This is a genomic window from Pseudomonas sp. R11F, assembly GCF_050312575.1.
GTDB lineage: Bacteria > Pseudomonadota > Gammaproteobacteria > Pseudomonadales > Pseudomonadaceae > Aquipseudomonas > Aquipseudomonas palleroniana.
In genome coordinates this window covers 115,344-167,366 of sequence record NZ_JBNPJU010000068.1, presented here as the reverse complement: position 1 = coordinate 167,366, position 52,023 = coordinate 115,344, and the positions used below count along the sequence as shown (strand labels likewise).

70 protein-coding genes and 2 pseudogenes (2 of these 72 running past the window's edge) are annotated in these 52,023 nt (G+C 56.5%); 55 read left to right on the top strand and 17 right to left on the bottom strand.

Features of this window, described 5'->3' with window-relative positions; all coding sequences use genetic code 11:
- The 15 genes from ACQRBV_RS22735 to ACQRBV_RS22665 form a co-directional block, all read left to right on the top strand.
- Positions 1–729: the 3' portion of an ATP-binding protein gene (locus ACQRBV_RS22735; RefSeq protein ID WP_411983976.1), read on the top strand. Its footprint begins 78 nt before the window's first position; the window shows 729 of its 807 coding nt (coding positions 79–807); the start codon falls outside the window, past its left edge; the stop codon is at positions 727–729.
- A gap of 1 nt (position 730) precedes the next feature.
- Entirely contained in the window at positions 731–1,153 is a 423-nt protein-coding gene (locus tag ACQRBV_RS22730) for a hypothetical protein (RefSeq protein WP_411983977.1), read from the top strand.
- Positions 1,150–1,566 (top strand): recombination protein NinB, encoded by a 417-nt coding sequence (locus tag ACQRBV_RS22725; RefSeq protein ID WP_411983978.1) that lies wholly within the window; start codon positions 1,150–1,152, stop codon positions 1,564–1,566. Before ACQRBV_RS22730 ends, ACQRBV_RS22725 begins: the two co-directional genes overlap by 4 nt.
- 50 nt (positions 1,567–1,616) lie before the next feature.
- Positions 1,617–1,757 (top strand): hypothetical protein, encoded by a 141-nt coding sequence (locus tag ACQRBV_RS22720; protein WP_411983979.1) that lies wholly within the window; start codon positions 1,617–1,619, stop codon positions 1,755–1,757.
- On the top strand, positions 1,748–2,356 hold the full coding sequence (locus ACQRBV_RS22715; RefSeq protein WP_411983980.1) for a recombination protein NinG: 609 nt from the start codon (positions 1,748–1,750) through the stop codon (positions 2,354–2,356). Before ACQRBV_RS22720 ends, ACQRBV_RS22715 begins: the two co-directional genes overlap by 10 nt.
- Positions 2,353–2,934, top strand: a complete 582-nt coding sequence (locus tag ACQRBV_RS22710) for a hypothetical protein (protein ID WP_411983981.1) — start codon at positions 2,353–2,355, stop codon at positions 2,932–2,934. Before ACQRBV_RS22715 ends, ACQRBV_RS22710 begins: the two co-directional genes overlap by 4 nt.
- Before the next feature lie 265 nt (positions 2,935–3,199).
- Positions 3,200–3,712, top strand: coding sequence for an acyloxyacyl hydrolase (locus ACQRBV_RS22705; RefSeq protein ID WP_411983982.1), 513 nt, complete (start codon positions 3,200–3,202; stop codon positions 3,710–3,712).
- Positions 3,713–3,791: 79 nt separating this feature from the next.
- On the top strand, positions 3,792–3,977 hold the full coding sequence (locus ACQRBV_RS22700) for a zinc finger domain-containing protein (protein ID WP_411983983.1): 186 nt from the start codon (positions 3,792–3,794) through the stop codon (positions 3,975–3,977).
- An 8-nt stretch (positions 3,978–3,985) separates the two neighbouring features.
- On the top strand, positions 3,986–4,309 hold the full coding sequence (locus ACQRBV_RS22695; protein WP_058423764.1) for a hypothetical protein: 324 nt from the start codon (positions 3,986–3,988) through the stop codon (positions 4,307–4,309).
- 113 nt (positions 4,310–4,422) lie between these two features.
- Positions 4,423–4,935: a hypothetical protein gene (locus ACQRBV_RS22690; RefSeq protein WP_411983984.1), complete on the top strand. Its 513-nt coding sequence runs from the start codon at positions 4,423–4,425 to the stop codon at positions 4,933–4,935.
- A gap of 137 nt (positions 4,936–5,072) precedes the next feature.
- Positions 5,073–5,444 (top strand): chemotaxis protein, encoded by a 372-nt coding sequence (locus tag ACQRBV_RS22685; RefSeq protein WP_411983985.1) that lies wholly within the window; start codon positions 5,073–5,075, stop codon positions 5,442–5,444.
- Complete coding sequence (locus ACQRBV_RS22680; protein ID WP_198762923.1) at positions 5,444–5,761, top strand: hypothetical protein; 318 nt, start codon at positions 5,444–5,446, stop codon at positions 5,759–5,761. Before ACQRBV_RS22685 ends, ACQRBV_RS22680 begins: the two co-directional genes overlap by 1 nt.
- Positions 5,762–5,818: 57 nt before the next feature.
- Positions 5,819–6,049, top strand: coding sequence for a DUF7681 family protein (locus ACQRBV_RS22675; RefSeq protein ID WP_411983986.1), 231 nt, complete (start codon positions 5,819–5,821; stop codon positions 6,047–6,049).
- Complete coding sequence (locus tag ACQRBV_RS22670; RefSeq protein ID WP_411983987.1) at positions 6,049–6,240, top strand: hypothetical protein; 192 nt, start codon at positions 6,049–6,051, stop codon at positions 6,238–6,240. Before ACQRBV_RS22675 ends, ACQRBV_RS22670 begins: the two co-directional genes overlap by 1 nt.
- Positions 6,237–6,491, top strand: coding sequence for a hypothetical protein (locus tag ACQRBV_RS22665; RefSeq protein ID WP_411983988.1), 255 nt, complete (start codon positions 6,237–6,239; stop codon positions 6,489–6,491). Before ACQRBV_RS22670 ends, ACQRBV_RS22665 begins: the two co-directional genes overlap by 4 nt.
- A 31-nt stretch (positions 6,492–6,522) precedes the next feature.
- On the opposite strand, the gene ACQRBV_RS22660 is transcribed toward ACQRBV_RS22665, so the two are convergent.
- Positions 6,523–6,720 (bottom strand): hypothetical protein, encoded by a 198-nt coding sequence (locus ACQRBV_RS22660; protein WP_411983989.1) that lies wholly within the window; start codon positions 6,718–6,720, stop codon positions 6,523–6,525.
- 75 nt (positions 6,721–6,795) lie between these two features.
- Between ACQRBV_RS22660 and ACQRBV_RS22655 the strand changes: the two genes are divergently transcribed.
- The 8 genes from ACQRBV_RS22655 to ACQRBV_RS22620 all read left to right on the top strand — a co-directional run bounded on the left by ACQRBV_RS22655 (position 6,796) and on the right by ACQRBV_RS22620 (position 14,133).
- Entirely contained in the window at positions 6,796–7,419 is a 624-nt protein-coding gene (locus ACQRBV_RS22655; RefSeq protein WP_411983990.1) for a putative metallopeptidase, read from the top strand.
- 31 nt (positions 7,420–7,450) lie between these two features.
- The gene (locus ACQRBV_RS22650) at positions 7,451–7,912 is read left to right on the top strand and encodes a DUF2280 domain-containing protein (protein ID WP_411983991.1); all 462 of its coding nucleotides are present in this window, start codon (positions 7,451–7,453) and stop codon (positions 7,910–7,912) included.
- Complete coding sequence (locus ACQRBV_RS22645; RefSeq protein ID WP_411983992.1) at positions 7,899–9,200, top strand: terminase large subunit domain-containing protein; 1,302 nt, start codon at positions 7,899–7,901, stop codon at positions 9,198–9,200. The genes ACQRBV_RS22650 and ACQRBV_RS22645 overlap by 14 nt, the downstream gene beginning before the upstream one ends.
- The gene (locus ACQRBV_RS22640; protein WP_411983993.1) at positions 9,197–10,615 is read left to right on the top strand and encodes a DUF4055 domain-containing protein; all 1,419 of its coding nucleotides are present in this window, start codon (positions 9,197–9,199) and stop codon (positions 10,613–10,615) included. Before ACQRBV_RS22645 ends, ACQRBV_RS22640 begins: the two co-directional genes overlap by 4 nt.
- The gene (locus ACQRBV_RS22635; protein WP_411983994.1) at positions 10,590–11,678 is read left to right on the top strand and encodes a minor capsid protein; all 1,089 of its coding nucleotides are present in this window, start codon (positions 10,590–10,592) and stop codon (positions 11,676–11,678) included. The genes ACQRBV_RS22640 and ACQRBV_RS22635 overlap by 26 nt, the downstream gene beginning before the upstream one ends.
- Positions 11,679–11,794: 116 nt before the next feature.
- On the top strand, positions 11,795–12,523 hold the full coding sequence (locus tag ACQRBV_RS22630) for a hypothetical protein (RefSeq protein WP_017479625.1): 729 nt from the start codon (positions 11,795–11,797) through the stop codon (positions 12,521–12,523).
- 12 nt (positions 12,524–12,535) lie between these two features.
- A complete protein-coding gene (locus ACQRBV_RS22625; RefSeq protein WP_042572010.1) occupies positions 12,536–13,501 on the top strand; it encodes a major capsid protein in 966 nt (321 codons plus the stop codon).
- Between the two features lie 47 nt (positions 13,502–13,548).
- On the top strand, positions 13,549–14,133 hold the full coding sequence (locus ACQRBV_RS22620) for a hypothetical protein (RefSeq protein ID WP_411983995.1): 585 nt from the start codon (positions 13,549–13,551) through the stop codon (positions 14,131–14,133).
- Between the two features lie 85 nt (positions 14,134–14,218).
- Here ACQRBV_RS22620 and ACQRBV_RS22615 read toward each other — a convergent pair whose 3' ends face one another.
- Positions 14,219–14,569, bottom strand: coding sequence for a CPCC family cysteine-rich protein (locus tag ACQRBV_RS22615; RefSeq protein WP_411983996.1), 351 nt, complete (start codon positions 14,567–14,569; stop codon positions 14,219–14,221).
- Positions 14,570–14,771: 202 nt separating this feature from the next.
- Between ACQRBV_RS22615 and ACQRBV_RS22610 the strand changes: the two genes are divergently transcribed.
- The 8 genes from ACQRBV_RS22610 to ACQRBV_RS22575 all read left to right on the top strand — a co-directional run bounded on the left by ACQRBV_RS22610 (position 14,772) and on the right by ACQRBV_RS22575 (position 18,457).
- Entirely contained in the window at positions 14,772–15,275 is a 504-nt protein-coding gene (locus ACQRBV_RS22610; protein WP_411983997.1) for a DnaT-like ssDNA-binding protein, read from the top strand.
- A gap of 17 nt (positions 15,276–15,292) precedes the next feature.
- Entirely contained in the window at positions 15,293–15,664 is a 372-nt protein-coding gene (locus ACQRBV_RS22605) for a hypothetical protein (RefSeq protein ID WP_411983998.1), read from the top strand.
- 17 nt (positions 15,665–15,681) lie between these two features.
- Positions 15,682–16,317 (top strand): hypothetical protein, encoded by a 636-nt coding sequence (locus tag ACQRBV_RS22600; protein WP_411984405.1) that lies wholly within the window; start codon positions 15,682–15,684, stop codon positions 16,315–16,317.
- Positions 16,314–16,733 (top strand): phage tail terminator-like protein, encoded by a 420-nt coding sequence (locus ACQRBV_RS22595; RefSeq protein WP_411983999.1) that lies wholly within the window; start codon positions 16,314–16,316, stop codon positions 16,731–16,733. Before ACQRBV_RS22600 ends, ACQRBV_RS22595 begins: the two co-directional genes overlap by 4 nt.
- 72 nt (positions 16,734–16,805) lie before the next feature.
- Positions 16,806–17,453, top strand: a complete 648-nt coding sequence (locus ACQRBV_RS22590) for a phage tail protein (RefSeq protein WP_411984000.1) — start codon at positions 16,806–16,808, stop codon at positions 17,451–17,453.
- Between the two features lie 3 nt (positions 17,454–17,456).
- The gene (locus ACQRBV_RS22585) at positions 17,457–17,837 is read left to right on the top strand and encodes a phage tail assembly chaperone (RefSeq protein WP_411984001.1); all 381 of its coding nucleotides are present in this window, start codon (positions 17,457–17,459) and stop codon (positions 17,835–17,837) included.
- A 47-nt stretch (positions 17,838–17,884) separates the two neighbouring features.
- Positions 17,885–18,163, top strand: a complete 279-nt coding sequence (locus tag ACQRBV_RS22580; protein WP_411984002.1) for a DUF1799 domain-containing protein — start codon at positions 17,885–17,887, stop codon at positions 18,161–18,163.
- 60 nt (positions 18,164–18,223) lie between these two features.
- Positions 18,224–18,457 (top strand): hypothetical protein, encoded by a 234-nt coding sequence (locus ACQRBV_RS22575; protein ID WP_411984003.1) that lies wholly within the window; start codon positions 18,224–18,226, stop codon positions 18,455–18,457.
- Here the strand turns inward: ACQRBV_RS22575 and ACQRBV_RS22570 are convergent.
- Positions 18,441–18,638: a hypothetical protein gene (locus ACQRBV_RS22570; RefSeq protein WP_411984004.1), complete on the bottom strand. Its 198-nt coding sequence runs from the start codon at positions 18,636–18,638 to the stop codon at positions 18,441–18,443. The genes ACQRBV_RS22575 and ACQRBV_RS22570 overlap by 17 nt on opposite strands.
- Positions 18,639–18,866: 228 nt before the next feature.
- On the opposite strand from ACQRBV_RS22570, the gene ACQRBV_RS22565 reads away from it, so the two are divergent.
- The 3 genes from ACQRBV_RS22565 to ACQRBV_RS22555 all read left to right on the top strand — a co-directional run bounded on the left by ACQRBV_RS22565 (position 18,867) and on the right by ACQRBV_RS22555 (position 21,945).
- Positions 18,867–19,859: a PAS domain-containing protein gene (locus ACQRBV_RS22565; protein ID WP_411984005.1), complete on the top strand. Its 993-nt coding sequence runs from the start codon at positions 18,867–18,869 to the stop codon at positions 19,857–19,859.
- Between the two features lie 260 nt (positions 19,860–20,119).
- Complete coding sequence (locus ACQRBV_RS22560) at positions 20,120–21,559, top strand: ATPase domain-containing protein (RefSeq protein ID WP_411984006.1); 1,440 nt, start codon at positions 20,120–20,122, stop codon at positions 21,557–21,559.
- A gap of 23 nt (positions 21,560–21,582) precedes the next feature.
- The gene (locus ACQRBV_RS22555) at positions 21,583–21,945 is read left to right on the top strand and encodes a response regulator (RefSeq protein WP_411984007.1); all 363 of its coding nucleotides are present in this window, start codon (positions 21,583–21,585) and stop codon (positions 21,943–21,945) included.
- Between the two features lie 393 nt (positions 21,946–22,338).
- On the opposite strand, the gene ACQRBV_RS22550 is transcribed toward ACQRBV_RS22555, so the two are convergent.
- The 5 genes from ACQRBV_RS22550 to ACQRBV_RS22530 form a co-directional block, all read right to left on the bottom strand.
- Positions 22,339–22,833, bottom strand: coding sequence for a hypothetical protein (locus tag ACQRBV_RS22550; RefSeq protein ID WP_411984008.1), 495 nt, complete (start codon positions 22,831–22,833; stop codon positions 22,339–22,341).
- 247 nt (positions 22,834–23,080) lie between these two features.
- Complete coding sequence (locus ACQRBV_RS22545) at positions 23,081–23,806, bottom strand: DUF2971 domain-containing protein (protein WP_411984009.1); 726 nt, start codon at positions 23,804–23,806, stop codon at positions 23,081–23,083.
- A 91-nt stretch (positions 23,807–23,897) separates the two neighbouring features.
- A complete protein-coding gene (locus ACQRBV_RS22540) occupies positions 23,898–24,197 on the bottom strand; it encodes a hypothetical protein (protein ID WP_411984010.1) in 300 nt (99 codons plus the stop codon).
- Positions 24,198–24,250: 53 nt separating this feature from the next.
- Positions 24,251–24,859, bottom strand: a complete 609-nt coding sequence (locus ACQRBV_RS22535) for a DNA translocase FtsK (RefSeq protein ID WP_411984011.1) — start codon at positions 24,857–24,859, stop codon at positions 24,251–24,253.
- 83 nt (positions 24,860–24,942) lie between these two features.
- Positions 24,943–25,365 (bottom strand): Arc family DNA-binding protein, encoded by a 423-nt coding sequence (locus ACQRBV_RS22530; protein WP_411984012.1) that lies wholly within the window; start codon positions 25,363–25,365, stop codon positions 24,943–24,945.
- A 259-nt stretch (positions 25,366–25,624) separates the two neighbouring features.
- On the opposite strand from ACQRBV_RS22530, the gene ACQRBV_RS22525 reads away from it, so the two are divergent.
- From ACQRBV_RS22525 to ACQRBV_RS22455, 15 genes and pseudogenes are all read left to right on the top strand, one after another.
- Entirely contained in the window at positions 25,625–26,596 is a 972-nt protein-coding gene (locus ACQRBV_RS22525; RefSeq protein ID WP_411984013.1) for a BRO family protein, read from the top strand.
- Positions 26,593–27,408 (top strand): KilA-N domain-containing protein, encoded by an 816-nt coding sequence (locus tag ACQRBV_RS22520; RefSeq protein ID WP_411984014.1) that lies wholly within the window; start codon positions 26,593–26,595, stop codon positions 27,406–27,408. The genes ACQRBV_RS22525 and ACQRBV_RS22520 overlap by 4 nt, the downstream gene beginning before the upstream one ends.
- Positions 27,409–27,530: 122 nt before the next feature.
- Entirely contained in the window at positions 27,531–27,953 is a 423-nt protein-coding gene (locus ACQRBV_RS22515) for a hypothetical protein (RefSeq protein WP_411984015.1), read from the top strand.
- Positions 27,954–27,973: 20 nt separating this feature from the next.
- Positions 27,974–28,384, top strand: a complete 411-nt coding sequence (locus tag ACQRBV_RS22510; RefSeq protein ID WP_411984016.1) for a zinc ribbon domain-containing protein — start codon at positions 27,974–27,976, stop codon at positions 28,382–28,384.
- A 55-nt stretch (positions 28,385–28,439) separates the two neighbouring features.
- A complete protein-coding gene (locus tag ACQRBV_RS22505; RefSeq protein ID WP_411984017.1) occupies positions 28,440–31,718 on the top strand; it encodes a phage tail tape measure protein in 3,279 nt (1,092 codons plus the stop codon).
- Positions 31,719–31,736: 18 nt separating this feature from the next.
- Positions 31,737–32,321, top strand: coding sequence for a hypothetical protein (locus ACQRBV_RS22500; protein ID WP_411984018.1), 585 nt, complete (start codon positions 31,737–31,739; stop codon positions 32,319–32,321).
- Entirely contained in the window at positions 32,321–32,923 is a 603-nt protein-coding gene (locus tag ACQRBV_RS22495; protein WP_411984019.1) for a hypothetical protein, read from the top strand. The genes ACQRBV_RS22500 and ACQRBV_RS22495 overlap by 1 nt, the downstream gene beginning before the upstream one ends.
- A gap of 2 nt (positions 32,924–32,925) precedes the next feature.
- Entirely contained in the window at positions 32,926–33,324 is a 399-nt protein-coding gene (locus ACQRBV_RS22490) for a DUF6950 family protein (RefSeq protein WP_411984020.1), read from the top strand.
- Positions 33,324–36,524 carry a phage tail tip fiber protein gene (locus tag ACQRBV_RS22485; protein ID WP_411984021.1) on the top strand — a complete coding sequence of 1,067 codons (3,201 nt, stop codon included), beginning with the start codon at positions 33,324–33,326 and terminating at the stop codon, positions 36,522–36,524. Before ACQRBV_RS22490 ends, ACQRBV_RS22485 begins: the two co-directional genes overlap by 1 nt.
- A gap of 331 nt (positions 36,525–36,855) precedes the next feature.
- Positions 36,856–37,503 (top strand): hypothetical protein, encoded by a 648-nt coding sequence (locus ACQRBV_RS22480; protein ID WP_411984022.1) that lies wholly within the window; start codon positions 36,856–36,858, stop codon positions 37,501–37,503.
- A 10-nt stretch (positions 37,504–37,513) separates the two neighbouring features.
- The gene (locus ACQRBV_RS22475) at positions 37,514–38,020 is read left to right on the top strand and encodes a hypothetical protein (RefSeq protein ID WP_411984023.1); all 507 of its coding nucleotides are present in this window, start codon (positions 37,514–37,516) and stop codon (positions 38,018–38,020) included.
- Between the two features lie 2 nt (positions 38,021–38,022).
- A complete protein-coding gene (locus ACQRBV_RS22470) occupies positions 38,023–38,391 on the top strand; it encodes a phage tail protein (RefSeq protein WP_411984024.1) in 369 nt (122 codons plus the stop codon).
- Positions 38,392–38,449: 58 nt separating this feature from the next.
- Entirely contained in the window at positions 38,450–38,875 is a 426-nt protein-coding gene (locus ACQRBV_RS22465) for a structural protein (RefSeq protein WP_411984025.1), read from the top strand.
- Positions 38,872–39,387, top strand: coding sequence for a lysis system i-spanin subunit Rz (locus ACQRBV_RS22460; RefSeq protein ID WP_411984026.1), 516 nt, complete (start codon positions 38,872–38,874; stop codon positions 39,385–39,387). Before ACQRBV_RS22465 ends, ACQRBV_RS22460 begins: the two co-directional genes overlap by 4 nt.
- 435 nt (positions 39,388–39,822) lie before the next feature.
- Positions 39,823–40,089 (top strand): annotated as a pseudogene (locus ACQRBV_RS22455) (lysis protein); the annotation flags it as partial.
- Between the two features lie 110 nt (positions 40,090–40,199).
- On the opposite strand, the gene ACQRBV_RS22450 reads toward ACQRBV_RS22455, so the two are convergent.
- Together ACQRBV_RS22450 and ACQRBV_RS22445 are read right to left on the bottom strand one after the other, a co-directional pair.
- Positions 40,200–40,526 (bottom strand): hypothetical protein, encoded by a 327-nt coding sequence (locus ACQRBV_RS22450; RefSeq protein WP_411984027.1) that lies wholly within the window; start codon positions 40,524–40,526, stop codon positions 40,200–40,202.
- Between the two features lie 354 nt (positions 40,527–40,880).
- A complete protein-coding gene (locus ACQRBV_RS22445; RefSeq protein ID WP_411984028.1) occupies positions 40,881–41,558 on the bottom strand; it encodes an SOS response-associated peptidase family protein in 678 nt (225 codons plus the stop codon).
- An 82-nt stretch (positions 41,559–41,640) separates the two neighbouring features.
- On the opposite strand from ACQRBV_RS22445, the gene ACQRBV_RS22440 reads away from it, so the two are divergent.
- Entirely contained in the window at positions 41,641–41,850 is a 210-nt protein-coding gene (locus tag ACQRBV_RS22440; RefSeq protein ID WP_411984029.1) for a hypothetical protein, read from the top strand.
- Here ACQRBV_RS22440 and ACQRBV_RS22435 read toward each other — a convergent pair.
- The 4 genes from ACQRBV_RS22435 to ACQRBV_RS22420 all read right to left on the bottom strand — a co-directional run bounded on the left by ACQRBV_RS22435 (position 41,842) and on the right by ACQRBV_RS22420 (position 44,614).
- Positions 41,842–42,201, bottom strand: a complete 360-nt coding sequence (locus tag ACQRBV_RS22435) for a hypothetical protein (RefSeq protein ID WP_411984030.1) — start codon at positions 42,199–42,201, stop codon at positions 41,842–41,844. The two genes, ACQRBV_RS22440 and ACQRBV_RS22435, sit on opposite strands and share 9 nt — an antisense overlap.
- A 79-nt stretch (positions 42,202–42,280) precedes the next feature.
- Positions 42,281–42,490, bottom strand: coding sequence for a hypothetical protein (locus ACQRBV_RS22430; protein ID WP_411984031.1), 210 nt, complete (start codon positions 42,488–42,490; stop codon positions 42,281–42,283).
- A gap of 45 nt (positions 42,491–42,535) precedes the next feature.
- Positions 42,536–42,880 (bottom strand): hypothetical protein, encoded by a 345-nt coding sequence (locus ACQRBV_RS22425; RefSeq protein ID WP_411984032.1) that lies wholly within the window; start codon positions 42,878–42,880, stop codon positions 42,536–42,538.
- 495 nt (positions 42,881–43,375) lie between these two features.
- A complete protein-coding gene (locus ACQRBV_RS22420; protein ID WP_104996121.1) occupies positions 43,376–44,614 on the bottom strand; it encodes an MFS transporter in 1,239 nt (412 codons plus the stop codon).
- 152 nt (positions 44,615–44,766) lie between these two features.
- Between ACQRBV_RS22420 and ACQRBV_RS22415 the strand changes: the two genes are divergently transcribed.
- Positions 44,767–45,579 (top strand): class I SAM-dependent methyltransferase, encoded by an 813-nt coding sequence (locus ACQRBV_RS22415; RefSeq protein ID WP_244698718.1) that lies wholly within the window; start codon positions 44,767–44,769, stop codon positions 45,577–45,579.
- 154 nt (positions 45,580–45,733) lie between these two features.
- Here ACQRBV_RS22415 and ACQRBV_RS22410 read toward each other — a convergent pair.
- Positions 45,734–46,102: pseudogene (locus ACQRBV_RS22410) on the bottom strand (TIGR03067 domain-containing protein); the annotation flags it as partial.
- A 336-nt stretch (positions 46,103–46,438) separates the two neighbouring features.
- On the opposite strand from ACQRBV_RS22410, the gene ACQRBV_RS22405 reads away from it, so the two are divergent.
- Together ACQRBV_RS22405 and lpxO are read left to right on the top strand one after the other, a co-directional pair.
- Positions 46,439–47,782, top strand: a complete 1,344-nt coding sequence (locus tag ACQRBV_RS22405) for a Wzz/FepE/Etk N-terminal domain-containing protein (RefSeq protein WP_244383583.1) — start codon at positions 46,439–46,441, stop codon at positions 47,780–47,782.
- Positions 47,783–48,039: 257 nt separating this feature from the next.
- The gene (gene lpxO, locus ACQRBV_RS22400) at positions 48,040–48,939 is read left to right on the top strand and encodes a lipid A hydroxylase LpxO (protein ID WP_060752807.1); all 900 of its coding nucleotides are present in this window, start codon (positions 48,040–48,042) and stop codon (positions 48,937–48,939) included.
- A gap of 19 nt (positions 48,940–48,958) precedes the next feature.
- On the opposite strand, the gene ligD is transcribed toward lpxO, so the two are convergent.
- Positions 48,959–50,494, bottom strand: coding sequence for a DNA ligase D (gene ligD, locus ACQRBV_RS22395; RefSeq protein WP_411984033.1), 1,536 nt, complete (start codon positions 50,492–50,494; stop codon positions 48,959–48,961).
- A 22-nt stretch (positions 50,495–50,516) separates the two neighbouring features.
- Complete coding sequence (locus ACQRBV_RS22390; RefSeq protein ID WP_060752809.1) at positions 50,517–51,350, bottom strand: Ku protein; 834 nt, start codon at positions 51,348–51,350, stop codon at positions 50,517–50,519.
- Positions 51,351–51,534: 184 nt separating this feature from the next.
- Here ACQRBV_RS22390 and ACQRBV_RS22385 point away from each other — a divergent pair, with 184 nt between their 5' ends.
- Positions 51,535–51,849 (top strand): hypothetical protein, encoded by a 315-nt coding sequence (locus ACQRBV_RS22385; protein WP_060752810.1) that lies wholly within the window; start codon positions 51,535–51,537, stop codon positions 51,847–51,849.
- 12 nt (positions 51,850–51,861) lie between these two features.
- Positions 51,862–52,023, top strand: partial view of a PQQ-dependent sugar dehydrogenase gene (locus tag ACQRBV_RS22380; protein ID WP_411984034.1) — the 5' end (the start) only. The gene runs 996 nt beyond the window's last position; 162 of the gene's 1,158 nt are visible here — the first part of the coding sequence; it begins with the start codon at positions 51,862–51,864; the stop codon falls past the right edge of the window.

The following is a 52,023-nucleotide window of genomic DNA, read 5'->3' as shown; positions in this document are numbered from 1 at the left end:
GGTGAATTCGAGCAGAAAGTGTTCCCGGTGCTGGGCAAGGAGCTGAAAAGCGCATGTCCTGAGTGCGGCCGTATTGCTCGCGAGAAGACCGAAGCCGCGGAGCTGGCGAACAAGGCGATGGAGATCCGCATGGCCATGGAGCGCAAGCTAGGCGCCGCTCTGATCCCCAAGCGGTTTGCCAGCAAGACTCTGGACGGGTACGTGGCCACCACCGCCGAGCAGCGCAAAGCGTTGAACACCTGCCGCCGGTATGCGGCCGAGTTTAAGCAGTTCGCCGAGGCCGGCCGCTGCCTGTTGCTGCTGGGCAAGCCTGGTACCGGCAAGACGCATCTGTCGGTCGCCATCGCCAACGAGATCATGGCCAAGTCCAGCGCAACCGCCGTGTATCGCACCATGGGTTCGGTGCTGCAGGCGATCCGATCGACCTATGACCGCACCAGCGACCAGAGCGAAAGCCAAATCCTCGCCAGTCTGATCAGCCCGTCTCTGCTGGTGTTGGACGAGATCGGCGTGAGCAAGGAGAAGCCCAGCGATTTTGAGCTGACCACCCTGTTTTCAATCATCAACGGCCGGTACGAGCAGATGCGGCCGACGGTGATCGTTTCAAACCTGGATGCTAAGGCGCTGCCTGATGCCATTGGCGACCGCTGCATTGATCGGCTCCGGGAGGGTGGGGTGATCGTCATCCCGTTCGAGTGGGAATCACAGCGCGGCAAGGAGGGATTCTGACATGACCGACTACACCGAACTGAAGCGGCTGGCCGAGGCCATCCATGGACAGGGCTCAACCATGCAGATGCTTGCGCGCTGGAGAGAGTTTGAGCATGCGTGCGAGCCAAAGATCATCCTGGCCCTGATCGCTGAGAACGATCGGCTTGAGAGCGAACGAGCAGACCTATGGCGTGGCAAGCGTGACGTAGAAGCCACTCGCGATACCAAGTCGGCAGTTATCGCTGAGCTCAAGGCAGAAATCGCCGGCCTCAAGACCGGCTACGAAGCCTACGAGCGGGTGAATGCTGAGCTGAAGGCGGAGAACGAGGCGCTGCGCAGTGCATTCAGGCCTCTGCTGGCTCATTGGGATGACCTCAAGGCTGGAGATTCGCTCAAAGTCGACGCAGCCCGCGCCGCCATGGGCAATGGGGGCCAGTCATGACCAGCCTCCAGATTCGCAACGAATCCGACCGCACCAAAGCCATGGTCTACATCGCCGGCCTGGACCTGGCCAAGCCCAAGAAGCTGGCCATCACCGAAGTGGACCGCAGCGGGGAGCAAAACAAGGCCCTGCACGCGGCCCTGTCCGATATCGCTGCCCAGGTCGAGCACGCCGGGAAGAAGTGGGACGTCCTGATCTGGAAGCGCCTGCTGACGGCCGCCTGGCTGCGCGAGTCAGGCGATCAGCCGCAGATGATCCCCGCAGTAGATGGCAACGGCTTTGACGTCATCTACGAGCGCACCAGCAAGCTCAACGTGAAGCAGTGCGCCGAGTTGATCGAGTGGGTGCACGCATTTGGCGCCGAGCACCAGGTGCGGTGGACGCAGAAGGACAATTGGGGAGGTCGGTACTGATGAGTCACGACAACGGATACGGAAAGCGTTGCCCTGACTGTGGCGAGCCTATGAGCAGCATGCCGAGCCTGAACCTGTGCCAGTGCGCTACAGGCTGCAAAGAGAAATTCGACTGGATGCTGGCCGAGGGGCAGGCGCCGTTATTCGGCAACAACCGACAAAAAGCCAAGGAGGGCAAAGCATGCGTGTAGCCATCAAGGAGAAGAGGGCGCCCAAGCCCAAGACCTGCAAGAACCCGGCATGCAGGGCCTCATTCGTGCCTCAGCGCCTCGGGCAGGCAGTGTGCAGCCCGAAGTGCGGCCTGGTGCTTGCCGTGGCCAAGCGCGAGAAGGAGCGCAAGTCGTTCGCACAGGCTGAGCGCCGGGAGATCAGGGTGCGCAAGGAGAAGCTGAAGACCCGAGGTGACCACATGCGGGAAGCTCAGCAGGCGTTTAACGCGTACATCCGCGCACGCGACCAAGACGTCGGCCACCTCTGCATATCCAGCGGCAAGCCATTGGACTGGAGCGGTAACGCTGTAGATGCTGGCCACTATCGCAGCGTTGGCTCAGCGCCTCACCTGCGATTTGACGAGCGCAATTGCCACGCACAGAGCAAGCAGGACAACCGGTTCCTTTCCGGCAATGCCGTGGACTACCGGATTGGCCTCATAGCCCGTATAGGTCAGGAAGCCGTCGACGCATTGGAGGCTGACCAGGCGCCGCGCAAGTACACCCTGGAAGAGATCAAGGCCATCAAGGCGAAGTACCGGGCAATGACCAGAGAACTGAAGAAGGGGCAGGCAGCATGAAAATCAACTCAGCGCGCCAAGCGTGGCATGACTGCAACTACAACCCCGCGCCGGGTCAGTCCTCAGATGCCGCGGAGCTGGGGGTGGTGGTGCAGAGCAGCGAACGGGGGCCTACAGCAAATCATGCGGTGCACGGTGCTTTGGCCGGCCATATCCAGTCGGCGATAGCGCGTCTCCACTACCAGTTGCGGGCCTTCGGCAACGCCATGTATGCGGCAGAGCCGACCAGTGATGATCGGGAGGAGGCGGAAGATGCGGTTTTCAACCTGGCGTGCTCTCGGGTAGAGCGCATGACTTCCAGTAAGCGTGAACGTGCCGTGTACGTCGCAAAGGGCGTGTTTCGCCGGTATCGATATATGCACCAGGGAGGGCAGTCTTCCAACCCCGATCCGCTCATCAAGCCGGAGTTCTTTCGTGCCTGGGTGGAAGGGGAGTACGGCATCAAGCTCCCGTCGGCAGCTTGGGGGAGGGATTGGGAGCCTTTCGTGCAGCTTTGTTTCGATGCCTGCTATGACATCGATGCCAAGGCCCTGAGTCCAATTGGCGGGATAATTTACAAGATGAAAGAGGCTGCTTGACTTCCCGCACGGCTGAGGGCATTATTTCCCCATAGTTAGTATTTTGCCTTCGGCAACTTGTATTGAAATTTCAAAAAAACCCGGCCATTTCGTCGGGTTTTTTATTGCGTCTAATATCTGAGATCACTGTATGTAAGTGCATTCGGCCAAAATGCATGTGAAAAATGACAGGTTGAAAAATTATGGAACGATTTGGAAGCTGCCATCCTCTGAGGGTCTCCAAAATCCGTAATTACCTGATTTTTCAATACTAATTGGTCATAAAATGAAGAAAATTGTACTAGCTGCACTCGTGCTCTCCTGTGCAGCACTGAGTGTGCAGGCTGCTGAAATATCTGGCGCTATCGGTGCGACTAGTCAGAGTGGTTTGACTGCCCGAGCAGCGCTGGGTTTTGGCTGGGATAAAGCCTGGTTTCAAAGTTCGACAGGCAAGCTGACAGGTTATTGGGATCTGGGTTACACGTATTGGGAATCGGGCAAAGAAGCAGGCGCACGTCATTCTGTTTCCTTCTCGCCAGTTTTCGTTTACGAGTTTGGCCAAGGTGAAATCAAGCCATTCATCGAGGCCGGTGTCGGTGTCGCGATGTTCTCGGGCACGACCGCTGGCGATCAAAAATTTGGATCCTCCTTCAACTTTGAAGATCGGATCGGCGCAGGCTTGAAATTCGGCGATACCCAGCGAGTCGGTATCCGCGCTACTCACTATTCAAATGCGGGCATCAAACAGCCAAACGACGGCATTGAGTCTTACGCGCTTTTCTACAGCCACTCGATCTAAATAGCACACAGAAACCCAGCCTTCGCGCTGGGTTTTTTATTGCCCATGGAAAGGGCGATTTAGCAAAAGGAGTTTGCAGATGTTGAAAGAATTCAGATGCGGAAACTGCAAAAGACTTCTCGCCCGAACGGGTGGGTTTACAGAGCTCCAGATCAAATGTTCCCGATGCGGGACGTTGAATCATGTGAAGGCCACGAGCCTCGAGCAATCGCCTTTGAGCGACGTGAAAGCGGAATCCTCCGCGAACAATCATTCGACTCAATAGGTGAAAAAATGGAACCAGTACAAATCGGCAGCCGTTTCAAATCGATCGCAACCAGCTACGCAGAGGCAGTTTTCACTCCGGCGCAGAACGTCAATGGCGCGGTTGTTCGAACAGCTACCATGATCAGCCCTGTCGGGAACGGATTCATTAGTACCGGCACGACTATTCCGGAAGGGCGCTGGGTGACCAACGTGCCCGTTATTTTGTCCGCCGTTGGCGGTTCTTCCACTCTCCCGTTCTCTGTGACCATCCCTGCCGGTCAAGGCTTGTGGGTAGCAATGACTCAGAACGGGGGCGGTACGGCTTACGTCACCTACGACCTGCTGCCGTAAGTAGTAGTTTTTCGGGCCCGACAACCAGAAGGTCATGAGCCTCTCCACATCGCCTTTGAGCGACATCAACGCGGAATCCTCCGCACAAAATTTTCAACTCAAAGGTGAATTACATGTCTAGTAGTGGCTTTCGTATTATCCTCTTTAACAGCGCCAATAATGGCAGCGCTATCCTGCCTCCGCGTAACTGTCTGGTGGTGGGGCAGTATCTCCAGTCTCCAAGCAAACGATATAAGTTGATCCTGGAGGCGGATGGAAATCTACGTCTCTACGATAACGGCGCTCCAATCTGGGTGGCTGATAGCAGTGTTCCCTATACGTATGTAGACAATCGTCCAAATAAAGATTTGGTCACTTGCTTCTACATGCAAGGCTCTGCCTTTTTAGTCGATCGTGTAGGTAGTCGTACCTGGGCAACCAAGGGGGATTGGATTGACGGGGCTGCGGATCGCGCTTACCTACAGGTGCAAGATGACGGCAACGTTGTGGTTGTAGATGGGGTCCCTCGGTGGGCTCGATTTGGCTTCACCCCGACCGCTGTTCCGACACGTGGCGTGTTCTACCCAGATCACGGTACCGGAGATCTTCCGACTTTCTACACGTATTACTGGAAAAACGTTTTTTAACTCACCCAAGAGCCTCGGCATATGCCGGGGCTTTTTCGTTTTCGGCTCCACCACACCCATTGCTCCGAGCTGGGAGTGCTGCTGGAGCCGTTCTAATTGTTCGGGCCGCCCCAGGCCATTTTCTTCATGGAGTGACGATGGATCCTACTGACCTCGGCCCAGGCACAGCTACCTGGCTGGGCGGTAGTGCCACCGTAGTGCTGGGCGGCCTGCTCTGGCTGCGCAAGTTCTTGTCCAAGGACGCGACAGATCGGGCGATGGACAACGCCGACATCGGCACCTTGCGCCGGCTGAATGAGTTGCTGAACCAGGAGCGAGCCGCCAGGAAGGAAGCAGAGGCCCGCGCTGATCAGTTCGCCAAGGAGCGGAACGATCTCGCTGCAGCGGTAGGGCGCATGGAAGGCAAGATCGAGGCGCTCACCAGTCAGGTCGCTCAACTCACCGAGCGTGTCACCCTGCAGAGCGATGAGATCACCCGCCTGCGTACCAAGCTGGGAGGAATCGCCTGATGGACAGATGCGCACTGGAATTTATCGCCCGCCGCTGGTGGAGACGCACAGAGGTGTGGGCTATTGCCGTGCTACTGGTTGGTGGTGGTGCCGTGCTTGGCTACCAGGCCGCCTACTGGTCACTCGCTGAGAAGCAGAGCAACCAGGTACAGGACATCCGCCTGGCTTACGACGCGGCGATGATTGAGCGTGACCGGCTGCTGGAAGAGTTGACCCGCAAGACCGGCACCGCAGCGGAGAAGGCATCGAAGGCTGCAACCACCGCCGCCCAGGCTGCCGACAAGGCTGATGAGGCCCTGAATCGGGTAGCGCAGTAATCCGCGCCACGTTTTCGAATGCGCCAAATCGTGGCGCGCAATCATGAGGAGTCACCCATGGACAACCAGCACAAGAAAATCACCGGCTACCGCGACCTCGCCCAGTCTGAAATCGATGGGATGAACTCCATCAAGGCGCTGGAAGCCGACACCGGCGAACTGTTCAAGCAAATCGGCCAGATAGAGGGTGTTGATCCTCGGCTGTTGGCGCTGGCCAAGACTAACCTGCAGCAGGGCTTCATGTGGTTCGTACGCTCGATCGCCAAGCCAGCCGATCCATTCAACTGATGGGTAACGTCACCCGCCTGCTCCACGCGCTGCCGATGAGCCAGGACATCAATGCAGCGGTAAGCGCGCTCGACAAGGCCATTGCCGATGCCGTGGACGCCGCCAAGGAAGCCGGTCTGCCCCAGGGTCTGATCGTTGGATTGCTCCACGGCCACGCCCATGCACAAACCCATCAGATGGTGACCGAATGACAGTCAAGGTTCTTGAGTTCAAGCGGGAGGACTGGCGCGACGCGGCCAAGACGCTGCGCAAGATCGCCGATGACCTGGATGCCGGTGAGCATCCCGAATGCACGGTGGGCGCTCTGACACTGGTCGGCGCGAAGGGAGAGGTGACCGTGTTCGGCCTCGGCCCCAAGTGCGACGACCTGCAATGCCTGGGTGCGATGCGCTTGGGGGAGCAGAAGCTGATTGATGTGCTGCTGGATGGCGGGGAAGGGTAGGTGTGCCGCAGGTGAGTGCGGCACGGGTGAATCACTTCACTCTCAACGCTTCTTGGATCTTGTCCGCATAGGAGCTCAACCTGCCCATTTCTTTATCAACGACAACGGCATTCTCTGGCGAGTTAGATGCTTTCGATTGAATTATCGATAGTGCGGCAGACACGGCCATTGCTCGCTTGTCTTCCGCCGAGTTCGTGTGATTGTTGTACTTGCTTAGGTCGATCGACATATTGCTTTCCTTGCTGTTGAGTGTGATCCACACCAATACCGGCAACGCGCCACTATTTCAAGTTCAAGGTGACCCATGGATAGGCCATACCCTCCAGCGTCACTGCTTGAACTGTCCGACCTATCCGACTTCGGCATCCGCCTAACACCGGCTCCTGAAGTATGGGAATGGCTCCAAGCCGAGATACTTGCCGACACCGGCAGCATTCACAACGAAGACCATGCCCATCTGCTGGATGCAGACATCCGAGTCATGTGGGCGTCGTCAAGCTTCAGTAAGCAGGGTCGCACGGTCTTGGGCCAGGCCGAACAGGTAGCGTTCCGCGCTGGAGGCTGGCAGAAAGCCCGGATGGAACAACAGATGCGTGACTGGTTCGGCGATGTGCCGGCCTTCATCATCACTCTAGCTGCTGACTACTGCGTCCAGTGCAGCGACCTTGAGTTCTGCGCGCTCCTGGAACACGAGCTTTATCACCTGGCTCACGCGACCGACAAGTACGGTCAACCAGCATTCACCCAAGACGGTGCACCGAAGATCAAGCTGCAAGGCCACGACGTCGAGGAGTTCGTCGGTGTCGTCCGCCGCTACGGTGCAAGCCCTGATGTTCAAGCGTTGGTGGATGCAGCAAGCAGTCCTGCTGAGGTAGGGAAATTGAACATATCGAGGGCCTGCGGAACCTGTCTGCTCAAGTCGGCCTGATTCTAGACAGGCTCTGGACGGATGAGAATCTATGGCAGCCCTTCAAAACGACGTGAAGGCCTTTATCGTTCAGGCCCTGGCGTGCTTCGACACGCCCTCACAGGTCGTTGAAGCGGTCCAGAAAGAATACGGGGTTGCGATTACCCGCCAGCAGGTGGAGACACACGACCCAACGAAGACATCGGGTAAAGGCCTGGCAAAGCGCTGGGTGACGATGTTCGAAGACACCAGAAAGCGCTTCCGCGAAGAGACAGCAGATATCCCCATCGCAAACCGCGCCTTTCGCCTCCGAGCTATGAATCGCTTCGTGGAGAAGGCTGAGTCGATGAAGAACATTGGACTGGCCATGCAGATCCTAGAGCAGGCGGCGAAAGAAACCGGTGATATCTACGTCAATCGGGCCAAGAAGGAGGAGGTGGGTGACGAGCCCATGATCCCGACCCGCATTCAGGTCGACGTGGTGGACGCGAGGAAGCCGAATGCCGAGCCTTAACGTTCCGCAGGCTCAGTTCCTCACGCTCCCCCACAAATTCCGTGCGTTCGTTGCCGGGTTCGGCTCAGGGAAGACCTGGGTGGGCTGCTCGGCGCTGAGCAAACACTTCATGGAGTGGCCGGGCGTTAACGCTGGCTACTTTGCACCTACATACCCGCAGATCCGGGACATCTTCTATCCGACCATGGATGAGGTGGCCTATGACTGGGGCCTCAAGACCAAGATCAACCAGGCGAACCACGAGGTTCACATCTACAGCGGCCGGCAGTATCGCGGCACTGTGATTTGTCGCTCGATGGAGAAGCCGCAGACTATCGTCGGCTTCAAGATCGGTCAGGCCCTGGTCGACGAACTGGACGTGATGAGCTTGCTGAAGGCCCAGCAAGCCTGGCGCAAGATCATTGCCCGGATGCGTTACAACCTGCCCGGGCTCAAGAACGGGGTGGACGTCACTACGACGCCGGAAGGCTTCAAGTTCGTCTATCAGCAATTCGTGAAACAGCTGCGCGACAAGCCGGCACTGAACGACATGTACGGCTTGGTGCAGGCCAGTACGTTCGACAACGAGCTGAACCTGCCGGATGACTACATCGCATCGTTGATCGAGTCGTATCCGCCACAGCTGATTCAAGCCTATCTCCGGGGACAGTTCGTCAACCTGACGTCCGGTACGATTTACACGGCCTACGACCGCAAGCTCAACGCATGCTTCGACACCGTGCAGGCCGGTGAGCCGCTCTTCATCGGTATGGACTTCAACGTGGGTAAGATGGCGGCGATCACACACGTCAAGCGTGACCAGGGTCTGCCCAGGGCAGTGGATGAGCTGATCGATGGCTACGACACGCCCGACATGATCCGCAGGATCAAAGAGCGGTACTGGCAGCACGACGGTAACGACTTCAAGAAGACCTGCGAGATCAGGATCTACCCGGATGCTTCCGGCGATTCGCGCAAGTCTGTGAACGCCAGCATCACGGACCTTGCCATGCTCAAGCAGGCCGGGTTCGCGGTCATCGCTCCCGCAGCAAACCCTCCGGTGAAGGACCGCATCAACGCAATGAACGCCGCCTTCTGCAATGCGCAGGGCGAGCGCCGCTACCTGATCAACCCGCTCACCTGCCCAACCTACGCCGATGGCCTGGAGCAGCAGGTGTGGGGCGCAAACGGGGAGCCAGACAAAACCGCAGGCATCGATCACGCGAACGACGCCGCCGGCTACTTCATTCACCGCGAGTACCCGATCATCAAACCGGTCACCGCTATCAAAATGGGATACGCCCGATGAGCAACGACGTCTCTTTCAAGCGGGCGGAATACACGGCGGTGCTGGACCGCTGGGCGACTGTTCGGGACGTCTGCGCGGGCCAGCACCGTGTTGTCGATCGGCTGCCTTATATCAACGCGCATGACAAGTCGCAGGAGAACGAGGACCGGAACCGCGCTTACCGCGAGCGGGCAGTTTTCAAGAACGCTACCGGGCACACCCGTAACGGGCTTCTGGGTCTAGCCTTCCATAAAGACCCCACGCTGTCAGTGCCGAAGAAACTGGAGTACCTACAAGATAACGCCAACGGTTCCGGGGTGAGCATTTACCAGCACTCGCAGGGTACGCTTGAGAAAGTGCTTGAAGCTGGCCGCCATGGTCTTTACGTCGACTATCACCAGGACGACGGCATCGGCGGTCATTCGGTGATCCTGTCCTATTGCGCCGAAGACATCATCAATTGGCGCACGGGCATGTTGAACGGTCACAGCGTACTTACCCTGGTGGTGTTGCGTGAGTCGCCGGAGATACCGGATGGTTTCGGCTACAAGACCGCTGAGCAGTACCGGGAACTGGCGCTCGAGGATGACGGTTTCGTTTGTCGTGTTTGGCGTCGGTCCGGGCCGAAAGGTGGCGGGCCGCTGGCGATCATCGAAGAGTTCAGACCGGAAGGCGTTACGGGGCGTCTCAAGGAGATCCCGTTCACCTTTGTCGGCGCGCAGAACAACGATCCCAGCATCGATGAGTCGCCTCTCTACGACATCGCAATGATCAACCTAGGTCATTACCGCAACAGTGCTGACTATGAGGACAGCGTCTTTTGGTGTGGTCAGGCTCAGCCGTGGATCAGCGGCTTGGACGAGCAGTGGCGCGACTGGATGGAGAAAAACGGCGTCTACGTCGGCTCCAGGGCGCCAATGATGCTGCCGGCCGGCGGCCAGTTTGGCTACGCGCAACCCCAGCCGAACACGCTGGTTAAGGAGGCCATGGCCGACAAGAATCAGATGATGATCGAACTGGGCGCCCGGATGGTGGTTGCGTCACTTGCTACCAAGACCGCAACAGAGTCCCGCGGCGATCAATCGGCTTCGACTTCGGTGCTGGCTGGGTGCGTGGCGAACGTGAGCGAGGCCTACACCCGGGCAATCATGTGGTGCTGCGCCTACATGGGCGTTGCAGACAAGAAGGTCGCCTACCAGGTGAATCAGGAGTTCGTTGAACTGACGGCTGATCCGCAGATGATCACCGCACTGGTTGGCTTGTGGCAGCAAGGCGGCTTCGCCAAGGCCGACCTACGGGCCTACCTGCGCAAGCTGGGTCTGATCGCGCCAGAGCGCACTGACCTGCAGATTGACGGCGAGCTGGAAGAGCAGGGCGATGGACTGGACCTGGACGACGAGGACAAACTAAATGGCGGTAAATCCGGCAGTACTTGATGCCACCATCCGGCACGCGGTCTTCCTCGAAAAGCTCAAGGCGGGGGAGGTGGGCAAGTTTGCCCCCTTCCTCAAGGAGATTGATCGTTCGATCCGTGACCGGCTCACCCAGTCAGACCTGACCGAGTACAACGTCAAGCGCTTGGAAGCGTTGCTGAAAGAGGTGGATAGCCTCCTGTTGGGCATCTTCGACCGCTACAGTGCGCAGTTGAACCTCGAACTGGTAGACATCGCCAACTACGAGGCGGAGTTCGAAGCGACCAGTCTGGCAAAGTCTGCACCGGTGGGCGTGTCGCTCGATGTGGTGGCGCCGACGGCGGCAGCAATCCGAACCGCAGTGCTGACGAACCCACTCAGCGTGCGCGGCACCGGCGGCGGGAAGCTGCTGAAGGCCTTCATCAAGGATTGGACCGGTGCAGAGCGTGAGCGCGTCACTGGCACGATCCGGCAGGGCTTCTTCGAAGGGCAGACGAACTTCCAGATCATCCGCAGCATTCGAGGCACCAAGACTGCCGGCTACAAGGATGGAATTCTCGCCACCACCAACCGCAATGCCAGCACGGTCGTGCACACCGCGATTCAGCATGTGTCGTCCCAGGCCCGCATGGAAGTGGCCAAGGCCAATACCGACATCGTTTCCGAAGTCGAGATGGTTGCTACTCTGGACAGCAAGACCAGCCAGCAATGCCGCTCGATGGATAAACTCAGGTTTCCGTTGGATTCCGGGCCACGGCCACCGTTTCACCCGAATTGCCGAACCACTTTCATTCTGCTGACCAAACTTAGCGAGATGTTTGCCAAGGGCGCTACCCGGGCTTCTGTGGGCGCCAATGGCGGCCAGCAGGTCAGTGCGAGCCTGGATTACTACCACTGGCTCCAGCAGCAGCCGGCGGGGTTTCAGGATGTGGCTATCGGGCCAGTGCGGGCCAAGCTGTTCCGCGAAGGAGGCCTGACCGTGGAGCGCTTCGCAGAGCTGCAGCTAGACCGCAACTTCGCGCCGCTCAACCTCGTGCAGATGAAAGGGCTGGAGCCTCTGGCCTTTGAGCGCGCTGGCATCAACTGATCCGCGCCACGAAACGGAAACCACATAAACGTGGCGCACACATTTCACGCCTCGGCACAGCTGGGGCTTTTTTATGCCCGCCAGGCGGGCAAAACATATCCAAGGGGTGCATCAACGTGGCAGAAGAAAACGAAATCGACCTGGAAAACCCGGCAATCAAGGCCGCTATCGCCACTGCCGTTGAAGCATCCGTTTCCGGTTTGAAAACAAAGAACTCGGAACTGCTGGGTAAGTTGAAGGAAACCTCCGGCAAGCTGACCCAGTTTGAAACCCAATTCGAAGGCATCGACATCGACGCCGTCAAAGGTCTACTCAGCCGCGCCGGCCAGGACGAAGAAACCAAGCTGCTGACAGAGGGCAAGGTGGACGAGGTCTTTAACCGACGCACCGAGCGCTTGCGTGGCGACTACGACAAGCAGTTGAAAACCATCAGTGAGCGCGCCGAGAAGGCTGAGTCCTTCGCTGCCAAGTTCCAGGGCAAAGTCCTGGGCGACTCGGTACGCGGCGCAGCGCTGAAAGCCGGCGCTCTGCCAGAAGCAACAGACGACATCATCCTGCGCGCCAAAGGCGTGTTCACCCTTAACGAAGATGGCGATGCAGTCGCCGTTGATGAATCCGGCCAGGTCATCCTCGGTAAAGACGGCAAGACCCCTCTGACTCCGCTCGAATGGGCCGAGTCTCTGCGCGAAAGCGCACCCCACCTGTGGCCAAGGGCTTCGGGAACATTTGCCCCGGGCGGGGGTGGCGGCAAGGCTGCATTCAAGCGCTCCGAAATGACCTCCGAGCAGAAGCGCGACTTTCAGCGCAAGCACGGCCAAACCGCATATCTCGCATTGCCCAAGTAAGGGGATTGACCCATGGCTACAACCGTTAACAGCGACCTGATCATCTACAACGATGAGGCGCAAACCGCATACCTCGAGCGTGTCCAGGACAACCTGGATGTGTTCAACGCATCGTCCAACGGCGCGATGGTGCTGGACAATGAACTGATCGAAGGCGACTTCCGCAAGCGCGCGCTCTACAAGCTGAACGGCTCTCTGGAGCACCGCGACGTCAACTCTGACGGCAAGGTAACTGCCAAGAAGATCTCCGCCGGCGAAGCTGTGGGCGTCAAGGCTCCCTGGAAGTACGGTCCGTACCAGACCACCGAAGAGGCATTCAAGCGCCGCGGTCGTCCGGTCGAGGAGTTCTCCCAGATTGTCGGCGCCGACGTCGCTGATGCGACCCTGGAAGGCTTCATCCAGTACGCAACTGCTGGCCTGCGTGCCGCCATCGGCTCCAACGCTGACATGGTGGTTTCGGCCAACATCGAAACCGATGGCAAGAAGACGCTGACTCGCGGTATGCGCAAGTTCGGCGACAAATTCGGCCGTATTGCTCTGTGGGTCATGCACTCCAGCGCCTACTTTGACATCGTCGACGAAGCCATCACCAACAAGATCTACGAAGAAGCTGGCGTTGTGATCTACGGCGGCCTGCCGGGCACACTGGGCAAGCCGGTACTGGTTACGGATACCGCGCCGGCGGATGTGATCTTCGGCCTGCTGCCAAACGCCGTAACCATCACCGAGTCGCAGGCGCCGGGCTTCCGTTCCTACGAAGTGAACGACGAAGAAAACCTGAGCATCGGCTACCGCGCGGAAGGCACCGTGAACATCGATGTGCTGGGCTACAGCTGGAAAGCAACCACTGGCGGCTCCAACCCGACGCTGGCTGCCGTCGGCTCCGCTGCCAACTGGGTCAAGCATGCGGGCAGCAATAAGGTCACCGCTGGCGTGATGATCACGCTCACCGCAACGCCTCCGGTCACTGGTGGCTAAGTCTCAAACTCAACGCGCGGTCAGAAGTGGCCGCCTTGGAGAAACACATGGAACTGACTTACAGCAACCAACTGAACGGGTTCGATCCGGAGAGGCGGTATCGCAATCCGGAACACTTTGATAAGCCCGAAGCCGGTGTGACGAGCGTGCTGGTGATTGGCGATTGGCCAAGCGTGGTCAATGCGTACGAAGCTGCCGGCGTCGACGTGTCTGTGAAGGAAACCAAGCGGGTGCAGATTGTTGGTGCGAATAACCCTGCCGAACTGGAAAAGGTGATCGCAGCGTTGCGTGCTGAGCATGGATCAATCCAGATCCTTGTTGAGGGCCTGGGGGCTGGCGAGATTCACCGCCCCGAATCCGGCAAGCTGGCGCTGCGCTTGTTTGAAGTGCTGAGCACTATCCATGCCTCGGTTGGTGAGCTGACCTCTGAGCGTGACGGCCTGGCCTTGACTGTCGACGCGCTGCGCGCCGAAGTTGAAGCGCTGAAGAAGGCTCCCCTCAATTCGCCGGCTGATGAGGTTGGTGAAATCGCAGCGCTGAAAGCAAAGCTCGATGAAGCCAATATCCAGTACCGGGCCAACGCCTCGAAAGAATCCCTGGAAAAGCTCGTCGCCGACTTGCCTGCAGACTGATACTGAAACAGTTGGAGAAACACTGCTATAGGCGAAATCAGTCGCTTGAATAATTTAAAAGAAAAAGATTCAACATGGCTTTTGTTTAGGCTATTCGTGTGACTGACCAGTACGCTTCAGATTCCTCGCAGATCCCGATCGTATGCCAGTGCTCTAAGGCTTTGCGTGCATTTGCAGCCTGAAGCTCGCTGATGTTCATTCGCCGCCAATGCGGACTTCGGGAATACCCATTCACAAGGCCAATGTTTTCGGGATACTTGGAAATTGCGATGGTCTGAGCATCGGCTAAGGAAAGCGAGTTCGCCCCTCCATCTGAAGTAGGATTGGCCAATTGAACACCGTCATCCTCCCAGTCGCATAAAGCGCAGACATTGTAGGAGCCGTATGCCCCTCTGAAGGTAAGAAAGCCGCAGCAAGGGCATGGGATGTCATACATATGGGATACCTGATTATAGACGGATCGCCTGAACGCACATTATCTAGAACCAACCTTAGTTTGACACCATTAACGACACCTACTGGCGGCTTAGAACATCATCCCAAAGCGCTGTGCTCTGATATAGGTGCCGCAGCCGCACAATTATCGTTTAGCTATGCAGCATCCCTGCTAGCACGAAACTATTTCAGCGAGTTATTGAATGACACTCATCATCGAGGACGGCACCGGCAAGCCAGACGCCGAAAGCTACGCGAGCGCCGAGGACCTAGTCATGTATGCCGTGAAGTTCGGCACGGTCATCCCCGCTGGTATTCCCGAGCAGGAAGCGCTGCTGCGCCGGGCCGCCTTGGCGATGGATGGCATGAAGTGGAAGGGGCGTAAGACGGACAGCGAGCAGGCCCTTTCTTGGCCGCGCCGGGAAGTGCTGCTGGATCACGAGATCAAGCCAAACAACTACCTACCGGCGCGCATCCAGTATGGGCAGATGGCCTTGGCAGCTGAGATTCATCAGGACGATATCGATCCGGTGGAGAAGCGAAAGGGCGCTGTGACGCTGGAGCGTGTCGAAGGCGCGGTAACTCGCGAGTATGCGGCGATCCCGAACACCAGCAGCCGGTTACTGCCAGCGGCGCCGGACCGCCCAAGCGCAACGCAGTTTGCCGACTACCTACAAAAGCGCGGCCTGTTCGCAGTACGCGCATAGCAGCAACGGAGACCACCATGGCCACCTTCTACGACGAAATGGCCGTGATGGCTCTGGAAATGATCACAGAGTTTGGCCAGCCTGTGACGATCAGCAAAACGGAGCCGGGCGAGTACGACCCGGAAACGGGCGGCGAAGCACCTGGCACCACCGTCGAGCAAATCGTCCAGGGCATCCTGCTCGACTTCACCGGCATGGAATTCCAGACCAACAGCCTCATCAGGCAGGGCGACAAGAAGCTCAAGATCGCTGCGCAGGGTTTGACCTGGGTGCCTGGTCTGCTAGACAAGGTGGTCGCCCAAGGTCGCACCTGGTCAATCGTGCCGCCGCTGAAAGAGGTCAACCCTGCCGGTACGCCGATCCTGTATGAGTTGCAGGTGCGATCGTGACGAGCAAGTACGCGAGCATGAACGGCAGCTTTGCCGAGAATATCCGCGATTTCGCCGAGCGAGCGAAGGGTGGTATCGACGCGACCATCCGCGAGATCGTCATCGAGATTGGCAGCAGCGTTATCCGCATGTCACCGGTGGGCAATCCAGAGATCTGGGCTGCGAACGTCGTTCACCGGCAGGCGAACAAGCGGGCCGCCGATGACTACGACTTCAAGGTCGCGGTCCGCAATATGATCATCAACCTGAACGAATCGAACTTCACCAAAGCCGGCAAGCTGCGAAAAGCCTTGAAGTACGCCAAGCCCCTGACCAAGACCGAGCGCGACCAGAACTTCAACGTGAACGGTTTGGTGGCGGGCAAGGATTACGTCGGCGGGCGGTTCCGTGGGAATTGGCAGTTTTCCATTGGCACACCTGCAAAAGGCACGCTTGATCAGGTCGACCCGGCCGGCGGTGTAACGCTGGCCAAGCTTAAGCTGCAGGTGGAGTCACTTACAGCAGGGCAAACTGCCTATATCGTGAATAACTTGCCCTACGCAATCCCGCTTGAGTACGGACACTCGACCCAGGCACCCGGCGGAATGGTCAGAATTACCCTGGCCCGCTTCCAGCAGATAGTCGACGAAGCCACAAGGAACAACCAAGTATGAGCCACGCCATTATCGCGTCGATCTACGAGGCCAAACTGATTGCCTGGAACAAGGCCCGGGCTGAGCCGATAAAGGTTGTGTTCGAGAACGTCCAGTACGACCCGGCAGACGGCGAGACCTACCTGCGGGCATTTTCGCTACCGGGCGATACCGCGAGCAGCACGCTCGCCGGCGACCACCGCGCTTTCATCGGGGTCTACCAGGTCAGCATCGTGGCTCCGGCCAATACCGGCAAGACCAAGACGAACCCGCTAGTGGGTGAATTGACCACGCTGTTCCCGCTTTATGCGCGAGACACAAAGGCAGGCCTTACCGTCGTCACGATGTCACCGGTCGACCCAGGCCCTGGCATCCCTGATCCGCCCACATATATCGTGCCGGTGTCGTTCGAGTATCGAGCTGACATCGTCACCTGAATACGCCCGTTGGGCAAACCCCGAAACCCGCCACTGTGCGGGTTTTGTCATTTCTGAAAAGAGGAAACACCCATGCAAATGCCCAACGGCGCCACCCTTGAGATCGCGTCCATCTATGGCACTGCGATCCCATTCACCGCTCTGACCAACGCCAATCCAGCCGTCGCGACAGCTGCGGCGCATGGCCTGGCTGAGGGAGACATCATTGCCGTAAATTCTGGCTGGACGCGCCTCGACGGTCGCGGTGTTCGAGTTGGAGAAATCGCCAGTGGCACGTTTGCCCTGGAGGGTGTGAATACCACCAGCGTTCAGCAATACCCAGCCGGCTCGGGCATCGGTTCTGTCCGCGAGGTAACAGCCTTCACCGAGATCTCTCAGATCACCGAGATGAATTCTAGTGGTGGTGATCAGCAGTTTCTGACTTTCGGCTTCCTGGCTGACGATGACGATCGTCAGATGCCGACCACCAAGAACCCGATCACGCTGACCTTCACCGTCGCCGACGATCCGTCCAAGCCATATGTGGCCGTCTGTGAGGCGGCGGACGATGATAAGCAGGCTCGCTTGCTTCGCCTGAACCTGCCGGGTGGCAGCAGCATTATCTACAACGGCTACGTGTCGATCACTTCGACCCCGACCATGTCCCGCAACAGCCTGATGACCCGCGTGATCAGCTTGGCGCTGACCGGCCGTCCAACCCGCTATGCGCCTGCGGTGTAACCCATGGCCAAGTTCAAGCTGATCCAAAAGCCGACGTTCAAAGCGCCGGTGATGATCCAGCGGGCAGGGTACAACGCTGAAAAGGTGGAGTTCGAGTTCAAGTATCTGGACCGTACCGCGCTCGCTGAGCTGTACACCGGCTGGAACGAGCGGCACGACGAGCTGGGCAAGCAGGTAGGGGATATGGATCTCAAAGCTTTCACTGCCGCGCAGATCGCCCTACAGGCCGACCAACTGCTCGATGTGGTGGTCGGCTGGGATATTGAAGAGGAGTTCACGCCTGAAAACGTGCGCATCCTCGTCAACTCGATCAACTCGGCGCCGAAGGCTGTGCTGAATGCTTACGCCGAGGCTTTCAATGAGGCCCGCCTGGGAAACTCCTAAGCGCCTCACGCGCCCTGTATGAGCCTGGGCCATCAGATGCAGAACTGTTGGCCTTCGGTTTGTCGCGCCAGGACTTACCCGACAAGGAAGTCGGCATCTGGCCTGACAACTGGGATGTTTTCAAAGTCTTTGAGGCCATGAGCACCCAGTGGCGCACAGGCACGTGCGGCGCGACTGGCATGGACTACAGCGTTCTATCCGGGGTGATTCGGATGTGTGGCGTACCGATCAGCCAGCGACAAACCATTTTCATCGACTTCCGGCGGATGGAGGCTGAAGCCCTGCAGGTGATGGCGGAACAGCGGGAGAGGGCGAGGAGCGCCTGATCCTCAGACACAAAGACGTAAAACAACCAACATGACGCGGCAGGGCCGCAGGAGATACCTATGGATAAGCCTTTCGCCATTGTTGATGGGCAGCTTTACATCAACGAAGTCATGATCGGCGGCAGCACCGTCGGAATGGTTCGCGTCACTGACGATCGAATTCAGGCTCTGTCTCAGTCGGTGTCGACCTTGAACGCTCAGGTTCACAGTGAAGCGGCTGCGAGAGCCAATGCAGATATGGCACTCGCAGCGCGTGTTGATTCGCTTCAGGCGTCTATCAAACCTGGTGCGTAAGGTGTTTTGCGGCTGCCATCGCCAAAACACCCAATTCCTTTAAAGAAAACTCGTCTACCGGTTTTCCTTCAAGTTTAACGTTCACAATTACTACGCAACCATCCTGGTCGGTAAGGCTGGCTTGAGCGGTTGGCGGATTGTTACGGCGAGAAAGGGACAGGCTATTCAGTTCTAATGCCACGTTCACCTCCAGGTCATAAACGCGCCGATATTGGCGCTGTCCCAGTCCTTGGGCTTGCAGGCGAAGGACTGGGAAATCCTTGCGTGCGGCAGAAGGCTACTATCTGCGGTGGCTGCAGCGTTACTGGCTTTCCATCCACACTGGATGGGTAAACAGACCTTACGATTGTAGTACCCTCTCAATTCCTCTAGTCTTGGACTCAACGGTTAGGGGCTAAGCTGGAAAACGATGCATAAACATGATGATGATATTCCTGTCGCCCACCCCGATCTTCAGAGTGCAATGCTCGATGCGACTCCTGACTGCATTAAAATTCTCGATCTGAACGGAACGCTATTGGCTATGAGTAACGCTGGGTGTCTGGCGTTGGGAGTGACAAAGTCTCAGGTTAAAGGAAGTTCTTGGGTGGCCCTTCTACCCACATCAGTTCATGACGCTGCCACCGAAGCTTTAGCTCAAGCTCTAAGTGGAAATACCGCTCGTTTTGCAGGGTATAGTGAGTGCTCCGGAAAAGTTACTTACTGGGATAACTTACTAACTCCCGCAGCTGATCAGACGGGGAAAGTGAGCTCGATCGTATGCGTTTCTCGGGATATTACGGAACAGACGTTGTTGCGGCGAGACCTAGATAGATCTCTCAAACGAGAGCAACTTCTTTCGGGCGAGATGCTTCATCGGATTAAAAATCTTTTCTCGGTTGTGAACGCAGTTGTGAGGATGTCCGATAGGGAAGCACGGTCCGTCGGTGGGGATGGTGGGTTGGCTAAAATTCTTACCGATAAACTGGGAGCATTAGCACGAGCTTATGAGTCTGTGTTGGCTGGCCCGGAAATGTCGAACGCTGATATGAAAGCGTTCACGGGCTCAGTCTTGAATCCGTTTGGTTCGCAATGCAGGTTAATAGGCCCGCAACAGCAGGTTCCTCAGGAACTCTGTCAGACTCTCGCACTTTTCCTTCATGAGCTGGCAACTAACTCTGTGAAACATGGCTCTTTGAGCAGCGCTGACGGAGAGGTTCATGTTTGCTGGTTTACTAAAGAAAAGTGCCTAACAATCGAGTGGCGCGAGATCGGCGGCCCTGCTGTATCAATGCCGACCAAACACGGGTTTGGCACGCACATGATTGATCGATTAGCAGAGTCGATCGACGGCTCTATCGCACGAAATTGGGACCCTGCGGGGTTGCACGTTTCACTGAAGATTCCGCTTGGTAAAGCGTAATCTCACGCGCTGGGCTTTTTGCATTACCCCTCAGTCTGCTGAATGCCTGGGCAAGAGACAGAAACGTGGTGTGTGTTCGCTCTCAGCCCTAAGCTGACACTCACTATCTAAGAAATACGGAACGATTCAGAAGAAGGCAACGGCGCATTCAGCTCTCTTTTTCAATCATGCGTTAGCCGAGAATGGCTCCTGAAGGCAAATGGCGTTAGCATTCCGCCTCACTCGGCTTATACAGCCTGTTTTCAGATCAGGGTCGCATCGTGGAAAAGCTCAAACGTCTTCAAACTGGGATCGAAGGGCTAGACGCTCTGCTCAAAGGAGGGCTAGTCGCAGGCGCTTCATACATCATCCAAGGGCGGCCTGGTTCCGGCAAAACGATCTTAGCCAACCAACTTGGGTTCCATCATGCGAACAACGGCGGCCGAGTTCTGGTCGCTACGTTGCTGGCCGAGTCACATGACCGTCTTTTTCAGTTTCTTTCTACTCTGAGCTTTTTCGACGCTTCCAAAGTCGGCGCACAAATTCAGTTTGTCAGCGCGTTTGATACTCTGGAAAACGAGGGCCTGGGTGAAGTGGTAAAGCTGCTTCGGCGCGAGATCATTCGTCAAAAAGCCACGGTGATGGTAGTAGACGGCTTGCTTAACGCGCGCTCAAAAGCCGATTCGCCCATCGATACCAAAAAATTTATTTCGGAGCTGCAAGGGCACGCCGCCTTTGCGGGTTGCACCGTATTGTTCCTCACCAGCTCACGTATCGATGATGGCAGTCCCGAGCACACTATGGTTGATGGCGTGATTGAAATGGGCGAAGAGTTATTCGGCACCCGCTCAGTACGTCGTATTCAGCTGCGTAAAACTCGTGGCAGTGGCGCAATGACAGGTATTCATGAGTGTGAGATTAACGACAACGGATTGGTCGTTTACCCTCGACTCGAAAGCCTTTACAGCCATCCATCCGCCCCAGACAGTGCCGACATGACGCGCATTGCCAGTGGAATTGGCTCACTAGATGGCATATTGGGTGGGGGCCTTTACAGTTCCAGTGTCTCTCTCGTCATGGGGCCTTCCGGAATTGGTAAAACGACTCTGGGATTGAAATTTTTGGCCGAGTCTACGGTAGATTCTCCAGGACTGCATTTTGGCTTCTACGAAAGCCCACAGCGGCTTCGACTCAAGGGCCAATCACTGGGTATCGATATCAAAAGCATGGAAGACAGTGGCGCCCTGAGCATTGCCTGGCAGCCTACTACTGAAGGCTTACTGGATGGACTGGGTGCACGACTACTGACTATCGTTGAAGAAAAAGGTATCAGACGCCTGTTTATCGACAGCCTTAGCGGTATGACGCGAGTCTCAACGAATCCGGCGAGGATCACAGACTTTTTAAGCGCACTGATGAACGAGCTGCGGGCCAGGGGGGTCACGGTATTCGCCTCTTGGGAAATGCGCGATCTGTTTGGTTCAGAGGTCAGTGCGCCAAGCTCGGACCTGTCAAGCATCGTCGACAATCTGATGCTCATGAGATTCTCAGAAAATCACTCTGAACTATGCAGGACGCTTTCCATTCTTAAAGTAAGGGATAGCGCTTATGACCCCTCGCGTTTTGAGGTTGTCATCCATAATCAAGAAGTTTTATTGAAAAAGGCTTTAAGACATGAACCATCAGTGCACACTGAGTCATTTCCTGGTTCAATTTCTTAAGCTTTTGAGTGGGTTGAACTAAAATGACCACCATCTTGGTCGTCGACGACGAGTATTTGATCGCTGACATTCTCAGCTTCGCGCTGGAAGATGAAGGGTTCATGGTGGTAACGGCCAGTAATGGTCAAAAAGGACTTGAGGTGCTTGATAGAGAAAGGCCAGCATTGATCATCACCGATTTCATGATGCCGGTCATGGACGGCTTAGAATTCGCCACAGCCGTGCGAGCACTTCCTTCCACTAATCACTTACCGATTATTTTGATGAGCGGTGCCCAGGCGGATATTGGTAGGCAAAGACCAGATTTGTTTGATGCTGTATTACCAAAGCCATTCGATATCCACTTGATTATCACCGAGGTTAGAAAACTTCTAGCCTCAGAGTAGCAGGGGCGTCCGTTACTACGGCATTTGTAATCTTTACCTCCCAATCGACCAAGTGCGTAAGCTTGTAGTTACCTGGTCTCATACGGGCCTGCGACCTTTCCGGCATCGTCGTTCGCTCCCACGGCTTCATGCACAAATTCATTGACTGGGTCTGGAGCACGTAGAGCCTAAGCGAAGCCTGGGGACCGCAACACGTCGCACATGATCACCAGAGTCTAGAGTTTTCGGCCAATATTCACAGGCGCCCACGCACCTCGTACAGATGTAGGGGACGTCTTAAAAAAATATTCCCAGGCAGCGTTTAATCAATCTGTCGTCAACGGCCATAATCGGCCAGAAGCATCCATTCATAGATGACGCTTCCGACCCAAAGCGGACAAGTGAGAGCGATCATCAAGGCTTGGCCGCCTGAATCGCTGGAAACTGAAACTCGTCGTTCACTCTTTTTTGGGTGAAGTCGCTGCCGCTGTCTTGCGCCTTGCTGCGGTAAGTAGAGTCGGTTAACTCAATGATTTCGTACGCGTCATTAAGGTAAGGGTTTCCTGGGATGGCGTGAGAGATCTCATCTCCCACTTGCCTCCCGGTGGTGATGGTGAAGTAGATCTTGCCGGACACTCCCCATAAGCCGAATTCCTTTTGCTCAATCCATTGGCCGGATTTGTCGGTCACGCGAAAGTGCGTGGTGAAGACGCCATCGGCGCGGCGCTCGCTCAGTTGCTGCGTACGTTTACCGTCGAGGGTTGTCGCTTCGCCGTACCATTTACCAATCATCAGGGCGTGTTCCTGTTCTTGAAGGGTACTGATGGGTTTCACGCTATGGACCTGAGGTTGTTGATCGCAGCCGAACAGACACGCGAGGGTAAGCGCTAAAGCGAAAGGTTTGAACACGTAAATTCCTTGGCTCATTAGCCCGCTGCCTGTCGATCCCGCTCAACGGGGGGAGACTCGGCGATTTACCTGGTAGGCAGATAGTGACGGGCAATAATAGTCAGGGTGATGACAAATGGCCATTAGTATTTACGCGTGCCACCCTGAGTCGTCTCTGAGTTAGTAGAGTATTGAATGACTGCTTCTGGCCGATAGCTGTCTTTGGACTAGTCCAGCCCCGCGCTGGGCTTTTTGCATCTGACAACCGCTATGCGTTCGACCGATAAGGTTCGGAATGCAAATCCCACGTTCGCTGATTCTGATAACAGACGTGAAACTCAAAATTCGGGTGGTGCAGATGCACCCTGGGAAGGGTTCCTTCGAAATCATCGATGAGCGCTGCAAAATACCTGGCGCCTAGATATACCCCCATGATGGCATCTGCCGGTATCACGAAATCTTGGAATTTTACTTGAGGTGTGTAATCAATCCGGCGAGCCACACGGATCTCTTCCTCATACGACCAGTGAAGCGACTTATAGAGGAAGAGGCGCTGGAGCATTAGCCTGTCATGTTGAGAGGATAATTCGTCGTGATAGGGTAGAAGGTCGCTGTCTAGGCTTGGGCGGACAGTCGTGTAGATAGCGTTGCCCGAACTGGCAGTGATGATATTGGTGGCCGGGCACTCCAAGCCTGCCGCCTCGCTGTCAATCGCGATCACGCCGCCAGTATGGCTCTGTCCATAATGGGCCCACATCAGCGGGTTTAGTGGATTCCGAGTCAAAGACAAAATGCCGAAGGCATTTCTGAACGAGAAAAGCCTATCCGCGTTTGTGGAACCAACTGTTCTGACGTTCAACCCTTCGGTTGTAGTTTCCGCCGATGCGGCGCAATCGAAAGGATCATTGAAATTGACTGGCTTAGTAAACCTGATTGTCCGATTGCTCAGACATGCTTCCAATCCGGCGAGGCTCATGTATTTGTAGACGATCATCAGTGCTCCTTGCGTTTAATGTGTTCTAAATAAGCACTTACGAGCTGAGGATTTGTACAGGCAAGAAAAAGCCCGGCGGGCCGGGCTTGGGTTACTTGAAATTCCGCTCGTAAAGCAGTTCGTTGCACCGGCGGGCGACCGTCAAAAAAAACCATCCACTCAATGCCAATCCCCCCAGTAAAAGAAACGCTAGAATTGCGGCCGGTGGCAGGCCGTGGTCCTGGGAAAGGCTGATTAACTCGGGAGTGCTCTTCCAGACGACTGATACGTAAAAGGTCCCAATGAGGAAGCTTGGGCCTCCAATAAAGGCGAGCGCCCAGTCGTTGAGATCTGCCAAGGTCTTCTTTGGACGATTACGCCATGCAACAGACATAGGTTCGAGGATTTTCATAGCGACTACTCCGTTTTGTTGAGTGCAAAGAAGCGCAGCGGGCCTGTCGTGGGCTAACCTTTTGCGTCCCAGCCAACGACGATGCCGTTTTCCAAGGTCACACGCAGTAAAAATCGGTTGCCGCCTTCGTGATGATATTTCCAAATTTCGCGGGATTTGGCCTTCATATATTTTTGATCGATTGCCTCTGGTTCACCGGCTGAGTCGAATAGATGAGCAGCCGTCATTCCCTCCCAGATTTTTTGATCAAGAATTGCCTGGACGATTCTTTGGTCAGCGTATTTTTCTGAGAGATAAGCGGTCCGCAGAGCAAGCTCCTCCTCCTTTCGCTGCCGTTCGATTTCGGCTTTGGAAGGCAACAGGCGCGCAGCGCCCCGCTGCTGGTGGGAGAGTAAGTGGCGGCGGCCTTCTGCATCAGGTACCGAGATAACGCAGTCATCCTCAAGCGCTTCGATCAGGCGCGCTGCACGGTTGTAGCCGATTTTCAGTTGGCGCTGAACCGCTGACACGCTGCAGTGGCCGCTAGACATAATAAAGCGTGCAGCATCCAGATACAGCGAATCGTCATTGGGAGCCAGATCTGAAAAATCGATCCGTGGCTGTGGCTGTGGGCTGGGCGACTCCGAAACCGATCCGCCGAAGAGTTTATTCCACCAGGACATCCATGGTTCCTCACTGGTTGGCGCCGGGCCGGGCTTGGTCGGGGTGTTGACAGTGGCAATACCCATTGACTGGATGGGCGCGATCAGAAAGAAAGCGTGATGCGGTCAAGGCCATTGATCTCCACTGAGTATCCAGCATCTTCGAGACGCCGGATCACGGTTTTCAGTGTATCCATATGAGCGTCGTCGTTTGAGTCGAGATTGAACGGAGATAGCGACACTACGACGCGAGTTTGCCCCCCTACTGCTGATAGGGCGATTGATCGTTGTATTGAGTCGTGAATTTTCTTGGTGAGATTGCCCTCTGCCAGCGCTACTAACTCTCGTGCCTTCTCCGCGCTCAAAAATGTAGTAGAGCGGTCATCCGCTATCAGGCTGAGCTCAAGCCTGGTGACGATCTCTGCGTTCAGCGAGCGCTTTGAATCTTGCGCTGCTTTCTCAATTGCATCCCTGAGTTCTGGCGTCATCCGCAATGGATAGGCGGCCTGCTGCTTCTTCTCGCTCATGTTTGTCCTAGGGCTCAAGGTGTATGGCGAGTATGCGAAAAGAATCTGTTTGAGATCAAAGAATCTATTTGACTCTATGGGTGTGGTGATATCTAATAGATTCACATTGCAAGGAGCCAGCCATGGCAGCGAAGACACCAATCAGTCCATACCCACTGCGCCTAAGGCCTCACGTAAGAGAAGCCGCGAAAGCGCAGTCAGAGATATACCGACGCAGCCTTAATACCGAAATTGAAATGCTGATCGAGGAAGGGTTGAAATGGCGGGAAATGCAGCAGAGCAAGCAGGCAATAGCCTAAAACGAAGAAGCCCCGGCGTGCAGGCCAGGGCTTCAGGTAACGAGATCAACTACCAGGAAGAAATCGTCATGAGCGATGTTAGCACAACCGTTTCGAATGTCATCCCGTTCAATTTCGGCAAGCAGCAGGTACGTACGCTGTTGATTGATGATCAGCCGTGGTTCGTGGCTAACGATGTTTCTGCTGCGCTTCAGTACAGCGAAGCGTCGGCGATGACTCGGCATTTGGACGACGATGAAAAGGGTCTGTCGATTGTGCAGACCCTTGGCGGCGATCAGGAAATGCTGGTCATTAACGAGTCAGGCCTTTACTCGGCAATCCTGCGCAGCCGTAAGGCTGAAGCCAAACGCTTTAAGAAGTGGGTCACCGCTGAAGTCCTCCCGGCGATTCGCAAGCAGGGCAGCTACCAAGATTCCAGCAATAAAATGAAGGCGCTGATGGATGATCTGGTCGACATGACCGAGACAAATGCCCTGAAAGGCTTGGCACGCCACAAGGTGGCACATCTTCCAGCCTCCATTCAGCGTAGTGCTTCCGCACGTATTTATTCAGCAGTGCACACACGCTTCAACGTACCGCGCATTGAGCTAATCCCTGCAAGCCAGTTCGAGTCGGCGTGCAACTTCATCGCGGCCTACGCAGTTCTTGAGGGTGAATTCATTCCGAAGGGGCAGGGCAAGTCCTTTGATATCCCCGACAAACTTGGAGAGTGTGAGCGATATCTCGTCAGCGCCGACCATCACGGCAATCGGCAGGTCACGCCCGTGCCAATGGGGGCATTCGTTTTGACCCGGCAGCAGTTCATGAAGTCGATGCTCGTTGACGGGGATATGCCGGTTTCGACGGCGGAGATGTTTGAGTTCGTAGCGCGGGCTACCGAAAATCTGCGTCGCCGGTCGCTCTACCAAGCTGCGCGGAGGGCTGTAGCATGAATGCGCTGATGATCGCGGGCATTGAGATTCACCAAGACCAAGACGGCCGATTCAGCCTGAACGACTTTCATCGTGCGGCTGGCGGGGAGCCTCGGCATCAGCCAGCATTTTTCATGAAGCGTCCGGAGACGGTAGAGCTTGCGGAGGCGATTTCTAATTCTGCTACTGAGAAGAGTTACGTGCCGGTTGCCTCAAAGCCGGGAAGGTATGGTGGCACCTACGTAGTGAAGGAGCTCGTGTTCTCCTACGCTATGTGGGTCAGCCCAGTCTTCAGCCTTCACGTGATTCGCACGTTCGACACTGTTGCTGCCAACGACCATGTCATTCCACAAGAAAAAAGACTGCCGATTGCGGCCGACAATCTTGACGCCGCCCGGCGCATCGCAGAGTGCTTCGGTCTTGAAGGTAACCAAGCTCTGTTGAGCGCCAATAGCATGGTCAAGTCCGCTATCGGCGTGGACCTGATGGAAATGGCCGGCGTTAAGCGGCTCGTCAATGAGTCGCAGGAAATGAACTTCACCCCAACCGAGCTTGGCGCGAAGTTCGGCATGACTGCTGTGAGCATGAACAAGTTGCTCGCCGAGTGCGGGCTACAACATCAGGTGATCTACAAGCCTGGCAAGAAGCGCTGGGAGGTTACGCCTGACGGCAAGCTCTTCGCGGTCATCACCGACACTGGCAAGAAACACAGCGACGGCAAGCCGGTGCAGCAGATTCTGTGGAAAGAGTCTGTCCAGGAGATGCTAGCCAGGCTGGCCGACCAGCTTCGGTCCGGGCTTCCGGCCGTCGTTGCCGGCGGCGTCCGACGTTAGATTTCAGATGTGATCCTGAGTCACATTTAACTACCGCCACGAATTAACCCCGCCCATGCGGGGCTTTCGTGTTGCTCCGTTGTTGGTGATAAAGTCTCGCCACATATCAACGAGGGAACGACATGAAATTATTCGTAGGTGCTCTGGCGGTAGCGTTGCTGGCTGGTTGTGCGACTTCACCAGTTCCGTCCGACAAGGCTCGCCCAGCGCCATCCGAAAGGGTAAGCGGCTACCAAAAGCCAGTGTCTGGTGGTAGTTCGCTAATCGTGACGAGAGACACAGGGTTTCTCGGCGGCGGCTGCTTCGCGACCATCTTCCTAAATGGTGCTCCCGTGGCAAAGCTGGACACCGGCGAGAAGGCTGTCTTCCAGGTGCCTTCCGGTGAGTGGTTGTTAGGCGCCGCATTGGATGGTTCGGCACTTTGCGCAGCGAACCCCGAGCGAATGGAAACGTCAGTAGTTTTGAAGCAGGGCCAGCAAAAGAAATTCAGAGCTTTCCTTCCCGCTGGTGGTGGGTCGATAGCCGTGCAGCCGAGCAGCTTCTAAGTATCTAAGGAGAAGTTGATATGTCACAGGTTATCGTTCTGGGTTGGCTCATTGTTGCCGGACTCACGGCCGTGGCGGCAAACTCGAAGAACAGGTCGGCTTTCGAAGGGTTTTTGGTGGGAATTTTCTTTCCTGTTCTTGGCCTGGTCATTTATCTAATAATCAAGCCAGCCCCAGAAAAATCTTCGCCTATCAAGAAGGGACTTCTCGTCAACTCTAACGGGGAGAGGGCCTGCCCTAGCTGCTCAGAGTTTGTAAAAATGCAGGCATCCAAGTGCAAGCACTGCGGAAGCGATTTGACGCCAATCACTGACGCTGAAGCAAAGGCTGCGCACGACTCTGTGTATGGGCCTATGAGAAGCCACCGAACTATTCTCGTTTTGTTGTTGGGAATAGCTGTTGTGGCTTTCGGATATTTTAATCAGCACTAAATAAACACCCTCACAAACCCGCTCCGGCGGGTTTTTTATTGCCCGGAGAAAAATAATGAGCACCAACTTCGCCTCCCTGGGCATCGCCGTTGAGTCCTCGCAAGCAGCAAAGGCCGCTGACGACCTGGATAAATTGGTCGACTCGGCAGAAGGTGCACAGAAGGCAATCGACGACCTAGGCAAGACTGGTGAAGGCCTGGCCAACACGGGCAAGAAGATCACTCAGGCAGAAAATGAAGTAGCCCAGGGCGTTGATAAGTCCACTGCCGCGATAGATCGCAGGTCCGGTGCAAACCGCAAAGCGACTGAAAGCGCCGCCGCAGAAATAACCGTTATCAGCCAACTCGACAAGGCGATGACGGGCAATATCGACAGCATTGAATCCTTAGTGCGGGCAGAGGGGTTGTTGGAGCGCGCTCGAAAAGGCGGCTTGGTCACTATCGAAGATCAGGCCAAGTATCAAGATCAGCTGGGCAAGGCCTACGACAAAATCGAGAAGGCCGAAGCCAAGGAGTTGGCGCAGAAACAGAAGCTGATTAAGACCGAAAACCGCCAGATTGAGGCGCTGAAACGCACCGTCAACGGGATTGACCCAGTGACCGCCAAGCTGGCGAAGTTGGAGTCCCAAGAGAAAGCGCTAAACGACCTGCACAAAACAGGTCAGATAGATGCCGAACGATACCAAGATGCCTTGGCCAAGATCGGTAAGGACCGTGCCGGGTTGACCGCGACGGAGACTGCGTTCGACAAATTGAAGCTCGGCACTCGCCAGGCCCAAGAGAACGTAATGCAGCTTGCCAATGCACTGCAATCGGGTGACCTGGGGAGCGGGGCTCGTGCTATTGCCCAGCTTGGAGCTGGAGCAGGCGAATCTGCAAAAAGCCTAGCGGGAATGGTCATTCCTGCCGGACTTCTCGTTGCTGTGCTGGGCAGTATTGGATATGCCTATTTTGATGCAATGAAGCGGGCTAGAGAATTCAACGTCGCTATCAACGGCGGATCGAACGACGCAGGCCAAAGCATTGCCAGCCTGAAGGCTATGAGCGAATCGACCGGGGTTTTAACTGGAAATCTCGCCGGGGCTCGCGAAGCCGTTATCGCACTGGCGTCCGGCGCAGCTACCAGTGGCACTCAGATGCAAAATCTGGCGCAAGCGGCAGCCGCCATCGGAGAAGTAACCGGAAAGGGCGCGGGAGAGATCGCTACGTCCCTGGCCAATGTGGGCGACACAGCTACCGAGTCGGCATCCAAGATCAGTGAGAAGTATGGCCTGCTTACTTACGAGCAGTACCAGGTCATCAAGGGCATTGATGATCAGGGAGATCATCAGCGTGCGCTAGACGTCCTAAGCGAAAACCTGAACCTCTCGGCGCAGGAGCGCTTAAAGGCCTACCGCTCATCTCTCTCCGATATAGAGCGAGATTGGGATGACATCGGACTTGCTACAAAGCGAGCTTATGCATACATCCGGGCAGAGGCGTTTCCAGATCTGTCCAAGCAAATTGAAATCGTTCAGCGCGTGCTGGACACTCGCAAAGGCGGCGGGTTTGCTGGCGCAATTTCTAATGGCCTAAGTTCGCTGAACTCAGCTCTCGGCCTGGGCACGGGAGAAGATGACGACTCAACTGAGGCGCTAGAGAAGAAGCTCGCCGCACTCAAGGCTCGCCAGGCAGCCAGTGAAAGTCTCACTGCGACCACGGGCGAAATAACACATGCTAACAAGGAGCTTATCGCGGTCCAGAAGGAACTGGACAAGCAAATGGACAGCCTGGACCCGCTGAGTAAACGCAAGGAGGCCTACAAAAAGCTAAACGATCAGTTCACCAAGCTGTATCAGGATGCAGAAAAAACAGGTCAGAAGTCCGCAACGCTGAATGGTGTTGACTTCGATGGCAAGAAGTTCTCCGGCGGAGCCTATGACAAGCTGCGCAAGAAAATTGATGAAGACAACAAAGATCCAAAAGCCGGAGCCGGTAGTGTCGATCTGACCAGCTTCAACAACGCCAAAAACAACCTGTCCGACATCGTCAATGAATACCGGAATGCCCAGAAAGAACTGGAGGCGCAGCAGAAGGCCGGCGTGGTTTCGCTGTCGGACTATGCCAAGCAAAGGTCGGCCCTGATCAATCAGGAAAAGGACGATGTTACGGCTGTGTACCAGGCCGAGATTGACGCCCTGGAGGCGACGAAAGGCAAGAAGACCACGACGGCGGCTCAGAGCATCCAGCTTGATCAGAAGATTGCCGATGCACGGCAGGGGATGGTCAAGGCTCAGAAGGATGCAGACAGCCAACTGACCGTCATTGCCACAAACGAGAAAGGCCGACTGGAGCAGTTGACGGCCGCCTCTGAGGCGTACGTCAATCAGCTTGAGCGCCAGCGAGCAGCACTGGAGGCCGCTGGCTCCCGCGCAGCAAATGGGCTGGGTCTGGGAGACCGGCAAGCGGCACTGCAAGCGAGCCTCGATGCAACCACGGACAAGTTCAACGACGAGCGCGCCAAGCTGTTGGATCGCCGCAAGACTGCGCCGGACAAGTACAGCCAGGAAGACTACATGCGCGACCTGGCCAGTCTTGAGGATGCGGAGCGGACGTACCGCGACACCGTTGTCGATAACTACGACAAGATGTCGGAGGCCCAGGGAAATTGGCGTAGCGGTGCGACGTCTGCTTTTCAGAACTATCTGCAGTCGGCTAGTGATGTTGCGGGTCAAACCAAGAGTTTATTCACCGATGCTTTTGGTAACCTCGAGGATGGGGTCGTGAAATTCGTGAAGACTGGCAAACTGTCCTTCAAGGATTTTGCAGATTCCATAATCGAAGACCTGATCCGCATTCAGGTTAGGCAGGCGGCGGCGGGTCTGCTGAGTAGTGCGTTCGGTCTCCTTGGTGGGGGCGACAAAACGAGCTTCGGCGCAAGCATTGGCACCGCTATCACTGCCAACGCCAAGGGCGGCGTGTACGACTCGCCAAGCCTTTCAGCGTATTCGAACCAGGTCTACAACACTCCACAGACGTTTGCCTTTGCTAAAGGTGCAGGCATCTTCGCCGAGGCTGGGCCGGAGGCAATTGTGCCGCTCAAGAGATCGGCAGACGGATCTCTAGGGGTAAGCATGATTGGCGGTGGCGGATCAAGCCAGTCCGGCGACTCTGGCCCCGCCTCCGTTTCTGTCGGTGGGGTTACCCAGCACATCACCGTGCAAGGCAATGCCGACGAAGCAACCTTGATGAAGATTCAGGAAGCGGCTCGTCGCGGCGCCGAGGGCGGCTATCAGCTGGTCTTGAAAGACCTTAAAACAAATGGCCCAGCCCTCCAGCTGATCAAGCGCCGCTAACTGAGTAAGGAGTAATCAATGGCTATCGCTTGGCCTGCTTCGCTGCACCCGTCAGAAATGACGTGGGGCCTTGTTAATAACAACAGGGCTTTCACCTCTTCGCTATCGAACGCCCAGCAGATAGTGGGATATCCAGGGGCTTATTGGCAGTGCACGCTGACGTTCGAAGTCCTGACCAGGGCGCAAGAGCGCGAGATGACATCATTCTTGGGAAGGCTGGACGGCATGTTTGGGACGTTCAATATGCCAGCATTCACTAGACGTGGCGTGGCGGACATGGGAGCCATTAAGGTGGTGTCTGGAAATGCCCAGGGAAGGGCTATGGTTGTGGGGGGCGCTACTCCCAATGCGGTGATATTTCGCGTAGGCGATTACGTAACAGTCGCCGGCGAGATGTTCGAAGTTACGGATATCGCGACATCGAACGCTCAGGGCCAGGCCACTCTTTCGCTAAACAAGCGTATCCGAAAAACGCTCGCGGTTGGCGCCGCTGTCGAATACTTGAACCCTTATTCAGAAATGCGGATGACCTCGGATACATGGGCAATGTCTGTGCGCCCAGTTGTTGCCAACGGCTCCTATCAATTCAGGGAGGCTTTCTGATGCCGTCTGCATTTCCATTCAGCCAGAGCGTGGTGAACATCATCGCCACTGGCAAATTCATGCCCGTGTATGCGGTGCAGCTCGACTTCGTCGACGGCATGGTGTTCGCCCATACCGGTACCGGCCAATTGGTGGTAGACGGGATAACCTACGAAGGCGTGGGCAATTTCGGTCAAGTCAGCCAGTCGCAAGAGAGTGACAATTCGAACTCGCCAATGTCGGTAGACCTGAAGCTGAGCGGTCTCGACTCCTACTTTCTTTCCGAAACCAATATTCGGGGCTGCCGCGGGAGGGCTGCCAAGGTTCTGTTTATCGTTTTCGACGAAGCTGGAAATTACGCATCCGATATTTTGTTCTCGGGGCGAATGGACGCTGCCCAGTTCTCTTTTGCCGGTAATGGTGAGGACGGCAACAGCATCACTGTGCCGGTGGTGGACAGAATGGCCGAGTGGAGCAGAACCGGCACCGAACGCTTCACGGACGAAAACCACCGTGCGCGCCACCAGGGCGATCGCTTCTTCTACGCCATCGCGCAAATGTCCGAGTGGCCAATTTACTGGGGCTCCAGCAAGGACGCGCCGGCCTTCAACTACGGGGATTAGCAATGCGATATCGCGACTGGACCATGCGTCTGAACGAAACAATCAAGGCTGCCCAAGGGCGGCCTTTTTTGTGGGGCGAATTTGACTGCTGCCTGTTTGCCGCCGACTGCGCGAGCGCGGTTTGCGGAGTCGATCCAGCTGCTGACTATCGCGGCCAGTACAAAACCGAGGCAGGTGCCAAGCGCCAGTTGAAACGCAGGCACGGAAGCCTGGAGGCGGCGTGGGACGCATGTTTTCAAAGGGTGTCGCTGGCCTTCATCCAGAGAGGCGATGTGGTGCTGTACGACGCCCCTGGCGGCCGGAGCATGGCTGTTTATTGGGCTGGTGATTATTGGTCGGCAACCGAGGACGGTGCCCACCGCATTGAGTGCGAGCCCAAAGCCGCCTGGAGGATCGAATAATGAGTGGCGGCGTAAAGAAAATTGCCCAGGTTGTCGTCGGTGCCGTAATCGGCTTTGTGCAGGGCGGCCCGGTGGGCGCTGTTATTGGCGCTGGCTTGGCTTTCTATGCGGCAGAGCAGCAGGAAAAGCTGAACACCAAGTCTCCTTTGCGGGACAACGAGCCATCAGCTCAAACAGTTCGTTCTTCGAAAGCACCTGTCCGTTTCATTCTCGGTCGGGTAGCAACAGGTGGCGTACTGGTGTGGGCCCAAGAGCAGAGCGGCGCACAGACGGAGGGGGAATGGCTTCACTTGGTGTATGTGTTGTGCGAAGGCGCTGTAGATGCGCTCGAGGACATATACTTGGGCGAAGAGCCTATCGCCTCGTTTGCTGGTTTTGCGAGCTATGAGCTGGTCGTAAACCCTACCCAGGTGAATTCCTTCCTGAAGGCGAACTGCCCCGACTGGAAAGACTCTCAGATTGGCCGCGGCCTCTCTTTTGTTCGGCTATCGCTGATGTATAGCTCCGTGAAGTTCCCATCGGGTATACCTGATGTTCGCTTCATCGTGCGCGGGCGAAACGACGTTTTCGATCCGCGCACCAACACCTGCGGTTACAGTGCAAACACTGCGCTGCACATCCTCTGGTACCTGCGCAGTCGGTGCAACGTTCCAGATGACGAGATCGTTTTTTCGACATTTGCCAGCGCAGCGAACGTCTGTGACGAGGCTGTGACCAATGCCGATGGCTCTGTAAGTCAGCGATACCGTAGTGCGTGTGTCATCGGTGCCGACGAGCTGAAGTCTGGGGTGCTGCAAAAGCTTGAGGCTGCATGTGCTGGTAGATTGATCCGTGTTGGCGGGCGATGGATGCTGCAGGCCGGGGCCTACTACGGGCCGTACGACTTTGAAATCACCGAGGACATGGTGATTGGTACGATCGGTGGCAGCACCGAACCGACCAACGACTCTGCCATCAACACCGTTCGCGGCACTTTTATCGATCCATCACAATCCTGGACAGAGACCGACTATCCAGAGGTCAGTGTTTCTGAATGGGTGACGGAAGATGGTGGCGAAGCAGCCGAAACGCTCACCTATTCATACGTTACCGATGCCTACCAGCCTCAGCGCCTGGCCAACATTGAGTTGCGCCGGCGCCGGGCGGGCGGCGTTATCACGATCCCGATGAACTTCTCAGGCTACAACTGCCGCCCCGGGCGAGTGGTGCGCGTCAATTTGCCCTCTCTGAACATCCTTGGCGAGTTCATCGTGACGAACTGGTCAATGGGCGACAACGAAGGGTGCAACGTCCAGGTGCAGCAGTACGAGGTCGCAATTTTCGACGACGCGGTCGGGCAGCCTTATGACCCTTTGGGCTTCATCAGCCTACCGTCGGGCGGTCTCGGTTCGCCAACAGGCCTCACCTGGATGCAGGACACCGGTGCAGAAGTTGTTCAAGGCGTGCTTTCGTGGATGGCGCCGGCAGGTATCGTTACTGAGTACGCTGTGATTATCCGGCAGGGCTCTGGTGTAGCGCAGTCTCACACCGTCCAGGCAGCCAGTAATAGCTGCCAAATCAACGGTCTTCCATCTGGAAGCTACACGATGAGCGTTGCGGCGATCGGCCCGATGGCCCGCTCCGGAGAAGTAACGATCACAGTAAGCATTCAAGGGCCACCAATCCCGGAATCTTGTTCTGTTCAGTCCTCAATTGACTCCATAACGTTGACGCCGAACAACGTCCTTCACGGCCTCAACGGCGGGACATACGAATACTTCTTCAGCGTGACACCGCAGGCCACGGCCGGGGAATCTACCTATCTTGGTCAGGGCCTGAGCTTCACTCACACCGGGTTGGCGTTCTACACGAACTACTACTACTTCATCCGCTCGTCCAACGCCTATGGGAAAAGTGCGTTCCTGTACGTGCCCACGGCAACCTCCAACAACGTCGGCACCTATCTTGATGCTCTCAAAGGCAAGATAGATGAAACCCAGCTTGCGCAACTGCTGAATGACCGCATCAACCTCATCGATGGTAACGGCCCCGGCTCGGTGAATAGCCGTATCAACGCAGCCAAGGACGAGCTGGAAGGTCTGATTGATCAAATCGTTGACGCTCTGGAGTACGACCCGGCCAAGACCTACGTCAAGGGTGACATTGTTCGCCAAGGCCAAAACCTGTTCCAGGCTATAGGCCCGGTACCAGCAAATACGCCCCCGCCGAATGCAAACTGCTGGTTCAACATGGGCACTCTCGCCGAGACCACCAACGCGATGGCTGTGCAAATCCAGCAGAACAGCGCCAGTATTACCGAGATCGGTAACGAGGTGACCTCACAGGCTTCGCAGCTGAGCGCGGTCAAGGCCACGGTCAACGACCCTGTCACCGGCGTGAGCGCCACGGCCAGCGGACTGAGTACTCTCAAGGCTACGGTGACCACGCTCGACGGCAAGGTCACCACCACTGCGCAACGGGTGGACGGTATCTATCTGCAGGTGAACCCACCCCTCCAAGGTGACGACAGCGCTTTGATGGGTTCGGACGCAGCCTATGTCGGCGTCTGGTCGACTCAGTCAGCGCTGATCGAGGGAGATCTTGTGCAGGGCCAGCGCATGGACTCGGTGGAGGTGAAGGTTGCCAGCAACGCAGCCGCCATTGCCACGGAGCAGGCTGCGCGCCTCAATGCGGATGGTGCCTTGGCAACTAGCCTTGAAACCGTCAGGACGACAGTTAACGGCAACTCGCTCGCCATCCAAACCAACAGCACGGCAATCCAGACCGTCAACGGCAAGGTCACGGCGAACTGGTCGGTGCGGATGCAGTATGAATCCGCCACCGGCCTCTATAAGTACGCCGGTATCGGGCTTGGTCTGGAGAACGGCCCAGGCGGCTTGCAGTCGCAGTTCATCATCGACGCCGACCGGTTCGCTATCGGCCAGGCTGGCACGGTGCCTTTTGCGGTTACGGGCGGGCAGACCTTCATCAAGGCTGCATTCATCCAAGACGGCACGATCACCAATGCCAAGATCGGCAACTACATCCAGTCGAACAACTACGACCCGGGCAAGGCGGGGTGGAAGTTGTTCTTTGATGGGACCTTCGAGATGAACGGAGTAGTTCCTGGCCAAGGTAGATCAATGATGACAAATCGGTCTCTACGGTTTTGGGATGCCGGCGGCAACAAACGCGTTCAAATTGGAGATCTGACAGAGTGAGTAGCGGGATAAGGATATGGGGCACTAACGGCGCCCTTCAGCTTGACGAAACCTCGTTCACAGTAAGGGTGGTTTATTCCGCCCTTATTACCTATCAGCAGACTAACGTGCAGATAGCCGTGCCGGGAGTTTCCCCCTCGAACTGCATTGGTATATGCCTGCCAAATAACAGCAACTGGACAGGGGACTCATCATCGCAGGACGCGAGCTCAGTGCAGTTCGACTGCCAGGTTCTCGAAGGCGCAATCATTGTCTGGTCAAGGAACAGGAACTTCCCGCAGGGGCGGGTAGGCGTTTCCACGCAACGAGTTCTAGTATTGAGGTACAAATAATGGCGTACGGCTTTGCCTTCAGCAACAACCAAGACGTTATAACCCTTGACTCGGAGTATTCGCGCTTGGTTGTCCTCGCAAGCGGGCGATACAACCCGAACGGCGTGCTGTTTCCCCAGGCGATCACATCGCAGGAAGCCCCTCTTATCTTTGTGAAGCCTGATGATGCAGTGGCGGTTTTCAAGTGGTGCCGAATACTTGGCGGGCCGGGTAACTGGGTTGGCTTCGGTAATGGCGCAGGGCAAAACGTTGGCTCAGGGGAGTACTTCCTGGCAGCTTACGCGTCAACCCCTACTGACACCTACGGCATGCGGTTGTGGGATTCGAGCGGGAAGCAGCTATTCGACAGCGGAACGCCATGCGCGCAGTTCACAACGGTCGTATCTAGTTGGCAGTTTGATGGATCGGTAAACACATCCGTTGGCCGCTGGTCGTTCTACTTGTCTCAGTCGGCGCCTATCAATAACGGCGACTTCATGATGATCAACAATATCTCCATGGACCTTCCATGCCGAGATACATTCGGCAAGCTTTCGCTGTCTCAAAATAGGAACACCAACAGAGTCTCGGTAGTGCTACAGAACATCGGCGATTTCAACGGCAGCAGCCTGTTTCTGCCTGTGCTGTTTGCGAAGAAAATAAGTTAGTGGAGGAAACATGGCAAGACAAGAGATTAATATCGGCACAGCGCCAACCGGTGCCGGTGGAGATACAACGCGCAGCACAGCAGTAAAAATCAACGCCATGACTCAAGAGTTATATGCGCGTAATGCTCTGCTCGGTACCGCATCTAACGCCAATATCGGCACCGACATCGGCAACGTCATGGGAGTAGGGGCCTTTGGAAATGGTGTTGAGTACTCAACTGGCCTTCCCCTGTGCAGCGATATAAGCGGTAGCCAGGTCAGCAAGACAGGTACCTACCGTTATTCGTCCACGACCAGCGGCCGGCCGGACTACGGCTCAGGGTTTGGTGTTGTTCAGCAGTTCTCCGCGACTTTCGACGGTACCTACAACTACGGCGCGCAGATCGCGGTTGATTACGCGACAACCGAGATGATGATGCGGCGCCTGACAGGATCGTCGGGATGGTCGGCCTGGGCGAAGTTTTACAGCACCGCCAATACCACTCGCGCATCCGACGGCACACTCAAGGCGATCTGATCATGGCAAGAGCAGCAATCAACGTTTTAGGGGCCACGGGCGCGACCTATGATTTGGTCACGCTGGGCAGCAGTGCAGTTACCTCAGCGCGCCTATCGATCGGCGTTTATCAAATCACCGGCAGTCTGGGCATGGTCCCATTCCCACCGATTGACGACGGCTGGGGCTATACCGTCAACCAGGTAGACCGTCGAGCAGATGTTGAGATTGAATTTGCGGATGGTCTGTTGACCGTGACGGTGACCAAGGACGGTCAGCCATATGACCTGAAGCACATGATCACCTTGCACATTTTGGTGCCCGACTTGCCAGTGGTCAGCATGCCTCAGAATTTATCTATCAACGATGGGGAAGAGGCGCCCGAAGCCTGATCCCAGTTGAACAAAGCAGCCCGCCATTGAGCGGGTTTTTTATTGCCTGGAGAATGCCATGCCGATTACTGAAACCCGCGGGGTGCGCAACCGCAACCCGGGCAACATCGATTACAACCCCGCCAATGACTGGAAAGGCCAACTCAAACCAGATCCCAGCATAGAAAAGCGATTTGCCCGATTCGACACCGCCGAGAACGGAATCCGCGCCCTTGGCAAGGTGTTACTGACGTACCAGCGTAAGTACGGATTAAAGACGGTAAAGGCAATTATCGGTCGGTGGGCGCCTTCTGTGGAGAACGACACCGCTGCTTACGTTCGCGCCGTTGAAATGAACACTGGTACCAGGCCCGGCGCCGAGATCGATCTGGCTCAGCCGGAAGTTATGGCTGGCTTCGTGAAGGCAATTATCCATCACGAGAACGCGGGGTATGCCTTCCCTGACGCGGTTCTGGCCGAAGGCGTGCGCAGGGCGCTGTCATGACGCCGGTGCAGAAACTGGCCGACCTGGCGGTGCTGATCCTTGTGCTCATGGCCGGGGCCGCCGGCGTTACCTGGCAGGTCCAGGGCTGGCGCATGGGCAATAAGCTCGCCGAGCAGGCCGGGCTGCATCAGGGTGACCTGGACAGAATCAGCATGGCCGCCGCCGCACAGGCCCGCGCCGAACAAGAAAAGCGCCTGACCCTGGAGCAAAAGCTGGCAGGCCAGGACCAACAACACGCCCGAGAACTTTCCGATGCCCAACGTAACCAGGCTGCTCTGCGCGATCGCCTTGCCATTGCTGATGTGCGGCTGTCAGTCCTCCTTGCCGAGGATTCAACCAGTAGCTGCGACGTGCCTTCCACCCCCAGCGCCGTCGGCGTGGTTCATGCAGCCCGTCGAGCCCAACTTGACCCAGCGCATGCTCAAAGAATTATCGCCATCACCGACGACGGCGATAACGCCGTGATCGCCCTGCGGGCATGCCAGGCGTATGTGAGAGCGATTGCACACTGAATACGCTGAACTATTATTGCCGGTAGTTTTCCTACTGCAATCGTGTACTTATTGGTAAGGCGACATGGATAAAGAGCTTGCAGGCCTTTCGTTTCTGCTTACGCTTGGCTGGGTCGCCGCCGTGGTATTCGTGATGTGGTATTTCTCCACGCCCTAGCTGATAGGCCGATGAGTTCAGGCCCCTTGTTGCGAACACTACCCACGGTCGTAACTACCTTGAATCACTCAAAGTTCTCAGCCGGTCCGCCCTGTTGCAGCACTATCTGCTCGGCGCGTTCCTGGGGTCTGGCCGGGTCCAACCATTCCTGAGTCAGTTCGGACCGGGCGGCGACTGTGAATATCCGCCATGCCGCTGCGCGACCTATCAGGTCTAAGACTGGCGCATGGGCAAGAAAGTCGACGAGCGGGCCAATACCAACAACACGCCCGAGACCTTCCGGCACCCAACGTAACCAGGATCCTCTGCGCGATCGCCTTGCCACTGCTGATTTCCAGCTGTTAGTCCTTCTCGACGCAACGGATACAGCCAGTAACTGCAACGTGCCTGCCGCCCCCGGCGCCGTCCGCGTGGTTCATGCAGCCCGCCGAGCCCAACTTGACCAGGCACATGCTCAACGAATTATCGCCATCACCGGTGAGGGCGATAACGGATTGATCGCGCTTCGGGCGTGCCAGGCGTATATACGCGAACTGCACAACTAGAGTAAGTGCCCTTCATTCCACTTTCGCCAATCTCTGCTGGCGCGCCTCGAATGCAGCTTACAAGTCCTGCCGAAGCAAGGCTTGTAAGTTTTGGGTGTTGAGCAAAGACATTAAGCTTTGGTGTTTATGCGCTCACCGGTTATTTGCCCGCTGCCATTCACAACTCCGGTAGCAGGCGCTGCTGCAGTGGTTTGATGATGTTGATGCTGTTGGATCAGCCGCTGAGCCTGGCGATCACCGTGGCCTGCTTCTTGAGCCGTTTGTGCAGCGGTTTCGGTGGCCTCTTTTAGCACTGCTGCCACGCTGCTGGCAGCGGGTGCCGCTGTGGCGGTTGTGGTATTCGTGGGTTGATCTCCTTTGACAGTAGGTGGGGTTTGGGCAGGTTTTTGCCCGCTGATTGTCACTGGACTCGACGCGATTACTGCTCCGATAGACATAGATAACTCCCGACTGATGGAGCAATCAGATTAGGCTCGTTGCTGTAGTGGCCGCGTGAGATCAAGGTGAAAACTTTGTTGGTCCATGTCACATTTTTAGTGGGCGCGCGGTATTCCGAATCGCCGTAACCGAGTACTGATTGCCTTAAGAGATTTACAGGCGTACGTCAGGATAGGAATTGTCCTACATACCATTTTTGGTTTGCGTGTTAGAAAGCTGGTGACGGAGTTAGGATTTTGATTATGGGACTGCGATGGATTGCGGGTACGGTATTGCTGGTGATTTTCTGGATGCTTTTTATTGTAATGATTATGGAGAGAGTTTGGTCGATAAGATGATCCTGATGCGGTCAGCTAAATCGGCTTGATTAGCTGGGCATCCTTTTTCCGAACGTTGCCCACGTCTTGACCGACTTTGAGCCATTCGAACACCTCAGACGGTTCACCCTGATGCAACACTATCTGCTCGGCGCGCTCTTTGGGCGTGGCCGGGTCCAGCCATTCACGGGCCAGGTCCGGTGTCAGCACTACGGGGCGCCGGTCGTGAATGTCCACCATGCCTCCGGCGCTGTCGGCGGTGATGATGACGAAGCCGTCGTGCTCGCCTGGGCCTTCGTTCGCATCCGGCAGTTGGCCAATTGCGGCACACAGCACTGGGGTACGGTCCCGCCGGCGGATCAGGTAGGGCTGTTTCTTCGGCCCGCCTTCATCGACCCACTCAAACCAGTTGTCTATGGGCGTGATTGCCCGGTGCGGCCAGATCGCGCGGAAGAAAGGGCCGTGGGCCACCTTCTCGACGCGGGCGTTGATCGGCGCGGCCCGGTCTTTTGCCCAATGGGGCCGCCATCCCCAAGGCACGGAGTCGGCGTGTAGCAGGTCACCCTGAACGTGCAACAGCGCAACCTGGTCTGTCCGGGCGATGTTATAGCGCTCAAGCGGAAGTTCACCGACGGAGTTCACCAGGGCATTGGGCATGCTCAGCGCTGCCACGAAGTCGTGAATGCCGCTGTATTGAGACAGTCTCCCGCACATAGTCGTCCCCGCTGGTCGCCGCAGATGAACAACTAGGGCGGAGCCAATCTCTACAATGTAGACAATGGAGAAGGTATTCGTCATGGCGATCAATATTGAACAGATCAGCGCAATGGAAGCGTGGTTTGCGTTGCGCAACGACCCTCACTTCATCTCCACCAGCCCAGAGGAGCGTTACGAGGTACGCCTCGCGCTGGCAGACGATATTAAAGTGCACGGTGTGATTGACGAAAGCGAGTGGCGTGAGCTCGTAGAGGAGGCGGCTGCCGCCTATGCAGAGGAATTAAGATAGCGGCTGCCTATAGACCTTCAACTCCATTAGCAGGCGTTGATTCTCGTTAAAGAGGTGGTCTCGCTGACTGGCTACCAACTCGAGGCTTCGGATCTTTCTTGCAAGCTCTGAGTTATCGTGGTTCATTCGAGAGATTTCTTTGAGCGCCTCTTCCAGTTCTACATACGCCTTCGACTTGCCGGTGGTCAGCAGGTCGTTTATCTGAATCAGCCCGGCGATGTTGCTGCGAGCCTTGTTCAACCGGTTCTGAGTTTCGGTTAGCTCATCCTCGAGCAGGGCACACTGGTGTTTGTACATTTCCAGAGGCGTAGGGCATCCGAGCCACTCTGAGGTGTCTTCGTCGATGTTCATGCTGGGTAAACTCAAATGCTGTATGCGTGTACAGTAATTGAGGTTTGCCATTGAAGCGATTTGAGGCGACGAGAGGCAGTCATTCAGGTGTGTTGAGGAGTGCCAGGGTCATTTTTACGAACTCCTCGTTCCGGTCCAGCGTGTCGAGCGCGCCTCGAACGTTTTCAGCCACGTCGCCTGAACCTCGCTGCTCTACCCAGTTCGATAGCTCCATGATCGCAGCTTCAAGGGCAAGCTGGTTTTCGTAGAGCTTGGAGAGGAGAGAAGGGAGTAGGTCTGAGTTTGGCATCGGCGTTCCTCCTTGAACTGAATATCGTAGCAGCGTTATGGATTCTTAATTTTTAATCGTGGCACATTCTGTGACGAGCTCGCTCTCGATAGCCTCAGGTAGATCGTGCTCAACCAATATCTTGAATCTCCGCTTTATTGCTATCACATCACTGCTGCAGCCCTTGAGGTTCGAAAGCTGAACTGCAGCGCTGTACGCCTGGTAGCAAGCATCAGTATCCCCAACGCTCTGCTTACACTTGCTGACGACCTGAAATGTTAGGTCGGGATTCGCCTTGTAGCTCTGTATTTGAGGGTTTGACCTCAGTCCAATCAGAACGGAAGGTAGTAGAAAGTAATCGGCCGCCGCCACGAGAAGAACGGCGCCGAAGGCCAGCAATTTGAAGCGCATTTCCATTCTCTATTCAGTAGGAAGGCACATCATAACCAATCATCAAGTCCGTCATTGTGCAGGTAGACCGTCCAAGATTCCCTCCGAGATTTAGAAAACATGCGCAGGCTTTGAATTTCATCAGGTTAACAGTGTTGGTTTTTGAGATTTAGTCGGCAGAACGCCGGAGAGGGGGAGTATGCAGTTTCGGCATGGGCTGAAATTGACCCGTTGGGACCAGTTATGGGACCAACGGGTGCATTTCGGTGAGTTATGGTTGATTACTCATGACGACATGGCCCAGTAAACACTGATCAGCAGTGATCACCAGAATGCGTTCCATACCGCATGGTGATGTTAGCTGTGGAGATCAATTACTTTACCTATCAATGAGTTGCAAGCATTGCGGCAGGAGCCTTCAGGCATGCATCAACAGCGACATCAAGGCGCGAAACCCGGTCGCTGAGCAGAAAATGGGGGATGTGTGTTGGAATTTGGCGCGCATTGTCGCATATGTCAGGCGACAGTTGTATGGCACTCGAAAGATGGTTTTGCCAGGGTCTCCGGCATCGCGAGCCAGAGCAGCACCAGTGCAGCTGCGGCGACAAACGCCAGGGTCAGGAACGCAGCATTGTAGCCGGCCTGCTGGACCACGAAGCCGGCAAGGCTGCTGCTTAACGCCGCGCCCAGGCCGAATACTGTGGACAGTGCGCCCAGGCTGACGTTGAAGCGCCCGGTGCCTTGGGTCAGGTCTTTGACGATCACCGGGAACAGCGCACCGAAAATACCTGCGCCGATGCCGTCGAGCATTTGTACCGCCACCAGCCAATAGGGATCGTTGGACAGTGTGTACAGCACACCGCGCAACGGCAGGATCAGGAACCCCGCCAGCAGTAACGGCTTGCGGCCCCACACATCGGCTTTCAGGCCCACCAGCCAGGCCATTGGCACCATCACCAACTGTGCGGCGACGATACAGGCCGAGGTCAGGGGCGTCGCCATTTGCAGGTTGATCTGGGCCAGCTTCTGGCTGACGAGTGGCAGCATGGCGGCATTGGCCAAGTGAAACAGCGCGCAGCAAACGGCGAACAGCAACAGCGGACGGTTGGCCAGTAATACTTTCCAGCCGGACGGCGCTTCGTGGTCCTGCGCGTGGGCTGGGTCGAAACCCCGGGCCACCTCGTGATCGATCGCCGTGGGTGATACGCAACTCACGGCCACCAGGCTGGCTATCGCCATAAAAGCCATCAGGTAGAACACCACGACAGGGCCGAACAGGTAGGCCAGGCCGCCCGCCAGCATGGCCGCCACGGCATTGCCGGCATGGTTGAACGTTTCGTTGCGCCCGGTGCGACGGGTAAAGGCGCGTGGCCCGGTGATCCCCAGGGAAATCGCGGAAATCGCCGGGGCGAATACGGAGGCCGCCACCGCGCTGGCCGCCTGGGTCAGCGCCACCCAGCCGAACGAGCTGACAAAAGGCAATATCAGGCAACTCGCGGTCACGAGGATGGCGGCGATCGCAATCACCGCGCGTTTGCTATGCGTGCGGTCAACCAGCGCACCCGCCGGGCCTTGGGTGATCAGAGCGGCGATACCCGCCAGGGTCATGACGATACCGATACTGGCCGGGTCCCATTTATGCACCGCTAACAGATAGATCGCCAGATACGGCCCAAGCCCATCACGCACGTCTGCCAGGAAGAAGTTCAGGCTGTCCAGAGAGAGGGTGGTACGCAGGTCGGTGTGATGAGCCACGATGAATTCTTCAGCGGCAGTGCGCAGGGGTTGAGCACTCATTGGGCTAATGACCTGTAGCCATCGAGATTAGTTCGGCATGTCCAGGGGTTTTATCTGACATGAAACTGGCTTACTTTCCGAACCTCGCCGCACTGACTTCTGGAGACGCAATGGATATGCCATCGGCCGAGCAGGCTATCAAGAGCAATAGGCAAGCCTGGGATGAATCCGCCCGGCTGCATAAAGACACCGCCACCTGGAAGGCGACGCTGGCAGCGGTTGCTCGCGCCGACTTTTCCTGCCTTGACCCAACGATTACCCAGCTGCTGCAAGAGGTCGGCGTTGCCGGCAAGGACGTGGTGCAGCTTTGCTGTAACAATGGCCGCGAGTGCCTGTCGTTATTTGGCCTGGGGGCTCGTTCGGTGGTGGGGGTCGATCAATCCCGCGAGTTTCTCCAGCAGGCCCGGGAACTGGCCGATGTTTCGCCCCACTGTCCGCAGTTCATTGAGAGCGACATCCACCATTTGCCTGAAGCGCTGATGGGGCAGTTCGATGTAGCGCTGGTGACCATCGGTGTATTGGGCTGGATGCCGGATGTGGCGCTGTTCATGCGCCATGCTGCGAGTGTACTCAAGCCAGGCGGTGTTCTGGTGATGTATGAAACCCATCCGTTCCTTGAAGTATTCGATCCCGCGGCCGCCAACCCAATGTTGCCGGCCAGTTCGTATTTCCAGCGCGATCCCTTTGTATTGCAGGAATCCATCGTTTATGAGGGGCGAGGCGCCCTTGAGGGGCCGACGTCGTACTGGTTTGTGCACACATTGGGAAGCGTGGTGAGCGGCGCGATTGCGGCGCAGCTGCAGATAGGCCATTTGCAGGAGTACCCGCACTCCAATCGTGAAGAGCTGTACGATCAATACGAGAATCAACGTGCGCAATTGCCGCTGTGCTTCACCCTGACCGCGACCCGGCGTCCCGCCTGAGCCGGCTTGCCGAAGGCAAAAAAAAGCCCGCGCGAGGCGGGCCAAGGGATTCACTGGAGTAGGTAAGCGTCAACGTATCGCTTGGGAAGTGAAGGCTATGTGAAAAAGCTGTCGAGCATTCGGATGTACGCCCATTCAACCGCGCCGCACATAACGTTCGCATGGTTTGCCCCGGGCCGGTGCTGAACACCGTCGGCCTGGGCATGCCTTCATCAGCCGCGATAAAGACGAAATGATCGCCGTCGAGCCGGTAGCTGGCGGGTAGCTGCTTGCCCGCATCCTCGCCGATGGAGTCCACCCAGGTAATGCTTTTGGGGTGAGTGCTGGCGTCCAGGGAAAACCGGCCGGCCAGCAGGACATCGCCATCGACCGTCGTCACTTGGAAGCTGTCCCCTGTAATAGTGGTAATGGCACCTGGCGCACTGTGGGCGTCGGCTGGGTTGAGCACGCCGCTGTCTTCAAGGGCGGTCTGTTCCCAGGCACCTTGGAGGGCCTGATAGTCGGAGTGGGGATGGGAGGGCATGCAAATTCCTTTTCTGCGCGTGGAAGAGCCAGTTATATCGGATGAAAAACGATAATCCAGACGACGTGTGGGAATTTTTCTTTAGAAGACAGCGATTTGACAGCTTTTTCATGTTGTATTGGCTACGCTTCCAAGTGCATTGACCCTACATGAATGTTGTAGTTGATGTTTGCTTATATAAGACAGAAATAAACGCCAGCTTCGTAGGATCTTTCATCAGACTCAGTGGTCACATTGCCATCAGTCTGTAGTGCCAGGGCGTTGTCCCTGATTTTTAAAGTCATAGGGCTTTGAAGAGTGATGGCATTTTAGTGTCAATTTTGAGGTGTTCTTATTTTGAATCGTACTTCCCAGCTTCCGCCCGCTGTCGCTTCCGATGAAATCGATCTATTTGAATTGTTCCAGGGTATTTGGCGGCAAAAAAAGCTGATCGTGGGTTGTACGCTTCTGGTGGGTGTCTTGGGAGCGGGTTATGCCTTCCTGGCGCCGAAGACTTATGAAGTCAGCAGTGTGCTCAGGCCTGCGGCCATCAACGAATTGGACGCCTTGAACCGCTCTGAGGTCTACAAACTCCCGCCCGCCGATGCTCTATTGAAAGTCGGGTCTCAGTTGGATTCGTACGAAGCCCGCTTGGGTTTTTTCAAGGAGCATGAAGAGCTGTTCAAGGCTTTCAAGAAGCCTGGGCAAACCCTGGAACAGAGCTTTGAGGATTTCAACCGCAACTCTGTCAACCTGATCCTGCCGGACCCAAAGAAAGCAGACTCGCTGAGCAACTATATTCGCCTGGAGTTGCAGTACCCGACGGATGTTGACGGTGTGAGCATTCTCAACGGCTTCGTCGATTACGCCATCGCAGCCGAACGTGAGCAAGTCGGCGCAGACCTCAAGGTCATTGTTAATAACCGTTTGACTGAACTCAAGGGCAAGATCGACGCAGCCCGCGCCAACTACGATACCGAAAAGGAATCCAAGATCGCCAAGCTGCTTGAGGCTGATCGACTCAAGCGTGCGCAATTGCAGGATGAGCTAGGTGCCTTGCGTCTGCAGTTGAAGATGGAGCGCACCAATCGCCTGGCCGAACTGGCCGAGGCCATCTCCATTGCCAAGTCCATGGGGATCAAGACACCGACCACGCCATCCTCCATGGCCGATGACTCGCGTGGCGGTTCGAGTCAGGTCATGCGTACCGAGGTCAACAATCAGAAGATCCCGCTGTATTTCATGGGTACCGAAGCCCTGGAAGCAGAGCGCTCCGCATTGCAGCAGCGAACCAGTGATGATTTCACCAACCCTCGTATTGCGGAAATCGGCAAGGAACTTCAGATGCTCGAGTCCAACCGGGAAGTCGAGATCCTGAAAAAGCGTGGGAATGAAGATATTTTCCTGAAGGACGTCGAGCCGCTACGCGCTGAAGTTGCGCGTTTGCGAGGTCTTAACATCGATATGAGCAACCTCAAGTTGGTCACGGTCGACCGCCGCGCCCAGGAGCCATTGGCACCGGTCAAGCCCAAAAAAGCCTTGGTCATTGCGTTTAGCCTGGTGGGTGGCCTGTTGCTAGGGTTGGTGATTGCGCTGATCCGCTACCTCATGCTCAGCCGTCAAGGCGCCATAGCCTACGCAGCATTGGAAGACAGCAGTTTTTCCCGCCGCGAACGCAAAGACGATCAACCCTTGACGTAAAAGACCTGCGCCCGTGGGCGGGCGCGAGCGCCTGCCCACAAATTCTCCAGCACATTCAGTCGACAGCTTTTCACAATTCTTAGTTAACCTTTGGTTACAAACTGTGGCTAAATACCGGCCAATGGTCACACGTCGCAGGAGCTTGCGTGCCGTGTGCCACTTGTACGTGAATTGTGATTTCAGGTGCTGCCTTTTCATCCTTGGCTGATATGGGCCACAGGAGCAGCCTGTTCTCTCCCTGACTTGTGACGAATCCCTTGAAACTCATCATTGTTCTTCTCTACGTTGCCTCTATTGCGTATGTCCACCTGCGTGGCCGGGTGCGGCACAAGCTGGGCCGCCAACTCAGCGATCACTCGACGTTCCTGGCGCCGATCAACTGCTTTCTTTATCTGTTCTCCAAGCAGCCAAGCCGTCCTTTTCTGTCAGCCAGTGACTTTCCGGACCTGAGCCCTTTGCAGGAGCATTGGGAGGAGATCCGCAAGGAAGGTCAGAACCTGATGCAGGCAGGGGCGATCAAACGCTCGGATCAATACAACGACGTGGGTTTCAACTCGTTCTTCAAGTCGGGTTGGAAGCGCTTCTACCTCAAGTGGTACGGCGACAGCCACCCATCGGCGATGAAGCTGTGCCCGCGTACCACGGAGCTGGTGCAGAGCATCGGCTCGATTAAGGCCGCCATGTTCGCCGAGCTGCCACCGGGGTCCAAGCTGGTGCGTCACCGCGACCCCTACGCGGGTTCCTACCGCTACCACCTGGGCCTGGATACACCCAATGATCCGGCGTGCTACATCAATGTGGACGGTGAAAGCTATTACTGGCGCGATGGCGAGCCAGTCATGTTTGACGAGACTTACATTCACTACGCGGAAAACGCTACGCAGCAGAACCGCATCATTCTGTTCTGTGATATCGAGCGCCCGATGAAGTATCGCTGGGCGGCCGCGTTCAACCGTTGGTTCAGCCGCAATGTGATGGCCGCTGCAGGTTCGCCCAATGACGACGGCGACAAGACCGGTGGCTTGAACCGTGCCTTTACCCGCCTGTACAAGATTCGCCTGCGCGGCAAAGAGCTTAAAAAGCGCAATCGTGCGCGTTACTACCTGGAAAAGTGGGCAATTTTTGCAGGTTTGGCGCTGATCTTCATTCTCATCTGAAACCTGGCGGCGGCGCGAATCACTGCGGTGGTTGCGCGCCCAGCCTGTCCCACATCTTTTTGCTGATCCGCTGCCGGTTGGCATAACCGGCCCATGGGTCGTTCTTCAAACCTTGCAGGCGTTCCTGCAGGTTCGCCACCGTCCACTGCTGGGCGCCTTGCAATCCCTTCAATTCATCCCGACTGATCGGCACCGACACGGGCAGGCCAGGTCGTGCGCGGACTGAATAGGCGGCAACGGTACTGGCGCCACGGGCGTTGCGCAGGTAATCGACAAAGATCTTGCCGACCCGGTTTTTCGGGCCGCTCGTGGCCGTGAAGCGTTCAGGCAGTGACCGGGTCATGAACTGTGCGATGGCCTTGGCGAACGCTTTGACGGTGTCCCAGCCGTCCCTGCGTGCCAATGGCACGATCAGGTGCAAGCCTTTGCCGCCGCTGGTCTTGACGAATGCGTCGAGCCCCAGCTCATCGAGTACCGACAGCGTCAGTTGCGCCGCCTCCAGCATGTTTTTCCAAGGCAGCGCCGGGTCCGGGTCAAGGTCGAGTACGAATTGGTCCGGTGTTTCGATCTTGTCCGTGGTGGCGCCCCAGGTGTGCAGTTCGATTGTGCCCATCTGCACAGCGCCGATCAGCGCGTCGGTGGTGCGGATCTCCATCAGGCGCGCATGGCCTGGGTCCAGCGCAGGTTCCAGGTGCTTGATATGTGGAATGGCCAGGCGCTCTGAGTGCTTCTGGAAGAACTGTTCGCCCTCAATGCCTTCTGGCGCCCTGAGCAGCGACACCGGCCGGTGCCGCAGGAACGGCAGGATCCAATCACTGATCTGTGCATAGAACTGCGCCAATTGCTGCTTTTGCGTGCCGCTCTGCGGGTCTATGACGCGGTCGGCATGGGTGATGTTCAGCTGACTACGCGGGGCGCGCTTTTGCGCGGAGCGTTGTGCCGGGACGGCGACAGGCGCGTGAGAAGGCTGGGTTCGCGCTGTGTGTTTACCCACCGAAGCGTTGCTGATAACGCTGTTCGGTTCGGCCTCGACGATATCGTAGTCGGTGGCCGGGCGTGCCTGCGGGTCCTTTTCCTTGATCAGCAGCCATTGTTCCTTGGCGCCACTGCCCTGGAGGCGGGTACGCACCAAGGCCCAGTCGCCGGAGAGCTTTTCACCGACCAGGGTGAATTTCAGCCTGCCGGCGCGATAGGCTTTGTGCGGGTCATCGTGGGGCTGCCAGATGCCCCGGTCCCAGACGATCACATCGCCGGCACCGTATTGACCGGCCGGGATACTGCCTTCGAAGGTCCCGTAGCTCAGCGGATGGTCTTCGACATGCACCGCCAGGCGTTTCTGGCTCGGGTCCAGGCTGGGGCCTTTGGGCACAGCCCAGCTTATGAGTACGCCGTCCAATTCCAGGCGAAAGTCATAGTGCAGGTTGCGTGCGGCGTGCTTCTGGATGACAAACGACAGGGCGCCTGCCTCTCGCGTGTTGCCTGGCGCACTGCCGGAGGGCTCTGCGGTGATCTCGAAGTCGCGTTTACGGTTGTATTCGCTCAGGGGCTTGGGCATGGCAAGGGCTCCTTTGGTCGGTTCAGGAAGCTTTGCGCGGTTTTTTGGGGGCGGCTTTTTTCGCCGGTTTACCGGCCAGGCTGCGTTTGAGCAATTCCGTGAGGTCAATCACGTCGGCGGTCTTACGTTCCTCGCTGCCTTCGCTGGATTCCACGTCTTCGATCTTGCCGGCCTTGGCCTTCTTCGCGACCAGCGCCATGATCTTGTCCTGGAAGCTGTCGCGATAATCGTCCGGTTGCCAGTCGGCGCTCATGTCCTCCACCAAGCGCTTGGCCATCTCCAGCTCGCCCTTGGCCAGGCTGGGCTTGGTGACGTCGCTGGGCAATTCCAGTTCGTCCAGGCTGCGCACTTCGGCGGGCCAACGCAGCATGACCAGCACCAGGGCCGATTCCAGTGGCATCAGCGCCGCCAGGTGCTGCTTGGTATGCAGCACGACATTGGCCAGGGCGACCTTGCCGGTTTTCTTCAGGGTTTCGCGCAGCAGCGCATAGACTTTGCCGCCGCGTTTGTCAGGGGCCAGGAAGTAGGGCGTGTCAATGTTTTGCAGGGGGATCTGGTCGCTGGCGACAAAGGCGATGATTTCGATGGTCTGGGTCGACTTGGGGTGAGCTGAGCGGATTTCTTCTTCGCTGAGCACCACGTAGCGACCCTTTTCATAGGCCACTCCCTTGACGATGTTCTCTTTGGTGACCTCCTTGCCGGTGGTCTTGTTGATGCGTTTGTAACCCACCGGGTCCATGCTGCGTTTGTCCAGCCAATCAAAATCGACGCCTTGTGAAGACGTCGCCGAGACCAGGGAGACAGGGATGTGGACCAGTCCGAAACTGATGGCGCCTTTCCAGATTGCTCGTGGCATAAGTGCGATTCCTTGAGAAGTGCCGGTCTTCTGGTGACTGGCCGGCTCGGGAAAAAGTTTCGACGGAGGGATGCACGGACAGATCGTGTTACACCTGATCAGAAAGTATTTAGTTACGAATGCCGAACCCTAGGCGTAGCGTGTTATCGAAAGCACGTGTTGTCCGCTTCAGAGAGGCATAGTCATGAACCGTTGTGTACGTCATTTCGCTGCATTGGCGTTGGGCCTGGCGCTGGTGCCCTTGGCCCAGGCGCAAAATCTGCCCGGCCACTTTGATACCAACAACAGCCCTATTCATCGGGCCAACCCCAACAGCATGCAGGGTACGGTGCCCAATGCGCCGCCCACTCGGGGTATCCCGGCCGTTCCCAGCGGCCCCGCGCCGACCCTGGAAAACGGCGGTATCGGCAATCGCTATCCCCAGCGCGACAGCGCCCCCAGCCGGCCCGCGACCGAAACCAAAGCACCCACCTATGATGCCAACGGCAATCGCCGGTAAGGACGACGTCTTATGTTTCTACGCAAAACCCTGCTAGCCGCGATGTGTGCAACCACGCTACTTCCATTGACGGCCGTGTTTGCGGCGCAGGCTCGACAGTTTCCCAGCGAGCAGGGCAGCATCAGCGTCATGCCCGTCGCCAAGGGGCTGGAGCATCCATGGGCCATGGCATTC

Bases quoted from the DNA above. Each gene is read 5' to 3' on its own strand.
- ACQRBV_RS22730 (WP_411983977.1), top strand. From the start codon at position 731: ATGACCGACTACACCGAACTGAAGCGGCTGGCCGAGGCCATCCATGGA.
- ACQRBV_RS22725 (WP_411983978.1), top strand. From the start codon at position 1,150: ATGACCAGCCTCCAGATTCGCAACGAATCCGACCGCACCAAAGCCATG.
- ACQRBV_RS22720 (WP_411983979.1), top strand. From the start codon at position 1,617: ATGAGCAGCATGCCGAGCCTGAACCTGTGCCAGTGCGCTACAGGCTGC.
- ACQRBV_RS22715 (WP_411983980.1), top strand. From the start codon at position 1,748: ATGCGTGTAGCCATCAAGGAGAAGAGGGCGCCCAAGCCCAAGACCTGC.
- ACQRBV_RS22710 (WP_411983981.1), top strand. From the start codon at position 2,353: ATGAAAATCAACTCAGCGCGCCAAGCGTGGCATGACTGCAACTACAAC.
- ACQRBV_RS22705 (WP_411983982.1), top strand. From the start codon at position 3,200: ATGAAGAAAATTGTACTAGCTGCACTCGTGCTCTCCTGTGCAGCACTG.
- ACQRBV_RS22700 (WP_411983983.1), top strand. From the start codon at position 3,792: ATGTTGAAAGAATTCAGATGCGGAAACTGCAAAAGACTTCTCGCCCGA.
- ACQRBV_RS22695 (WP_058423764.1), top strand. From the start codon at position 3,986: ATGGAACCAGTACAAATCGGCAGCCGTTTCAAATCGATCGCAACCAGC.
- ACQRBV_RS22690 (WP_411983984.1), top strand. From the start codon at position 4,423: ATGTCTAGTAGTGGCTTTCGTATTATCCTCTTTAACAGCGCCAATAAT.
- ACQRBV_RS22685 (WP_411983985.1), top strand. From the start codon at position 5,073: ATGGATCCTACTGACCTCGGCCCAGGCACAGCTACCTGGCTGGGCGGT.
- ACQRBV_RS22680 (WP_198762923.1), top strand. From the start codon at position 5,444: ATGGACAGATGCGCACTGGAATTTATCGCCCGCCGCTGGTGGAGACGC.
- ACQRBV_RS22675 (WP_411983986.1), top strand. From the start codon at position 5,819: ATGGACAACCAGCACAAGAAAATCACCGGCTACCGCGACCTCGCCCAG.
- ACQRBV_RS22670 (WP_411983987.1), top strand. From the start codon at position 6,049: ATGGGTAACGTCACCCGCCTGCTCCACGCGCTGCCGATGAGCCAGGAC.
- ACQRBV_RS22665 (WP_411983988.1), top strand. From the start codon at position 6,237: ATGACAGTCAAGGTTCTTGAGTTCAAGCGGGAGGACTGGCGCGACGCG.
- ACQRBV_RS22660 (WP_411983989.1), bottom strand. From the start codon at position 6,720: ATGTCGATCGACCTAAGCAAGTACAACAATCACACGAACTCGGCGGAA.
- ACQRBV_RS22655 (WP_411983990.1), top strand. From the start codon at position 6,796: ATGGATAGGCCATACCCTCCAGCGTCACTGCTTGAACTGTCCGACCTA.
- ACQRBV_RS22650 (WP_411983991.1), top strand. From the start codon at position 7,451: ATGGCAGCCCTTCAAAACGACGTGAAGGCCTTTATCGTTCAGGCCCTG.
- ACQRBV_RS22645 (WP_411983992.1), top strand. From the start codon at position 7,899: ATGCCGAGCCTTAACGTTCCGCAGGCTCAGTTCCTCACGCTCCCCCAC.
- ACQRBV_RS22640 (WP_411983993.1), top strand. From the start codon at position 9,197: ATGAGCAACGACGTCTCTTTCAAGCGGGCGGAATACACGGCGGTGCTG.
- ACQRBV_RS22635 (WP_411983994.1), top strand. From the start codon at position 10,590: ATGGCGGTAAATCCGGCAGTACTTGATGCCACCATCCGGCACGCGGTC.
- ACQRBV_RS22625 (WP_042572010.1), top strand. From the start codon at position 12,536: ATGGCTACAACCGTTAACAGCGACCTGATCATCTACAACGATGAGGCG.
- ACQRBV_RS22620 (WP_411983995.1), top strand. From the start codon at position 13,549: ATGGAACTGACTTACAGCAACCAACTGAACGGGTTCGATCCGGAGAGG.
- ACQRBV_RS22615 (WP_411983996.1), bottom strand. From the start codon at position 14,569: ATGTATGACATCCCATGCCCTTGCTGCGGCTTTCTTACCTTCAGAGGG.
- ACQRBV_RS22610 (WP_411983997.1), top strand. From the start codon at position 14,772: ATGACACTCATCATCGAGGACGGCACCGGCAAGCCAGACGCCGAAAGC.
- ACQRBV_RS22605 (WP_411983998.1), top strand. From the start codon at position 15,293: ATGGCCACCTTCTACGACGAAATGGCCGTGATGGCTCTGGAAATGATC.
- ACQRBV_RS22600 (WP_411984405.1), top strand. From the start codon at position 15,682: ATGAACGGCAGCTTTGCCGAGAATATCCGCGATTTCGCCGAGCGAGCG.
- ACQRBV_RS22595 (WP_411983999.1), top strand. From the start codon at position 16,314: ATGAGCCACGCCATTATCGCGTCGATCTACGAGGCCAAACTGATTGCC.
- ACQRBV_RS22590 (WP_411984000.1), top strand. From the start codon at position 16,806: ATGCAAATGCCCAACGGCGCCACCCTTGAGATCGCGTCCATCTATGGC.
- ACQRBV_RS22585 (WP_411984001.1), top strand. From the start codon at position 17,457: ATGGCCAAGTTCAAGCTGATCCAAAAGCCGACGTTCAAAGCGCCGGTG.
- ACQRBV_RS22575 (WP_411984003.1), top strand. From the start codon at position 18,224: ATGGATAAGCCTTTCGCCATTGTTGATGGGCAGCTTTACATCAACGAA.
- ACQRBV_RS22565 (WP_411984005.1), top strand. From the start codon at position 18,867: ATGCATAAACATGATGATGATATTCCTGTCGCCCACCCCGATCTTCAG.
- ACQRBV_RS22555 (WP_411984007.1), top strand. From the start codon at position 21,583: ATGACCACCATCTTGGTCGTCGACGACGAGTATTTGATCGCTGACATT.
- ACQRBV_RS22545 (WP_411984009.1), bottom strand. From the start codon at position 23,806: ATGATCGTCTACAAATACATGAGCCTCGCCGGATTGGAAGCATGTCTG.
- ACQRBV_RS22540 (WP_411984010.1), bottom strand. From the start codon at position 24,197: ATGAAAATCCTCGAACCTATGTCTGTTGCATGGCGTAATCGTCCAAAG.
- ACQRBV_RS22535 (WP_411984011.1), bottom strand. From the start codon at position 24,859: ATGTCCTGGTGGAATAAACTCTTCGGCGGATCGGTTTCGGAGTCGCCC.
- ACQRBV_RS22530 (WP_411984012.1), bottom strand. From the start codon at position 25,365: ATGAGCGAGAAGAAGCAGCAGGCCGCCTATCCATTGCGGATGACGCCA.
- ACQRBV_RS22525 (WP_411984013.1), top strand. From the start codon at position 25,625: ATGGCGGGAAATGCAGCAGAGCAAGCAGGCAATAGCCTAAAACGAAGA.
- ACQRBV_RS22520 (WP_411984014.1), top strand. From the start codon at position 26,593: ATGAATGCGCTGATGATCGCGGGCATTGAGATTCACCAAGACCAAGAC.
- ACQRBV_RS22515 (WP_411984015.1), top strand. From the start codon at position 27,531: ATGAAATTATTCGTAGGTGCTCTGGCGGTAGCGTTGCTGGCTGGTTGT.
- ACQRBV_RS22510 (WP_411984016.1), top strand. From the start codon at position 27,974: ATGTCACAGGTTATCGTTCTGGGTTGGCTCATTGTTGCCGGACTCACG.
- ACQRBV_RS22505 (WP_411984017.1), top strand. From the start codon at position 28,440: ATGAGCACCAACTTCGCCTCCCTGGGCATCGCCGTTGAGTCCTCGCAA.
- ACQRBV_RS22500 (WP_411984018.1), top strand. From the start codon at position 31,737: ATGGCTATCGCTTGGCCTGCTTCGCTGCACCCGTCAGAAATGACGTGG.
- ACQRBV_RS22495 (WP_411984019.1), top strand. From the start codon at position 32,321: ATGCCGTCTGCATTTCCATTCAGCCAGAGCGTGGTGAACATCATCGCC.
- ACQRBV_RS22490 (WP_411984020.1), top strand. From the start codon at position 32,926: ATGCGATATCGCGACTGGACCATGCGTCTGAACGAAACAATCAAGGCT.
- ACQRBV_RS22485 (WP_411984021.1), top strand. From the start codon at position 33,324: ATGAGTGGCGGCGTAAAGAAAATTGCCCAGGTTGTCGTCGGTGCCGTA.
- ACQRBV_RS22480 (WP_411984022.1), top strand. From the start codon at position 36,856: ATGGCGTACGGCTTTGCCTTCAGCAACAACCAAGACGTTATAACCCTT.
- ACQRBV_RS22475 (WP_411984023.1), top strand. From the start codon at position 37,514: ATGGCAAGACAAGAGATTAATATCGGCACAGCGCCAACCGGTGCCGGT.
- ACQRBV_RS22470 (WP_411984024.1), top strand. From the start codon at position 38,023: ATGGCAAGAGCAGCAATCAACGTTTTAGGGGCCACGGGCGCGACCTAT.
- ACQRBV_RS22465 (WP_411984025.1), top strand. From the start codon at position 38,450: ATGCCGATTACTGAAACCCGCGGGGTGCGCAACCGCAACCCGGGCAAC.
- ACQRBV_RS22460 (WP_411984026.1), top strand. From the start codon at position 38,872: ATGACGCCGGTGCAGAAACTGGCCGACCTGGCGGTGCTGATCCTTGTG.
- ACQRBV_RS22450 (WP_411984027.1), bottom strand. From the start codon at position 40,526: ATGTCTATCGGAGCAGTAATCGCGTCGAGTCCAGTGACAATCAGCGGG.
- ACQRBV_RS22445 (WP_411984028.1), bottom strand. From the start codon at position 41,558: ATGTGCGGGAGACTGTCTCAATACAGCGGCATTCACGACTTCGTGGCA.
- ACQRBV_RS22440 (WP_411984029.1), top strand. From the start codon at position 41,641: ATGGCGATCAATATTGAACAGATCAGCGCAATGGAAGCGTGGTTTGCG.
- ACQRBV_RS22435 (WP_411984030.1), bottom strand. From the start codon at position 42,201: ATGAACATCGACGAAGACACCTCAGAGTGGCTCGGATGCCCTACGCCT.
- ACQRBV_RS22430 (WP_411984031.1), bottom strand. From the start codon at position 42,490: ATGCCAAACTCAGACCTACTCCCTTCTCTCCTCTCCAAGCTCTACGAA.
- ACQRBV_RS22425 (WP_411984032.1), bottom strand. From the start codon at position 42,880: ATGCGCTTCAAATTGCTGGCCTTCGGCGCCGTTCTTCTCGTGGCGGCG.
- ACQRBV_RS22415 (WP_244698718.1), top strand. From the start codon at position 44,767: ATGGATATGCCATCGGCCGAGCAGGCTATCAAGAGCAATAGGCAAGCC.
- ligD (WP_411984033.1), bottom strand. From the start codon at position 50,494: ATGCCCAAGCCCCTGAGCGAATACAACCGTAAACGCGACTTCGAGATC.
- ACQRBV_RS22390 (WP_060752809.1), bottom strand. From the start codon at position 51,350: ATGCCACGAGCAATCTGGAAAGGCGCCATCAGTTTCGGACTGGTCCAC.
- ACQRBV_RS22385 (WP_060752810.1), top strand. From the start codon at position 51,535: ATGAACCGTTGTGTACGTCATTTCGCTGCATTGGCGTTGGGCCTGGCG.